This window comes from Streptomyces sp. PU-14G, assembly GCF_041028275.1.
Lineage (GTDB): Bacteria > Actinomycetota > Actinomycetes > Streptomycetales > Streptomycetaceae > Streptomyces.
Genome location: NZ_JASKYT010000013.1, coordinates 1 through 40,419 on the forward strand (window position 1 = coordinate 1; position 40,419 = coordinate 40,419).

Consider the following 40,419-nt stretch of genomic DNA (forward strand, 5'->3'; position numbering starts at 1 on the left):
GGCGAGGACGAAGGGGGTGGGGGAGTGCATGTCGGTCGTCACAGGTTGGTCCCGTCCGTGCGGGCGCTGGGGGCGCGAGGGGTGACGGACGCGTCGAACCGGGCCGGCGCGGGGCGCTCGTGCCCTGCCATCAGGAGCAGCAGTGGCCAGGTGCTGGTGCCCACGGCGGGTGTAAGCGCCGCGTGCACGGCCTCGTAGTCGAAACCGAGCGCGGCACCGCAGCCGGTGCCGAGAGCGGCGGCGGCGAGGTAGACCGTCTGCGCGACGGCGCCCGCCTCGGCGTTGAGCAGCCGGTAGCCGCGCGGCCCCGCGGTGGCGACGACAGCGTGCGGGCGGGCCAGGACGAACAGGGCGACGGCGGCCTGTTCGAGGTTGTAGTTGGTGAGGGTGTAGACCCGCTGCAGGAAGGGGTGCGGGGCCGGGCCGGGCAGCGGGACGAGGGCGTGGGCCCCGGCGTCGTACAGGTAGAGGCCGGCCGGTACGTCCGCCACGTGCTGCACGAAGACCGCCAGCCGGGTCAGCGGAACCTGGCCGGTCCCCAGTTGTCGTCCGGCCGCTGCCGCGCTCAGCAGCGCCGACAGATCCTCGGCGGCGAGCGGACGGTGCGCGCAGAACCGGCCGAAGCTGCTGCGCCGGTCGGCGAGCGCCGCCGCGACACCGCTGGCGAGCGGGGTGGGCGCGGGCAACGGAACGGTGGCGGCCACGAGCCCGGACGGACCGGGCGCGGCCACAGCCTCCTCGGCGGGCGTCCGCGCGGTCTCGGCTTCCTCGGCGGGCGTCCGCGCGGCCTCGGCCAGTGCCTCGGGGGAGGGGACAGGACGCGGGTCGTACACCGCCGCGAGATGGGCCGACTCGGCCGCGGGGAACCGCCGGACGGCACGGGAGCGTTCGGCCGCCGTTGCCGTGACCGGCGAAGGGCCTGGGGTCGCCGGGCGGAGGCCCTGGCCCCCGGCGGCGGCCCCCTCCGGCACATCGCCGCAAGGGCGCCGCCAGGGCAGCGGCACCACGGCGAGGACGCTTTCGGTGGCCGGGTCCAGACCCAACAGCCGGTCCAGCTCCGGTTCGTCGAACCACAGGCGCGGGCGCAGCCCGATGCCGTAGGCGGCTGCCCAGGTCTGCCACGTCCCCAGCAGGCAGCCGAGGTCCATGGTGACGCAGTGGTAGCCGAACTCCCCGTACTTGAAGGCGTTCTGCCACAGCCGGGTGGTGACCAGGAGGAACTGCGCTTCCGTGCCCGCGCCGGTGCCCAAAGCGGCGCGTACCCGGGACGAGACGTCGGCGGTGGCGACGCGGCGGAGGGAGTGCCTGGGCTGTTCGTAGTGGTACACGCCCGGCAGTGGGCCGCCGCCCCGGCCGCACACCCAGTACAGCTCGCACGGGTACAGACCGCCGCCGGCCGCGCTGCCACGCGCCCACTCGGCGTGTGTGGCGGCAGCCTGGCCGCGTCTGCCGGGGTTCGGATCGACCTGGAGACGACGGGAGAGCCAGCCGTAGGAGTAGCGGAGCATGTCCGCGAGGAGTGGCACGGTGAAGACCGCCTCCCGGTCCTGACGGCAGCCAGGGCGCCGGGCCGCGAGGACCTCTCCCAGCGTCAGCGGGGGCTGCGGCGCCTGGTCGGGCAGCGGGAAACCTGGTGCCCCGCGGTAGACCTTGTGGCTGCGCGGCCTGTCCTGCCAGTCCGGCTCGAAGGGCTCGGCCTCCATCGGGACCGAGGCCCGCCGCAGCACCGCGTCCAGATAGCGGGTGACGGTCCCGGCGCGGTCCTTACCCGCGCCGGGCTCTGAGCTGTCGGGCACCTTCCCCCTCATCCCCTCACATGAACGGGTGCGGAGCAGGGTTGAGCTCCGCCGCGGTCAGGTCGTGGTCGCGCAGCCCGGCGCTGCGCAGCGCGGTGCGGGCTCGCGCCATGCCGGGCGCGCGGTGCCGCCGTGCGCCGAAGTCGATCGGCAGCAGTCCGGGCACCAGCACCCGCACCACGTGCGTGCCGGTCGCCCGCTGTTCGGGGCCTGTCTGGTCGACGACTATCGTGTCGAAGCCCCGGGCGGCGAGCAGGTCCCGGCAGTGGCGCACAGCCGCGGACAGGTCCCTGGCGGGCAGCGCACCGCCGCAGCGCACGGCGCCGCTCTCCGCGCCACTTCCCGCGCCGCTCTCCGCGCCACTTCCCGTACCGCTCTCCGTGCCACTTCCCGTGCCGCTTCCCGCGCGGCCCGCAGCGCGCCCGTCGTCGCGGAAGACCTCGGTCCAGGGCTGTGGCCGGTCGCCGGAGTCGAGGAGGAACGCGGCGTGCCGCGTCATCTCGGGGAGGCCGTAGAGTGCGGCATGGTCGGTGAGTTCGCGCACCAGGCCGAAGTCCCGGGCCATGGCGCGCAGCCGCTCCTGGTCGCGGACGGTGCGGTCCGCGAAGCCGGAGAGGTGGCTGGCGACCTCGCGTGCCGCCGACTCGGCTGCGTGCTCCGGTTCGAGAGCGGCGGCGCTGGACAGGCACAGCGCTCCCGGCCCGCCGTTCTCGCGGATCGCGACCGCGGTCACGACGGGCACGGGCAGGTCGATCCGGTTGTCGAGGAGCCGGAGCCGGTAGCCGCCGCGCCGCATCCGCTCGGCGAGCGAGCGGAGCGGGCGGGAGCGGCAGCTGTCCACCGCGATCGCGGGCAACCGGGCACGTCCCAGCCAGGCGGCCAGGAAGGCGTCCCGCTCCACCACCTCCAGCAGCCCGTGCAGTACCGCCTCTTCCAGGCAGGAGCCACCCGCACACCCGCTGGAGGTCTCGACCGCGAAGTACGGCCCCGGGCCGGCCAGCCGGTAGTGGACCATCTGCTCGGGCACCAGTACCGGCTGCTCGTCCCGCAGCGACCACCCCCACACCCACGGCAGGACGAGTTCTTCGTCGTACGGGACGAACGGGGAGGCCGCCCCCTCGAAGAAGGCCGCCGGGGGAAGGCCGCACGCACGCGGATCCACCGAAGGGTGCGTCAGCCGGGACCGGGCGGCGCGGATGGCTGCGCCGCCGCCCTCGCGCAGTCCCGCCAGCCGCTCCAGCCCCTCGCACAGGGCGAGAGCGGCGCTGTCCCGGTAGGTGTCGGCGTGCCCGCTCCAGTGCACGTCGAGGAGGCGGGCCCCGCCGCGTACCGCGAACCGGCCGCTCGCCGGGGCCGTGTTGGCGGCCTCACGGTCCGGTCGTACGCCGGTGCCCAGGGCACCGCACACGGGGTTGGCGAGCGCGTCGGCGGCCCACTCGGGCACCGCCTGCGCGGGGGTGAGCAACCGGGAGGAGCCGGGCGGTGGGAGGAGGCCGGGCCGCAGGGGCACGGCGGCGTCCTCGGCGGAAGCCGGGTCAGCGGCCTCGTGCCCCCCACGCCAGGGGCAGGCGGGGTCGGCCAGCAGCCGTGCCCGTTCCACGCCCAGGGTGTCGAGGGCGAGCCGGTGCACGGTGCCGGTGCCGGTGCCGACGTCGGCACCGGCGCCGGGCGGCTTCTGGTGGATGGCGGTGAGCGCGGACGCCGCCAGATGGGCGAGCATGTCGAGGGCGAAGGGCGTCAGATACGGGTTCGGTCCGACCGCGTGCAGGGGAGCCCGGGGGCCGCGCTCGACGGCGTCGCGTTCCACGGCGGGACGCAGCGCCTGCCAGCGGGTGGCCACGCAGCGAAAGCAGGGACGTCCCTCAGCCGGCCGCACTGGTCCGAGGGGGCCGACAATCGCGTATCTGCCGTGCAGGTGCACCGGGACGAGGGTGGCCCCCGGGAGGGCGCCGGGGGGATCGTCGGGGGCGGCGAAGGCGTCGGCTGTGCCCAGCAGCCGAACGTGCACGGACCAGGCCCGGGCGCCGAGGCCCGCCCGGCGCAGCCGGAGCGTCAACTCCTCCTCGACGCGGAGCCGGTCGCACTCCGGTGGCGCCTTGGCCGAAGCCCTCACTCCGGTGCCTCCGCGGTTCCGCGCAGCAGCACCCGCACGGTCTCCACACCACCGGCGCGCAGGTCCGGCGGCGTCGTCACGGCGACGAGCACGTCCCGGCCCGGCACCGCCTGCGGCCACGCGGGCTCCCGCTGTGACGCCGGGGTCTTGCCGGCGCCCCACGGTGTCGCGGACGGTGGCGCTTCTACGGCCGCCGCCCGCAGGGCTTCCACGTCGAATCCGGGCACCAAGGGCTCGCCGAGGTCCGCCTTCCGTCCCTCGCGGGCCAGTTGCAGCGTACCGAGCAGGTCGCGCAGGGCGTGCACGGTCGCCTCGGCGCGGGTGGTGCCGTGACCGAGCGCCTGGGCGGTGTCTGGGCCGAGCGCCTGGACGGTGTCTGGGCCGAGCGCCTGGACGGTGTCTGGCCCGAGCGTCCGAGCGGACCCACGGCCCAGTGCCTGAGCGGTGCCGCCGGGGAGCGGGCCGGTTGTGGGGCTCCGACCGGTGGCGAGGGCGGCCACGGCGTGTGCGGGGGCCGCGCCGGGAAGTGCGAGAAGGGTGACCGACTGGTCGAGGTGCGCGAGCGAACGGAGCAGGAAGCCCACGTCGTCGTCTGCCGCCGTGTCCACCGGCAGGGGGTGCGCGGCGGCCGTTCCGCGCAGCGCCGCCACGACGCCCTCGTAGGCGAGGGCCGACAGCAGCCCGGCCCGCGTGGCGGCCTCGACGGTGGCGCCCGCTCCCGCGCCGGCGCCGCCCGGCTCGAAGCGGCGGTCGCGGTTGAGGACGCCACCGGGGTGCACCGCCGCGGCCGGGACGGCGACGGTCCGCTCGGATGCGGTCAGGGCCCGCTCGGCGGGATCCACTGTCCACGCACGCAGCCAGGGAGCCTGCCCGGGGCCGTCGTCCGGCCCGTCCGGCTCCGCCGTGCCGCTCCAGGTACTCAGTTCGTGGCCGGGTACGCGCACGCAGGACGGGTCCGCGAGGTACGGTGCGGCGCTTCGCGGCATGCCGTGCGCGTGCAACAGCACCTCGTACGCCAGCGCGGCCGAGGTACGGGCCGCCGCCCGCGCTGCTGCCTGGGTGCCGAGCGCGAAGGCGGTGACGGACCGCGCCGAGACCGCGGACGGGCCGGGTGCGGCCACCTCCACGGCGGCGGCGCGCAGCGGGGACTGCGGAAGGGCGTCGTCGGCGTAGCGCCGGAAGACCCCGGCGTACGTACCGAACAGCACCCTCTCCTCCACCGGACCGGACCTGTCCGGTGGGCAAGGACCCGGGAACCCGCTGCTGCCTTGCCTGGGGGCGCGCGGCTCACCGCACGCCTCGCAGTCGGGGTGGGCGAGCAGGATCTGCCGGGAAGTCTCCAAGGTCGCGCAGTCCTGGAGGAGGAGAGTGCCCGCGCTCTCCGCGGGCAGGGCACCTGTGCGGTATCGGAAGACGTCGAACGCGAGCGTCGTACCGAGCATGCGTCCGAGCTGTGCGTCGGGCCCGCCCGCGGACCGGCCCGTGTAGGCGGCCCGCAGGAACGCCGCGGCGGCTGCCGGTTCCAGTCCGGCGGCGAGCCGCAGTACGGCGCACTGCCAGCAGCCCGCGGCCGGCCGCCGTGCGGCTGCCGCCTCGCCGTGACCGTCGCCGCGGCTGTCGCCGGACACCAGCGGTCCGATCACCGCCATGCCGTCCAGTACGGTCAGCGGTAGCAGCGCGGGGCCGCCGCCGAGCGCCGCGCGGTTGCGGTCGAGCAACGCGCCGTGTCCCGTACCGCACGCCACGACCACGTCCGCATCCCGGTCGGTGCCGTCCGGCCCGCCGCCGCCCGCCTCGGCCGGGCACAGCACCACCTGGGCGTCGCAGCCGACCGCGTGCAGCTCCTCCAGTTCCGGCTGGAGCCGTGCCGGCAGCTCGGGATCTCCGGCGAGGGAGACCGCGCGCAGTCCGTTGCGCAGCAGGGTCGCGGCGCAGCTCTCGGCGGCCTCGCCGTGGCCCGCGATCAACACCCGGGTGTCGCGGAACCGGGCGAAGGCGGCGGCTGCCGAGCCGCCGAGCTGGTGGTCGAGGTAGGCGAGCTGGTCGCCGAAGCGGGCCGCGACCGCCTCGGGCAGCGACGCGCTCCCGCCCCCTGCTGCCGGCTCCTCGGGGCGCATATCGCGCACGACACCGCGTTCCAGGAGTGCCCGCACGATTGCGATGACGGCTTCCACGCGTTCCGCGGGCAGTCCTTCGCACAGTTCGGCGACCGTGTTCGCCCCGGTCAGATGCGGCGCCAGACGGCACGTCCACGTGTAGGCCGTGCGCCCCTTGAGTACGAACTGGCCCTCGGGGTACTGGAGGAGCACTCCATGGTCGGTCGCCGTGAACAGCGCGTCCGCCCGCAGCCTGGGGCGTATGTCGTGGAGGGCGTCCACCTGGCGGCTCCGGTGTCCTGGTGCGCGCACCCGCCCCCTTCTCGCGGGCCGGTGCGTGCGTGGTCGAACGGAAGAGTGATCAGGGACGGTACCCGGTCGTCCGGCGAGTGTCAGCGGAGATCGAAAAACGCACCCGAGGACCGCTGATCCCGAGGACCGCTACCCCCGAGGACCGCTGACCCCGAGGACCGGCGACCCCGTGGTTCGCCGCCCCGTGGCCGACGGCCGAACGCGATGCGGGCGTGGGCGGTGGAAGGGCACCGCGGCGCAACACCCTGGAGCAGGAGTGGGCGCGCGCTTCTACCAGGCCAGGTGCCGCGGCGCGACTGTTCCAGGCTGGTGAACCCGGAGACGTAGGAGACGTACAGGGCGTCGCCACGGCGGTCGCGAGGGACAGGAGGCGCACACACAGCGCCGCCCACCCGCGAGGGCGCGTTCAGCCCACCATCAGTGCGGACGCGCGTGGGGCGAGGAAGTGGTCCACCACCAGTTCGGCTGCGCCCTGTGCGGCTACTCGGTCACCGACGGCGGATCCCCGCACCTGGATGTTCTCCCGGGCCACCACGAGTTCGCGCTCGACGATGCCGGGGATGACGGGGAGGAACGCCGGGGCGAGCCGGTTCCACAGCGGCCCGCCGATCACGACCTGCGGTACGTCCAGGAGGTTCACCAGCACGCCGAGGCCGACGGCCGCACGGCGTGCCGCGTGGTCGAGGATGCGGGCGGCGCCGCCGTCTCCCGCGGCGGCGAGGGCGCACAGTGAGGAGCAGGCGTCGTCGATGGCGACGTAGTCGCTGAGGTTGGGAAGCGGCAGGAGGCCCACGCGGGCGGCCTGGAGAACGAGTGCCTCGGGAACGCAGGCGGCGGCCAGACCGCCGCGTCGGCCGCTCCACTCCAGACGTTCGGCGTCGGGGTCGACGATCAGGTCGCCGATCTCGCCGATGTTGTTGGTGGTGCCACGCAGGACCTGGTTGTCGAGCACGACCGAGGCGCCGACACCGGAACCCAGGTAGAGGAAGAGGAAGGTGTTCGACGCCTGCGGGGAGGAGCGGAGTTCCGCTGTGGCGGCGGCCGTGACGTCTTTGTCGAGGAGGACGGGCAGCCCGGTCGCTTCGTGGAGGTCGGCGCGCAGCCGGACGTTGCGCCAGTTGGGCAGCTGGGGCGGATCGAGCAGCAGCCCGGCGTCGATGTCGAGCGGGCCCGGAGCCGCGATGCCAAGCCCGAGTACGCGGGCCCGGGCGACGCCGGCCTGGGTGATGAGACCGTCGACGGCGTCGGCGATGAAGGCCGTCACCTCGGACGGGTTCGTGGCCTGCGGCGTACGTTCCTGGCGTGCCAGCCGGACCTCGCCGTCGAGAGCGAGGAGGACGATCGTCAGCCGGGCCGGGTCGATGTGCACACCGACGGAGTAGGCTCCGTCCGGATCGGTGACCAGCGGAATGCTCGGCCGGCCGCGCGCGTTGCCGCCCGGCGCGCTTTCGCGGACCAGGTGGTCGTCGATCAGCCGACGCGTGATGTTGGTGATGGTCTGGGAGCTCAGACCGGTCTCGCGCTGCAGGTCGGCTCGGCTCACCCCCTGCGACCTGCGGACCGCCTCCAGCACCACCGCCTGGTTGTAGTCCGCCAGCCGGAGCTGGTTGCTGCCTCGCCGCATGCGTACCTCCTCGTCCTTCCTCGAAGTCCTCGCTCGCCTTCCTCGAAGACCCTCGCCTCGCCCTGCTCGAAGCCCCTCGGGCCGGCGATCCCCCCGTTGGTCTCCTGAAGCGGTTTTCTCAGGCGGATCGGGGAACCGTGGCGGCAGCCGGGCTGCCCCAGCCGAGTGCTGCATACGCTACGGGATTTGGCGTGATCCCTTGACGGGGCCTGAGCCCGCTCCATAGCATCACCGAACTTTATCCAATCCGTTTGATAAAAGCGCGGTGCGGATCCACGGCCAGGAGAGGTGACCGATGCGGCGCAACCATGTCCTCGCCGCCGTCGCGGCCGGAACGCTGCTAGCAGGGGCGCTCACGGCCTGTTCGGACTCCGGTGAGGGCGGCCAGGTGACCGTCAAGCTGCTGCAGTACCAGGAGGCCCGCGCGGATGTCGTCAAGGACCTCATACCGGAGTTCGAGAGGGCGATGGCTGAAAAGGGGCAAGACGTCAAGGTGGAGCTGGTCACCGACATCCTCACCGACGACCAGTTCCGGACCAAGATCACGCAACAGTTCTACTCCGGCACGGCGCCGGACGTCGTGGACATGGGCGGCAGCAACGTGACCGGTATGGCCGGCGCCGGCTACCTGCTGAACCTCGACAAGTACCTGAAGACGTGGGACGGCTGGGACGAGTACTACCCGTCGGTTAAGGACGGCGCACGGCAGCGCGACGGCAGTTACTACTCCATCCCGCACGAAGCGAGTGTGCAGAGCCTCTTCTACCGCAAGGACGTGCTGAAGCGGCTGGGCGTCGACACCTCGCAGCCGCGCACCTGGGACGAGCTGACGGCCAGACTGAAGCAGATCCGCGCCAAGACCGGTGAGGCTCCGATCGTCCTTCCCGCCGGCACCGCCTGGGGCGGCGGATCGTGGACGGAGGGCCTGCTGCCCATCGTGGCCGGCACCGGCAGCACCCTGTACGACGACGAGTCCGGGAAGTGGAAACTCCGAAGCAGGGGCCTGTCGGCCGCCTTCGACCTGTACGCGGACCTCGTCGAGGCCGAGCTGCTCCCGGTACGCGACCTGCAGAACCCGAACCCGTGGGAGCCGACGAAGTACGAGAAGTTCCCCCAGGGCACGCTTCCGGTGGCGGCCCAGGGCAGTTGGGGGTGGAAGTACGACTGGGGCCCCGAAGGGGCGGCACCGATCAAGAACTCCCGCCAGAAGATCGGCACATGGGACTACCCGGCACTGGTGCCGGGCACCGAACCCGCCCCGATCAGCGGTGGCGGTTTCGGCTACAGCGTCAACGCCGACGCCGCGCACCCCGACGCCGCTGTCGAACTTGCGCAGTGGCTGAGCTCCGGCAAGGCGCTGGCCAGGCAGCTGGCCGCCGTGGGCGCCGTCTCACCGCGCAAAGGCCTCTCCGGCACCGCCCCCTACAGCAACGAGCCGTCGCTGCTTCAGGCAGAGGGCAAGCTGACGTCCAGCATCCAGCCACCGCTGGGTGACGGAGAGGACCGGGTCTCCCAGGCGGTCCAGAGCGCGACGGCGAAGATCCTGTCCGGCGAGGCGGACGGCAGCCAGGCCGCCGACGCCTTCGCCGAAGAGGCCGAGGAACTGCTCGGCAGCACACGGGTGGCCGAATGACCACGGCCAAGACCCTGACCGCCCGGCCGAAACGCCGCCGGCCGGAGCGTGCCGCACTGCCCCTGCTGCTGGGCCCCTCGGTCCTCCTGATCGCGGCCTTCGTGATCGCCCCAGCCGCTTACGGTGTCTATCTCGGCCTCACCAACACACAGCTGACCGGGTTCGCGGCACGCGACCCGCAGTTCGTCGGGCTGGAGAACTTCCGAAACCTGCTCGGATCGCAGGACTTCCTCGCCTCGCTGGGCCGCACCGGAGAGTTCGTGTTCTGGTCGGCGATCGTCGGGCAGACGGTGCTCGGCATGCTCGCCGCACTGCTGCTGCGTCAGAAGTGGCTGCGCGGCAAGGGCCTGTTCGGTGCGCTGATGCTCCTGCCGATGGTGGTGCCCGAGGTCGTCGCGTCCTTGACCTGGGCGAGTGTGCTCTCCTCCGAGAGCGACAGCACGTTCAACCGGCTGCTCGGAGTGTTCGGCTCGGGCGCCGCGGCGCCGTTGCAGGAGTACCCGATGGCTTCGGTGATCCTCATCAACGTCTGGCGCGGCATCGCGTTCGCCATGATCATGTTCCAGGCCGCGCTGGAGGACGTGCCCGACGAGCTGATCGAGGCCTCGCGGATGGACGGTGCGAGCGCGCTCCAGGTCTTCCGGCACATCACCCTGCCGCTGATCCGCGGTCCGGTCTTCCTCTACCTGCTGCTCACCACGATCACCACGGTCGGCGTCTTCGGCCTGGTCTACTTCCTGACGCAGGGCGGCCCGGGCCAGGACACGGAGATCACCGCCATCTACATCTTCCAGAGCGCCTTCAAGTACTCCCAGATCGGCCTGGGCAGCGCCGCCTCCGTGATCCTGCTCATCCTGCTGACGATCCTGGGCATGACCTACGCCCGGCTGGCCAAGGTGGAGGTCTGATGGCGGCCACGACAACCATCGAGCCGAGGGCGGTCACCGCGCCCGTCGGTCCGCGTCGCCGCAAGCCGAGGTGGGCGGTCGTGCAACGAGGGCTGCAGTACGCACTGATGGTGCTGCTGGCGCTGTTCTGCGTCGTACCGTTCGCATGGGTCGCGCTCACGGCTGTGGACGCCGACGGGGGACCCACGGTCGGCCTTCCTGCGTTCACGCTGGACAACTTCGTGCGGTTCTTCACCGACGGCGCCACCCCGCGGCTGTTCCTCAACAGCGTCATCGTCTCGTTCGCCGCGACCGCGCTGAACCTGGCCTGCGGAGTCCTCGGGGCCTATGCGCTCTCCCGCTACCGGTTCCGCGGGCGCAGGACCTTCATGTTCGCGATCCTGCTGATCCGCGTGATCCCGCCGCCTGCGACGATCGTCGCCCTGTACCTGCTGATGGTCGAGATCGGACTGGATGACAGCTACCTCGGCCTGATCCTGGTCGAGGCCTCGGCGGCGCTGCCGATCACCTTGTGGCTGTTGAAGGGCACCATCGACGCCATTCCGTTCGAGCTGGAGGAGGCGGCGTGGCTCGACGGCAGCAGCCGGTTCGGCGCGATCCGCCGCATCATCCTGCCGCTCGTCGGCCCGGGGCTCGGCGCCGCCGCGATGCTGACGTTCATGGCCGTGTGGGGTGACTTCCTCACCCCGCTGGTGCTGTTGCAGTCACCCGACCTCTATCCGCTCTCGATCGGCCTGTTCCGCTCGTTCACCGCTTTCAACCAGGTCGACTGGGGCGTACTGGCGGCCAGCGCCGTGGTCTACATGGCACCGCCCGCCGTGCTGTACCTCTTCCTGCGACGGCACCTGATGCGCTCCAGCCTCGGCGGTGCCGTCAAGGCCTGACCCCTCGCGTCCACTCGTCACCCCACGGCGACGGACCGCTCCACCCTGCCCCCGCCCGAAGCGACCGGCAGCGCACACGACCAGAACCACCAGCAGTACGTAAGAGGAGACGCTCTCTTGGCTGACGACAATCCGCATGGCCGGGTGCAACTCGACGCCACCGCCCTGGCGATGCAGCGGGTCCGACGGTTCACCACCTTCCGGATCCGGCCCGCCGTCTACCACGACACCCGCCCGGTCAGGATCGCCGCCTGGACGGTCGGGGGCGAGCCCGTGCCGTTCGCCGAGGCGGTGCAGGAGCGGTTCGAGCCGTTCACGCTCGGCCAGCCGTGGGGCAGGCCCTGGGATACGACCTGGTTCGACGTCCGCGGCGAGGTGCCGGCGGAGTGGGCCGGCGGGCAGGCCGAGCTCGTGGTCGATCTGGGGTTCACCGGAGACCAGCCGGGCTTCCAGGCCGAGGGGATGGTGTACCGCCCGGACGGAGAGATCGTCAAAGCGATCGAGCCCTACAACTCCTGGGTCCCCCTCCCGGAGCCCGGCCCCTTCCGGCTGCTGATCGAGGCGGCTGCGAACCCGATCGTCCAGGTGCCCTACGAGTACGAACCCACGGCGATGGGCGACAAGGCGACCGCGGGCGAAGAGCCGCTGTACCGCCTCAAGCAGCTGTCGGTCGCCTCACGCGACAGGCGGGTGTGGGACCTCCTGCAGGACGTGGCTGCCCTCGACGGGCTGGTCGACGTCCTTCCCCACCAGGGCTCGCGCCGCGCCGAGATCGTGTACGCGCTGGAGCGGATGGTCGACGTCATGGACCCCGAAGACGTGGCAGGCACGGCGGCGCGCGGCCGGGAGGTCCTCGCGCCCGTACTGGCCGGCCGCGCGGCCGACAGCTCGCTGATCGTCTCCGCTGTCGGCCATGCCCACATCGACTGCGCCTGGCTGTGGCCGGTACGCGAGACCGTCCGGAAGGTGGCGCGGACGTTCGCCAACGTTTTGGACCTGAGCGAACGCCACCCGGAGTTCGTGTTCGCCGCCTCCTCGGCGCAGCAGTACGCCTGGCTCAAGGAACACCAGCCGCGCCTGTTCGAACGAGTCAGGGCAGCGGTGGCCGCGGGCGTCATCCGCCCGGTCGGCGGCATGTGGGTCGAGTCCGACACCAACATGCCGGGCGGTGAGGCGCTGGCCCGTCAGTTCGTGCTCGGCAAACGCTTCTTCGCCGAGGAGTTCGGGGTGGACAGCGAGGAGGTGTGGCTGCCCGACTCCTTCGGGTACACGGCCGCGCTGCCGCAGATCGCCAGGGCGGCGGGCGCCCGCTACTTCCTCACCCAGAAACCGTCCTGGAACGAGACCAACGCGATGCCCCATTCCAGCTTCCACTGGGAAGGCATCGACGGCTCACGGCTGTTCACCCACTTCCCACCCGCGGAGACCTACAACTCCGACCTCGGCGCCGCCGACCTCGCGCGTACCGAGCGCACGTTCCGCCAGAAGGGCGCGGCACGGCACGTACTCGGGCTGTACGGATGGGGCGACGGCGGCGGCGGCCCGACCCGGGAGATGCTGGCAGCGGCCCAGCGCAAGCACGATCTGGACGGATCGCCGCGGGTGCGGATGGACGATCCTGACAGCTTCTTCCGCGCCGCCGAGGCCGAACTGCCCACGCCGCCCGTGTGGGTCGGCGAGATGTACCTCGAACTGCACCGCGGCACGCTGATCTCGCAGGCGCGGAGCAAGCGGGGCAACCGGCACAGTGAGGCCCTGCTCCGGGAGGCCGAGTTGTGGGCGGCGACCGCCGCCCTCCGGGGCAGAGCCCCCTACCCGTACGACGAGCTGCGACGGCTCTGGGAGACGGTGCTGCTGCTCCAGTTCCACGACATCCTGCCGGGCACGTCGATCGCCTGGGTCCACCAGGACGCCGAGCGGGATTACGAGCGTGTGACGGGCGAGCTGCACTCCCTTGTCACCACCGCACTCGACGCGCTCGGCGGCGAGGACGACGGGGTCGAGGGGAACGGCGATGACGGCCGCGCACAGGTCGCGGCCAACGCGGGCCCCTACCCGCTGCACGGCGTGCCGGCGGCGGGCATCGGCCCCGCCTCGCCGCCCCCGGCGGCCGTCCCGCGTCAGGCGAACGGCCGGTTCGTGCTCGACGACGGGGCGATGCACGTCGAGATCGACGAGCGCGGCACACTCGTCTCGGTCCTCGACCCCGCCACTGACCGGGAACTGCTGCCGCAGGGCCTGGCGGGCGGAGTCCTTCAGCTCTTCCGCGACACTCCGCGGGAGTGGGACGCGTGGGACATCAACGACGAGGACAAGCGCAGCGGCCTGGACCTCGTGGAACCGGTGTCGATCGGCATCGCCGGCGACGCGGTGGTGGTGCGGCACGAGCGCGGCGACACGGTGATCACCATGTCCGTGCGGCTGTCCGAAGGCAAGCTCACCTACGCCTTCGACATCGACTGGCACGAGTCGCAGAAGCTGCTCAAGCTCGCCTTTCCACTGGACGTCAGGACGGACCGGTCCACCTCGGAGATCCAGTTCGGTCACCTGCACCGGCCGATCCACCAGAACACCTCCTGGGACGCCGCCCGGTTCGAGACCGTCGCGCACCGGTGGGTCCACGTGGGCGAGCCCGGCTTCGGCGTCGCCCTCGCCAACGACGTGGTCTACGGACACGACATCCGCAACGCGCAGGGGCCCGCGGGCCGTCCGATGACGACCGTGCGGCTGTCGCTGCTGCGTGCGCCGCGCTATCCGGACCCGTCAGCGGATCAGGGGCGGCACACCTTCTCCGTCAGCCTGCGGACCGGAGGGGTCCCCGAAGCCATCGCGGACGGATACGCGCTGCAGCTTCCCCTGCGCACGGTGCATGGTGGCGCGGCTGAGCCGTTGCTGGAGGTCTCAGAGCCCGCTGTCGTGGTGGAGAGTGTCAAACTCGCCGAGGACCGCTCAGGCGATCTCGTCGTGCGCCTGTACGAGGCACACGGCAACCGCTCCCGCGCGACCGTGCGTACCCGGTTCTCCTGGCGCGAGGCCCTCGCCACCGACCTCCTGGAGCGTGCCGTGGACGGTGAGGCGCTCCGCGAGGCAACCCCCGGGGGCGCGGTCGAGCTCGAGCTGCGCCCGTTCGAACTGCTCACCCTCCGATTCCGCGACCCGGCGGCCTGAGAGCCGGCGGGCCGCGTCACCCATCGAGAGACTGAACGGAAAGGTGATCCCATGTCGGCTGACCGGTCCGATCCGCCCCGGCCGGAGTACCCGCGGCCACAGTTCCAGCGCGACCGCTGGCTGAACCTCAACGGCAGGTGGGAGTTCGAGACCGACCGGTCCGACACCGGCCGGGAGCGCGGGCTTATCGGGCGAGAGCTGTCCGGCGAGATCGTGGTGCCGTTCGCGCCCGAGGCCCGTCTCTCGGGAGTGGGGGAGCAGGACTTCCTGCGGGCTGTCTGGTACCGCCGCGTGATCACCGTCCCACCGCAGTGGGCGGGCGATCGGGTGCTGCTGCACTTCGGCGCGGTCGACCACGACGCGACGGTGTGGGTGAACGGGATCGAGGTCGGCCGGCACCGGGGCGGCTTCTCCGGCTTCAGTCTCGACATCACCGATGCCGCCCCGGCAGGGGTGCCCGTCCCGTGCGTGGTCCGGGCCCGCGACGACCCCCAGGCACCGCAGGCCAGAGGAAAGCAGTCGGTGTCCTACACCCCGCGCGCGGCCACGTACAGGCGCACCACCGGTATCTGGCAGACGGTCTGGATGGAACCGGTGCCGCAGATCGCCATCCGCCGCCCCCGCATCACACCGAACGTCGCGGCAGGAGCGTTCGACGTGCAGGTGCCGCTCTCGGCGAACCTGTCCGGCGGTGTGGTGCACATCCGCGTCAGCGACGGTGCGGGCGGCGTGGTCAGCGGCACTGTACGCGCCGACCTCGACCTCGCACCCCGGATGAGCCTGGTGCTGCCACCGGAGCGGATCCGGCTGTGGTCGCCGGCCGACCCGCATCTGTACGGGCTCTGTGTCGAGCTGCGGGATCGACACGGACGTGTAGTCGACAAGGTGGAGTCGTACGCGGGTCTGCGCAGCGTCGCGATCACCGGCAAGCAGATCCGGATCAACGGCGACGTCGTCTTCCAGCGGCTGGTGCTGGACCAGGGCTACTACCCGGACGGGCTGATGACCGCGCCCACCGACGCCGCCCTCGTGCGTGACATCCAGCTCGGCCAGGCGGCCGGTTTCAACGGTGCACGACTGCACCAGAAGGTCTTCGAGGAGCGCTACCTCTACCACGCCGACCGGCTGGGCTACCTGGTGTGGGGCGAGTTCGGCGACTGGGGCTGCAACAGCGGAGAGGGCCAGTCCACCAACCAGCAGCCGGACGCGTCGTACGTCCAGGAGTGGCTGGAGGTGCTCGAGAGGGACTACTCGCACCCGGCGATCATCGGCTGGTGTCCCATGAACGAGACCTGGCAGGACTACGGCGACGCGATCACTGCGCTGGACGACGTGATGCGCGGCATGTTCCTGGCCACCAAGGCCCACGACACCTCCCGGCCCGTGCTCGACACCTCCGGTTACGCACACCGGATCGCCGAGTCCGACGTGTTCGACAGCCACGACTACGAACAGGACCCGGAAGCCTTCGCCGCCGCCCACAGGGCGCTGTCGGCCGGCGAGCCCTACGTGAACAGGTCCGACACCACCGGTGAGTCCTGGTCCATCGCCTATCGCGGGCAGCCCTTCTTCGTCAGCGAGTTCGGTGGCATCTGGTGGAATCCCGCCGAGGCCGGCCGGCCGCAGACGGCCACCGGGTCCTGGGGATACGGCGACCGGGTACGCAGCGTCGAGGAGTTCCACACCCGGTTCGAGGGGCTCGTCGGTGCGTTGCTCGCCCACCCTGACATGTTCGGCTACTGCTACACGCAGCTGACCGACGTCTTCCAGGAGCAGAACGGGATCTTCGGATTCGACCGGTCGGAAAAGTTCGATCTCGCGCGCATCCGCTCGGCTCAGCTCCGGCCCGCGGCCATCGAAGCCGACGCCGGAGCGCAGGGCGCCATGAACGACGCCACGCACGGAACCGAGGGACCGCGCTCGCCGGAGGGACCACGCACATGAAAGCCATCATGGTCATGTTCGACAGCCTGAACCGGCGCATGCTGCCTCCTTACGGCGCTGACTGGGTCCACGCCCCGAACTTCGCGCGCCTCGCTGCCGTCTCCACCACGTACGACAAGTGCTACGTGGGGTCGATGCCCTGCATGCCGGCGCGTCGCGAACTGCACACGGGCAGGCACAACTTCCTGCACCGGAGCTGGGGGCCGCTGGAGCCGTTCGACGACTCCATGCCCGAACTTCTCAAGCAGCACGGTGTGTACACCCACCTGGTCAGTGACCACCAGCACTACTGGGAGGACGGCGGCGCCACCTACCACGGCCGCTACAACACCTGGGAATTCTTCCGGGGCCAGGAGGGCGACGCCTGGAAAGGACAGGTGGCCGATCCGGCACCGCCCAACGACCTGCGCAGCAACCGCAACGACCTCTGGCGCCAGGACTGGGTGAACCGTGCGCATATGGACACCGAGGAGAAACACCCGCAGACGCTCACGTTCGACGCGGGTCTGGAATTCCTGCGCGTCAACCGGGCCCAGGACAGGTGGTTCGTGCAGATCGAGACCTTCGACCCGCACGAGCCCTTCTTCACGCACAAGGGCTACAAAGACCTCTATCCGCACGACTACGGGGGACCGCACTTCGACTGGCCGGACTACACCAAGGTCACCGAGACCGAGGAACAGGTCACCCATGCGCGCTACGAGTACGCGGCGCTGCTGTCCATGTGCGACCACTCGCTGGGCCGAGTGCTGGACGCGATGGACGAGTACGGTCTGTGGGACGACACCCTGCTGATCGTGTGCACCGACCACGGCCTCCTGCTGGGAGAGAAAGGCTGGTGGGGCAAGCTCGTCCAGCCCTGGTACAACGAGCTGGCGCACATCCCCCTGTTCGTGTGGGATCCCCGTCGCCCCACGCACGCGGGCAGCCGCCATTCCGGCCTTGTCCAGACGATCGACATCGCCCCCACGCTCCTGGAGTTCTTCGGCGTCGACCGCACCCCCGACATGCAGGGCCGTCCGCTCGCCGCAGCGACCGACGGCTTCCCGGACGAGGTAGCGCCGCGTGAATCCGCGGTCTTCGGCATGTTCGGCGGCCACGTCAACATCACCGACGGCCGCTGGGTCTACATGCGTTCCTGCCAGGACGCAACGAACCAGCCCCTCTACGAACACACACTGATGCCCACACATGGGCGTGGGCGCTTCGCTCCCGCCGAGCTGGCCGACGCCGAACTCGCCGAGCCCTTCGACTTCACCAAGGGCGTGAGAACGCTGCGGGTCCCCGCCAGGACGGCACCCGGCTTCGATCCCTCACGGTTCGGAGCGCTGCTGTACGACCTGGCCGACGACCCCCGGCAGGAGCGGCCGGTCGTGGACGACGACGTGGAGCTTCGCATGATCCGGTTGCTGGTGGAGCAGCTCCGGAAGGGGGATGCCCCACCGGACCAGTACGAGCGCCTCGGCCTGCCCCGGAAGCCGGAAGCGGTGACCGAGGCGCACCTCCAGGTCGCCGCGCACCGTGGGCAGCCGCGGCAGACGGCGGCGCTGGGTCACGCGCCGCGGGCGGACGAGTTCCCCGAGGGCAGGATGGGCCTGCGTACACCGCTGGCCGTGCTGCTGTCCGATCCGGTGGCCGTCGAGGCGGTGCGCCGTTTCGTGCCCGGAATCACCGATTCGGAACTGCTGACGATGCGGGGCGCCGTGTCCCTGCTCCAACTGGCCGCCGCCACCGGACAACCCGACCGCACGCAGCTGACCGGGCTGGCGCACGAGCTCGCGCGCCTCTTTCCGCGAAGCTGAACAGGAATCTCCGCCGTCACTCGCGGACGACGGCGCCGCAGCCCACCTGCGCCCTGCGTACGTACGTGGCACGGGGCGTGTACCGAACGGGACGGCCACCCGGGTGGCAGGACCCATGTGCCCCATGTGGCGGGAGGCTTCAGGGCGTTTCCGGGAAGTCCCACACCCGTCGCAGTGCGCTCTCGGTCAGCACCTCGCCAGGTGTCCCCTCTGCTTCGAGCCGCCCGTCCTGAAGCAGCAAGCAGTGCTGGGACTGCCGGGCAGCGGTCAGGTCGTGTGTGGCCTGGACCACGGTGGTCCCTTCGGCCGCGGAGGCACTGAGGACGGCGGAGATCGTCTCCCTCGCTGCCAGGTCCAGGCCCGTCGTCGGCTCGTCCAGGAGAAAGAGGTCAGCTTCCTGGGCGATCCCCTGGGCGACGAGGGCTCGCTGGCGTTGGCCTCCTGACAGCTCACCGAGCTGACGTGCGGCGAGATCGAGGATGCCGAGCCGGTCCATGCTGTCGGTGACGACCAGGCGGTCACGTGCGGTGAGCCGTCGCCAGGAGCCGCGATGGGCCCATCGCCCCATGGTCACCACCTCCCGCACGGTCAGGGGAAGGGTGTCGGAGACCGTGCTTCGCTGCACGACGAAGCAGGGGCGAAACGTGTGGTGCCTTGCCATGGTGCCGGACGTGAGGGAGTGGACGCCGGCGAGCACGCTCAGCAGGGTCGACTTCCCCGACCCGTTCGGACCGACGACGGCGGTCGTCGCGGACTGCGGTACGGAGGCGGTGAGTTGGCGCAGCACCGGGCGTCGGGGATAGCCGGCGGCGACGTTGCTCAGTGAGATTCCGGGCGGTCCGGGGGGCGGCATACTCGTCTCCCTGTTGTTGTTATGACAATCATTTTCATTGTAGGGTCCCGGTCATGGAGTGGTTGACCGGGCCGTTCGAAGCGGCCTTCGTGCAGCGGGCGCTGTGGAGCGGGATCCTGGTGTCGCTGATCTGTGCCACCACCGGCACCTGGGTTGTGCTGCGGGGCATGACCTTCCTCGGCGATGCCATGTCGCACGGCATGCTGCCCGGGGTCGCCGTCGCCTCGCTCTACGGCGGCAACCTGCTGATCGGTGCCGCGGTGAGCGCCGGTGTGATGGCCTGCGGCGTGACGCTGCTCGGACGGTCGCCGCGACTCGGCCAGGACACCGGCATCGGTCTGCTTTTCGTGGGCATGCTGTCGCTCGGTGTCATCATCGTCTCGCGGTCGCAGTCCTTCGCGGTGGATCTCACGGGTTTCCTGTTCGGAGACGTGCTCGCGGTGCGGGAAGAAGACCTGGTCGGCCTCGCCGTCGCACTGTGCGTAACGGTGGTCGCCACCGTGCTCGGATACCGCGCGTTCCTGGCCCTCGTCTTCGACGAACGCAAGGCGCACACCCTTGGCCTGCGCCCCCGCCTCGCGCACGCGGTGCTGCTGGGCCTCGTCACGCTCGCCATGGTCACGTCGTTCCATGTGGTCGGCACCCTGCTGGTCTTCGGCCTGCTGATCGCCCCGCCGGCGGCGGCACTGCCGTGGTCCCGCCGTATTCCGACGGTGATGTGCGGTGCCGCGCTGTTCGGAATCGGCGCGACCTTCCTCGGCCTTCTCCTCTCCTGGCACCTCGGCACCGCGGCCGGGGCGACGATCGCGGCTTGCGCCGTCCTGCTGTTCTTCCTCTCCGTACTTGCCTCCCGGATCAGGAACCGCCCGGTGAAGGGTGCGCAGGCCTCTACCGCAGCCGAAACACGAAGGGAATACGAGCACTCACCATGAACCGGATACGAAACAAGGGCGTGCCTGCCGCGGCTGCGGCCCTGTCCCTGGGGCTGCTGCTCACGGGCTGCGCCGACGGCGGGAAGGGGGCGGGCAAGGGAGAAAACGACAAGAAGCCCACGTCGGCCTCGAAACCCCACGGGTACGTAGCGGGGGCCGAAGAGGCGGCGGAGCAGCAGTCCCGGCTCGTGCTCGGAGACGCCGGCAGCGGCGCCGTCACGGTGCTGGACCTCATCGACGAGGAGACCACGTCGCTGGGCCGTATGGACAAGCGAGCGGAGCTGGTCACCGACGGCCGCTTCGCGTATGCCAATTCCGGAAGCGGTTCGCGGGTTTTCGACAGCGGCGCGTGGATGGTCGACCACGGAGACCACGTGCACTATTACCTGGCCAAGACGCGACGTGTCGGCGCTGTCGACGGAGCAGCCGTCGCACATGTCTACAGCAGTCCGTCCCTGACAGCCTTCACTTTCAGCGGAGGGACGGCACGGTTGGTGGATCACGCGCAGATGGAGAAAGGGCGTCTCAAGCCGGTCGCAACCCTCGAGGACGCGCAGCGAGGGCCTGTCGTTCCCTTGGAAGGGGACGTACTCGTTCCGGTCGCCGGCCCCAGCGGGGACACCGTGGTGGAGGTGCGAGACCGCAAGGGGGTGAAGAGGACCGTCCTCGATGAGAAGTGCCCCGAACTCGGTCCCGCCGCGGTCACGCGAAGCGGAGTCGTCTTCGGCTGTGCCGACGGAGCGCTGTTCGTGACGGAAAGGAAGGGAAAACCTCGCGCGGAGAAGATCCCCTTCGACCAGAAGGTAGCGGAAAACGAACGCCCGGAAGCCTTTCACCATCGGTCGCTCGGTTCCACTCTGACGGCCAAGGCGGGAGAGAAGGGGGTGTGGGTCCTGAACGTCGCCAAGCGGGACTGGAAACTGATCGAGACGGGGCCGGTGGTGGCCGTGAACAGCGCCGGGGAAGGAACACCTCTCCTGACGCTGGACGCATCCGGCACGCTGACAGCGTATGAGACAGCCGACGGCGAGAAGATCGCCAGCAAGGACATCCTGTCCGGGGCGCCGCGTGCGAAGGACGCCAACCGGTCCGTGATCGAAGTGGACGCCAGCAGGGCGTACGTCAACGATGTGGCGGCCAAGAAGGTCTACGAGATCGACTACAACGACGGCCTCCGCAAGGCCCGTTCCTTCTCCGTGGACATCTCGCCCTCCAGCATGGTGGAGACGGGACGGTGACTGCCGCCACGAGAGCCGGACGGTCGCACGGGGTGGCCGCGGCGGCGGGCCTCATCCTGTGCGTCTGCGCCGTGCTCGCCGGCGTGACGGCATGCTCCGGAGCGGGAGGCGGGCGCCCCACCGTGGTGGTCACCACGAACATCCTGGGCGACATCACGCGCCAGATCGTCGGCCACGAGGCGGACGTGAAGGTGCTCATGAAACCGAACGCGGATCCGCACTCCTTCGGTGTCTCGGCTCCTGAGGCCGCACAGATCGAGAGTGCCGACCTGGTCGTCTACAACGGCCTGGGCCTGGAGGAGAATGTTCTGCGCCACGTCGAGGCCGCCAAGGCGGCGAATGTGCCAACACTCGGCGTCGGCGAGGCGGTCGACCCCCTCACCTACAAGAAGGACGAGACCGCGGGGAAACCCGATCCGCACTTTTGGACAGATCCCGAACGTGTACGAAAAGCGGTACGCGTCATCGGGGACGAGGTCGCGGAAAAGGTCGACGGAGTCGACGAAGAAGCCGTCAGGGCGCACGCTGCCGCGTACGGAAAGAAGGTCGGGCGACTCAGTGCCGAAATGAAGCAGCGATTCGGCGCTGTCCCTCGGGAGAAGCGCAAGCTGGTGACCAACCACCATGTTTTCGGATACCTGGCCCAGCGCTTCGACTTCCAGATCGTCGGCGCGGTGATCCCGAGCGGCACCACGCTTGCCTCTCCCAGCGCCGCCGATATGAAGGCACTTGCCACGACCATCGAGAAGGAAGGCGTCAAAGCCATCTTCGTCGACTCCTCTCAGCCGGACCGCTTGGCACGGGCCCTCAAACGCGAGAGCGATGTCGACGTCGCCGTGATCCCCCTGTTCTCCGAGTCACTTACGGAGAGGGGAGGGGGCGCCGCCACCTATCTGCAGATGATGCGCTCCAACATGAAGGCGTTGGAGCGCGGACTCACAAACTCCTGACGGCCACGAGCAGTCAACGCCGGAGTGCGCCGGGCCACCATGCCCGGCTGACGCGGACGCGTCGTCACGCCCGGCTGACGAGAAAGAAAGAGGAAGAACCTCATGAGCAGCAGTTCGCGCAGCAGGAGAGGGGCGGCGGTGTCCGTGCTCCTCTTCACGTCGGTCCTGGTATCGGCCTGCGGAGCCGATGAGGCGGATCAGACATCCGCGAAGGGAACAGAAGAACAGTCCGGCGCCGGGGTGCGGAAGCCCGTCGTCGCCACCTACGACGGCGGAATCTACGTTCTCGACGGTGAAACCCTCAAGGTGGCGAAGGACGTTCCGCTCAAGGGCTACAACCGGGTGAACCCCGCGGGCGACGACCGGCACATCATGGTGTCCACCTCGCAGGGGTTCCGCGTTCTCGACGCGGTGCGGCAGAAGATGACCGACATCGCGTTCAAGGGCGCCGAGCCCGGACACGTGGTGCTGCACGCCGGCAAGACCGTGCTGTTCACCGACGGTACGGGCGAAGCCACCATCTTCGACCCGGCCGACCTCGGGAAGGGCAAGCCGAAGACCGAGACCTACGCCTCGCCGTCCCCGCACCACGGAGTGGCGGTCGAGTTGGAGAACGGCGAGCTCGTCACAACGCTCGGTACCGCCAACGAGCGCAAGGGCATCGTCGTTCTCGACGAGAAGCGCAAGGAGATCGCGCGGAACGAGAAGTGCCCGGAGGTGCACGGGGAGGCGACCGCGAAAGACGAGGCCGTGGTCATCGGCTGCGAGGACGGAGTGCTGATCTACAAGGATCAGAAGATCACCAAGGTGGACAGCCCCACCGAGTACGGGAGGATCGGCAACCAGAGGGGCTCGGAGAAGTCCCCCGTCGTGCTGGGCGACTACAAGCAGGACCCGGAGGCCGAGCTCGAACGCCCCGAGAAGGTGTCCCTGATCAACACCGAGACGGGCAAGATGCAACTCGTCGACCTGGGTACCAGCTACAGCTTCAAGTCACTGGCCGGCGGCCCGGGGGGCGAGGCCCTGGTGCTGGGGACGGACGGGAGCATCCACGTCATCGACCCCGAGTCGGGCAAGCTGACCAGGACACTGCCCGTCATCGACACGTGGCGCGAGCCGTTGGACTGGCAGCAGTCCCGCCCGGAGCTCTTCGTCCGCGGCGGTACGGCTTTCGTCACCGACCCTGAGCAGAAGAAGATCCACGCGGTGGACCTGGAATCCGGTAAGAAGAAGGCGACGGGGACCTTCGAGAAGAAGCCGAACGAGATCTCCGGGGTCGTGACGAGTTAAGCGTACGCTTCGCGGGCTTCGTCACCGTATCGATGGCTGCTGCCACCAGCAATGTCGGCGCCCCCGACCTGTTCCCCGCGCCCTCTGCGGCCAGGACGAGGCGGGCAAGTGACCGTCCGCACCGATGTCCTGGTACGGCCGCTCGGCGGTCACTTCGAGTCCTGGTCGACGAGGGCGTACAGCAGGTCGTACGCGCTCTGCACCAGACCGCAGCGCTGGGATCTGCGGGTGGCCACGGCGGCGAGTCCGGTGCCGGTCGCCGGGTGGTAGCCGAGGAAAGCCTGCTGGCCGAGGGTGGCCCCGGCGTGGAAGAGCAGGGGGCCGCCGGGCGCCGGATGCTGGAACCAGGTCAGGGTGTGCGTCTCGCCCTGCCGGCCGCCCCGGTGGAGTTGCGGTACCTGTACGGCGCGCAGCGGCCCCGCGAGCGGGCTGTCCGCGGGGTGCAGGTGGGCCTCCAGGTAGCCGAGCATGTCATCCGGTGTGGCGCGCACCGATCCCGCGGCGTGAAAGGCCCCCATGTCCATGGGCGGCACCGGACTGCGGCCGTCGGCGCGGTGCCCGACCGCGTCGGCGCCCTCGGGGCCGGGCTCCAGCGTGGTGCTCTCGAGCCGCAGTGGGCGCAGCACACGGGCGTGCAGCATCGCCGGGTAGCTGCTGTGGGCCGCACGGGCCAGCGCAGGACCCAGCAGCGCGACGCCGAAGTTGGAGTAGGTCCAGTGGCGCCCGGCAGGGTGCCGGGGTCTGGTGGCGGCGAAGGCGCGCAGCAGGCGGCCGGTGTCGTACCGGGCGTAGCCGCTCGTGGAGGGGCGCAGCACGGCGCCGGGGACCAGCCGGTGCGGAATGCGGGGGAGCCCCGCGGTGTGGGTCGCCAGATGCCGCAGGGTGATGGCGCCGGAGGCAGGGTGCGGCAGGTCCAGCGCGGGCGGCAGGTGGGCGGCCAGCGGATCGTCCTCGTCCAGCACCCCCTCGGCCGCCAGGGCGGCCAGCAGCAGCACCGTGTAGGTCTTGGAGACCGAGCCCAGCTCGTAGCGCAACCCCTCTCGGGGCGCGGCCGGTTCGGGGCGCCGGCCACCGGTCACCACCGTCCGGGTGCCGCGACGGGTGACGGCGAGGACGACGTCCGGCGCGGCGATGCGGGCCGTCTCCCGCGCCAGCCAGTCCCGTAGCGCGCCCCGGAAGCCGCTCCGGCGCGTGTCCGTGAGCGCGGGCGCGGTCACGCGCCCGCTGCCGACAGCGACCGGGAGGTGGCCATCGCCGATGCGAACGCGGCGACCAGCGTCGGGTGGTGCACCGTGTCGAAGACCTCGGCGGGGTCTCCCTCGGGCATCCGGCCGACCAGCGGCATCGCGCCCGTCTCGGACTGTGCCGCCGCGTAGCGCTGCCACAGTTCCGCGTCCAGCGCCGGGCGCGGCAGGCAGGCGTCCACGACCAGCAGCTCGCCCAGTAGGTCCCAGTGTTCGAGCTCCGCCCAGTCCGCCGACCAGGCGGGCAGGTACAACGTGAGGTATTCCGCGAGAGGTTCGGGCAGGCGTTCGGGCGCTTCCCCCCAGTTGGTGAGGTGGAAGACCGTGTGGGTGATGTCGTAGGCGATGTGCATCTGCACCGCCCACGGCTCCGGGTGCCGGCCCAGCCAGGTGGCGGCCGTCGCCTCGGCGATGTCGCCCCTGGGCGCAAGACCCATTCTGCGCTCGGCGTTGAGCAGCCCGAGCCGCCTGTTGGGCAGCAGCTCCAATGCCTGCCAGGTGGCCGTGCGCCGGGTGGTCTCCAGCGCGCGCTCCAGTCCCGGATGGCGATGGCCCAGCTCGTGGAAGATCGCGTAGATCTCCAGCGGGACGGGTGAGAACGGCTCGTCGTGCTGGAGAGAGGCGAGCACGTTGCCGCCGTCCAGCAGCTCCCGCCAGGCGAAGTCCAGCAGCGAGCCGGCCCGCTCGTGCTGGCGGCTGCCCGCCACACCTTCGCGAAAGAGCATCCGCATGTTGAGCGCCAGTTCACCGACCGGCTTGAGGCGCTCAATCAGCGCGGATCCGCGCTCCCGGTCCGTCTCGGTCAGCCGGAAGTGGTCGCGGTGAGCGTCCAGCCAGATCAGCGCGCGGTCGCCGACGCTGTGCAGGAGCGCGCAAGGGGCGGGGGGAGCAGTCACCGTCATGCGATCACCTCGCTGTCCTGAGCTGCCGCCCGGCCACCGCGGGCCGCGGTCCGGGCCAGGGTGCCGGCGAACGCCAGTACCAGGGTGGAGTGGTAGCAGTGCAGGAAGACCTCGCCGGCGCCGGCGCCGGCGGGGAGCGGCTCGCCGCGTTCAGGGAGGGCACCGTCGGGTGTCCTGGCGGCGGCCAGCCGTCGCCAGGCGGCCGGGTGGCCGGATGCTTTCGGCAGACAGGCCGTCACGGCCAGCAGTTCACCCGCCAGGTCCCACACCTCCTCCTCCAGCCAGCTCTCCAGCCAAGCGGGCAGCCAGGTGCGCAAGTATGCGGCGGACGCGGCGGGCAGGCGGCCCGGACAGCGTCCCCAGTCGGTGAGGTGGAACACGTCGTGGGTGAGGCCGTACGCGGACGCGCACTCCAGCGTCCACGGCTCCGGGAGCACGCCCAGACGGGTGTGCGCCAGGACCGTGTCGAACGCGGCATGGCGCCGTAGTCCGATGCGGGCCTCGGCGTTGAGCACGGCGAGCGTCCGCGTGTGGTCGTCGCGCGCGACCCGCCAGCCCCGCAGCGCGGTCGTGGTGCGCATCAGCTCCTCGGCGGCGGCGTTGCGCAGCCCGGCGCGCGCGAAGCTGCCGTACAGCTCCACGGGGTAGGTCGCCTGCGGTTCGGCGCGGACCAGTTCGGCGAAGACCGCGCCCTCGCGGGTTTCCCGCCAGGCGTGGTCCAGCAGGCGCCTGGCTCGTGCCCGCAGCGCGGGCAGCGGGTGCCGGGCGGCGATCAGGGCGCTCAGCTCGGCCAGTTCACCCAGCGGTTTGAGGGTCAGATCCGGATCGGCGGTGGTGGTGGTGTGCTGCGGGAGGTGGAAGAAGCCGGCATGCCGCTCCAGCCACTCCAGGCTTTCGCCCGTCAACGTGTCCAGCAGCGCGGTGCCGCACTCCGCCGCGTCCTGGCGGGGCGGAGTATCGGCGCGGACGGCGGTCACCCGCCCTGTCCGAAGAAACGTCGGGCGGCGGCCACGTGGACGGCCACCCGTGGGTCGCCGCTCATCTGCTCCACGAACCGCAGACCACTGTCCAGACCGAGGGTCGGTGGAGGGTGCGGCAGCCCGGCCAGCCATCGGCCCAGCCCGGCCGACTGCAGCCAGTCACGGCGGCGGACCGCGCGGACGAAGCCGCGGGCAAGATCGTCGGTGCGCTCGGCCAGCCGCGCCGTGAGGGTGGGGGCGAGGCCGGGCAGTGCCATGGACGCGAGCTGGGAGACCCGGTGCGAGAGCCGGGGCCAGGGGTCGGTCTCCAACCAGTCGCCGGCCGGCTCCGGTGGCGGCGACCAGTGCGCCGCGTGGCCGGGCAGCAGCGTGCGGCCGGCTTCCAGCAGCCCGCGGTAACTCCACCCGGAGACCGCCGAGGCGCCGTCGGGCGGAAAGGCGGCGAGCGTCTCCTGCACCATCGCCGCGTCCGCCGCGCCCGCACCGTCCGGGCCCGGGTGGCTGGGTACGGCGTACGGGGCCAGCGCGTCGGCCCCCAGCACCCGCACCGCCGCCGGTGCGAGCGCGTCGTCCTGCCGCAGCGTCCTGGTCAACGCGTACGGGTCGCCCTCGCCACGGAGGGCGAGGGCGATCTCGCAAGCGGCATCAGCGATGACAGCGCTCAGTGCGGCTGCTGCCGGTGCCTGTTCGCTCAAGACGCCCCCTACCGGGTGTCCGTCTTGGGGCGAGGGGTCGGAGGCGATGCGACCAGGAGGCCCAACAGCACCAGTCCGGCGCCGCACTCGCGGGTGTCGCGGAAGACACCGTCGGGTTCGGGGCTGTTCACCAGTTGCTCGACCTCTGCGGCCAGCGCCGCCGTCTCGGGCGGGGCGGTGCGGTCCGTAGTCATACGCTCATCTCCTTTTCCGCTCGGGGTCTCGTCCAGCTTGACCCTTAGGGCAAAGGTTCGCAATTCAGGCAATAAGGGCAGCTCATCGGGGTGGTCGCCACCCTCCCGGACGCCCCTGGCCGACCGGGCGGCGCCCCGTCGCGCGGCGCACCGGCCCGTCCCGTGCAGCTCGCCCGTCCCGGACGGAGGCGGCGGACAGGCCGCAACCACCCGCCACGGGAACTGCCGCATGCCTGGCGCCAGGACGAGGCCCGTCCGCCTGGACGAGCTCGAAGGTCAGGCATGCCACGCCGTGTCGAGCGGCCCGGCGCAGTCGCGCGCCCGGGCGGCGGGGGAGTGGCGGCCAGGCGGGAGGAGCGCTTCGGCGTTGGTGCGGTCGACGGCTGTGAGCGTGACCGGATTGACGTCGCTGTGCAGGCCGCCCGCGAAGTACCGGCCGGCGGACCGCGACCGCTCGGGCCGCGACCGCTCGGACCGCGACCGATCAGGCCGCAACTGCTCAGGCCGCAGCTGCGACGCACCCGTAGCAGTGGCCCCCCCGGGAGGAGGCGGCCCGCGGCCGTGCCGATGTTGGCTCCCGCGATACCCCCCGCGATGACCCGAGGGGTGCTCGGCGGTCCCGGCTGCCCCATGCCCGCCCCCGGCGGGTGAAGTGGAGCTGGCGCTGGGCGAGGGCGTGTGACATGCCGCTTTCGGTGCGGAGCAACACAGCTCCTCTCGCGGGCTTCAGCTCGTCGGGTCGGAAGGGGCACTCGCCTGCCGCGAGCGGGCCAGGGCCAGCCCCTCCAGTCGTTCGATGCTCTGGTTGAGTTGACTCAGCAGGGTCAGGAAGTGCTCGGTCGTCTTGCCCGTCCACTCGGTCGCCTCGATGAGGCGCGCCGCGCCTTCGAGGCTGATCTCCCGGTCGGCTCGGAGCCGTTCCAGGCCCAGGGCAGTGGGCCGGTACTTGCGTGCCATGCCGCCGTCGGGGTCGGGAATGCGCTCCACCAGGTTCTTCCGGAGCATGGCGCTGACCTGGCGGTTGATGGTGGAGACGTCGACCTGGAAGGTGTGGGCCAGCTCTTTGAGAGTGAGGGGCTCGCCGGCTTCCAGGCGAGTGAGCAGAACGTAGGCCGAGCGTTCCAGGGCCTGGCCCGCACGGGGCCCGCGTGAGGCGACGAAGTGGCGGGACAGGAGGGTCAGCTCCCGTTCGAGCTCGATGAGCCGGCGCTCTTCTTCGTCCATGACTCTGCCCTTCCTGTGCCGACGCGTCGCCCCATCATCGCGCACGCCCACTGCCGCCTGGCCCCGCACCCCAACGGTTTGTGCATAGCGCACTGCATGTGTACTGTGAACAACGGATGCATGATGAACATCGAGTCGTGCACTGTTCTGCTTCCCCCTCCCACGAGCAATGGAGTAACGCGTGAGCGCAGATCCGTCCGAGGGACAACCGGCTATCGTCTATCCGACGGCGCGTGCCTGCCCGTTCAGCCCGCCCGCCGAGTTCGGCCGGCTCCGCGCCGTTCCGGGGCTGCCGCGGGTTCAGGCGCTGGAGGGCGCCCAGCCGCGGTTGATCACTCGCTACGAGGACGCCAAGGCCGTCCTGTCGAGCCCGGGCCTCTCCGCCCGGCTGGACAGCCCCGGCTTCCCCCTGTTCAGTCCCAGCGACGTTCAGCAGCGGGACGACAAGAACGAGAGCCTGATCCGCACCGATGACCCCGACCACCTGACGCAGCGCCGTCGCCTGGCCCGGCATTTCACGGTCAAGCGTGTGCATGCCCTGCGCGAGGACATTCAGCGGACGGTCGACGAGGCCGTAGACGAGCTGCTGGAGGCAGGCTCGCCCGCCGATCTGGTCACGCTGGTGGCTCGGCCCATCCCGGCCCGGGTCATCTGCCTGATGCTGGGCGTGCCCTATGCCGACCACGCCTTCTTCCAGGACGCCGCCGCCCGTGCGCTGGCCGGTGATGCGGAGCCGGACGAGGTGCGAGTCGCTCTGGGCGAGCTTGCCGAGTATCTGGACGCGCTGGTGGGGGAGAGGATACGCGCCGCCGACGGCGATGACGTGCTCTCGCAGCTGACCCGCGACCTGGTGCTGCCCGGCACGATCGACCGGCGGGAACTGGTCACCATCGCCATGACCCTGCTCGTCGCCGGCTTCGAGACCACGGGCAACATGATCGGGCTGGGCACCGCGCTGTTCCTGCGCCACCCCGAGCAGCGGGACCTGTTCCTCGCAGGCGACGAGGCGGCGCAGACCGAGGCGATCGAGGAAGTGCTGCGCTACCTGTCCGTGGCCCAGCACCCGCGGCAGTTCGCCGTGCGGGAGGAGATGACCGTCGGCGGCTGCCCCCTCCGCGCCGGAGAAGGTGTGCTGATCTCCCTGCCCTCGGCCAACCGCGACGCCGCGGCCTTCGAGGACCCGGATGTCTTCGACGTACGGCGTCCGGCTCGCGGGCACCTCGCGTTCAGCCACGGCACGCATCAGTGTCTAGGCCAGGCGCTGGCCCGCCTGGAGCTGCTGCTGACCTTCCGCACCCTGTTCACGCGGGTGCCCACACTGCGCGAGGCCGAAGATTCCGGCCCGTACGACGTCAAGCAGCACAGCCGTGTCCACGGACTCAACTCGTTCACCGTCGCCTGGTAGGAGGCCCACACATGAAGATCACCATTGACGAAGGCAAGTGCGTCGGCGCCGGCCAGTGCGTCCTGATCGCCCCGGACGTGTTCGACCAGCGTGACGAGGACGGTGTCGCCGTGCTCTTCTCCGAGGAGACGCCGGAGCACGAGCGCCCCCGTGTGCGGGAGGCCGCCCGGGTGTGCCCCGCCGCGGCGATCGCGATGGACGGCCGATGAGCCGGCACATCGTCGTCGTCGGGACGGGCGCCGCCGGCCTGGCCGTGGCGCAGGAGCTGCGGCACCTGGGTTACGACGACGCTCTCACCCTCGTCGGGGCGGAGGACCATCCGCCTTACGACCGGCCGCCGCTGTCCAAGCGTTTCCTCAAGGGCGCGTCGGGGTCCGAACAGTTGCGGCTGGCCGACCCCGACGCCCTGAAGCGGCTCGGCGCCTCCGTGTACCGGGGGCGCCGGGCCACCGGGGCGGACCTCACCGCACGCACGGTCTCCCTGGACGACGGAACGGTCCTGTCGTACACCGACCTGGTCGCCGCGACCGGCGTCATTCCCCGCACACTGCCCGGTACGGCGGAACTTGCCGGCGCCGTGACGCTGAAGACTCTCGATGACGCGCAGGCCCTGGCCGGGCGGTTGCGTCCGGGGCATCGGCTGGTCGTGGTGGGCGGCGGGTTCCTGGGCACCGAGACGGCGTGGACGGCGCTGTCCCTGGGGTGCGAGGTCACCCTGGTGACCCCGACGCCCACCGTGCTGTCAGGGCTGGGCGGCCAGGTCGGTGCCGTCGCCGGGGAACGGCTCGCCGCAGCCGGTGCCACGCTACTCACCCGGACCGCCGTCGAGGCGGTGCGCCAGGGCGACGGACTGCCCGCGGACGGGGCCCTCGAGGTGCTGCTGGACGACGGCACACGGCTGCCCGCCGAGACCGTGCTCACCGCGATGGGTTCGCTGCCGGACGTCGCCTGGTGCGCCACGACGGGGCTCGACCTGTCCGACGGTATCCGCTGTGACGCCGTCGGCCGCGCCGCACCGGGCGTCCACGCCTGCGGCGACGTGGCGGCCTGGTACTGCCCCTCGCGCGGTGCGCACCTGCGTCTGGAACACCGGATGCACGCGAGCGACCAGGCCCGCGTGGTCGCTGCGGATCTGCTGGGTGAGCACCGGGAGCTGGATCGGGTGCCGTTCTTCTGGACGGACCAGGGACCGCACAAGATCGTCGTACACGGGCACATCATGCCCGACGCGCAGTTCGAGGTACGTGAGGCCGATACGGAACACGAGCGCTTCACCGGGGTCTACCGGACGGACGGGCGGGTGTGCGCCGTCCTCGGCTGGAACGCCCCGAAACAGGTCCTGCGCCTGCGCCGCGAGCTGCTCACCGGCCCTGAGCCGGCCGCCGTCGCCCCCTCACTCGCAGGCGCGCCGAAGTCCGGATAAACCGGCCGTCCGTTCCACGTCCGCGCTCGTGCCCGCGGACCGCAGACACTCTCAAGGAGCTCTCTCTTGTCGACCGGTTCCCCTCGCACGCGAGGGCCGGGCGCGATCACCGCCGTGATCGCCCTCAGCGGCATCGTCGTGTCGCTCATGCAGACACTCGTCGTGCCGATCATCCCGCAGCTGCCGCAACTACTCGACGCCTCGGCTTCCAACGCGTCGTGGGTGATCACCGCCACGCTCCTGGCGGCGGCCGTGGTCACCCCCATCTCGGGCCGACTCGGTGACATGTACGGCAAACGGCGGGTCCTCATCGCCAGCCTGCTCGTGCTCGTCGTGGGCTCCCTCGTCTGCGCCGTCTCCGACAGCCTGGTCCCGGTGATCGTGGGACGTGCGTTGCAGGGCCTGGCCACCGGTGTCATACCGGTTGGTATCAGCGTCCTGCGCGACGAGCTCCCGGCCGCCCGCGTCGGCGGCGCCGTCTCCCTGGTCAGTGCCACGCTCGGCGTGGGTGGCGCGATCGGCCTGCCGGTGTCGGCCGCCCTCGTCCAAAGCGCGGACTGGCACGTCCTGTTCTGGCTCGCCGCCGGCCTCGGCGCCGTCTGCCTGCTGCTGGTGACGCTGCTGCTGTCCGAGTCCCCGCACCTGTCACCCGGGCGGTTCGACGCGCCGGGCGCGGCCGGTCTGGCAGGCGGCCTGGTACTCCTGCTGCTCCCGGTCACCAAGGGCGGCGACTGGGGCTGGACCAGCGGTACGACACTGGGCCTGTTCGCGGCGGGCGCCGTGGTCCTGGCCCTGTGGGGCTGGTACGAGACGCGTGCGTCCCAGCCGCTGGTGGACCTCAGAGTCACCGTGCGCCGTCCCGTGCTGTTCACCAACCTGGCGTCCATCCTGGTCGGTTTCGCCATGTACGCCATGTCGCTGACCCTGCCCCAGCTGCTGCAGTCGCCCGAGGCCACCGGCTACGGGCTGGGCCAGTCCATCCTGGCCGCGGGCCTCGCTCTGGCACCGGGCGGCCTGGTCATGATGGCTCTCTCGCCCGTCTCCGCCCGGCTCACCGCCCGGTACGGCGCCCGCACCTCCCTGCTCACGGGAATCGCCGTCATCGGCGCGGGATACGGCGCGGGTCTGCTGCTGATGTCGCAGGTGTGGCAGATCGTCGTCACCTCGATGATCATCAGCGCCGGCGTCGGCATCGCCTACGCCGCCATGCCCGCCCTCATCATGGCCGCCGTCCCCGTGACCGAGACGGCGTCCGCCAACGGGATCAACGCGCTCATGCGCTCCATCGGCACCTCAACCGCCAGCGCGGTCATGGCAGCCATCCTGGCGAACATGACCATGCGGCTCGGCCCCACGCAGCTACCGACTCAGGCCGGTTTCCGCATGACCTACGTGGTCGCGGTGCTCGCCTCGGTCGTCGGCCTGCTGCTCACCCTCGCGATCCCACGCACCCGTGCTGCGTCCCCCGAGCGCAGCGCTCGCGCCGCCCGGCACGCAGTGCCCGCGTCGGCCAAGGCGTCGGCCACCACCAGCGAGCAGTGAACCCACGGGCGCACCCGGTACGTACCACAAGGAACACGGACACACCCGGGCGGCTCGCACCGCTCCGCCTGGCCCGACGCCTCGTCGAGGAGTCGGTCACCCTCTCCTGCGGCGCGCGCATCCACGGCAAGACGGGCGGCACCAACAGTGCCCTGTCCGCGATGGCCGCCACCAGGAACGGCACCCCGTAGATGACCTTCGACATCCGACATCAATGGCGACTGGCCCAAGGACGCCTCCTCCTACGCCGGTGTCGTCGACACCGCGTTCTCCGGCGAATCCCAACCCTGACACCGCCACCTTCTTCGTTCTGGTTGCCAGCCGGGGGCGCACGGGACGGCGCTGCCTGACCGCTCCGGGGATCAGGCGTCCGGGCAGGGCCTTCCGTGAGCCGGTGCCCGCTCCGCGGCCGGTGCCCGCTCCGCGGCCGGTGCCCGCTCCGCGGGCGGTGACCCCGGACGGGCAAATGCGTCGACAGGTCGCTCGGCGCCCGGCAAGATGACCGCCCGTGACGAGTAGTGAGCTGTGGACACGTGCGACCGCCGACCGCTACGACGCCGAGGAGAGCGAGATGTCCTCGGCCGCCGTTCTCGAACCGACGCTCGCCTTCCTTGCTGAGCTCGCCGGAGACGGCCGCGCACTGGAGTTCGCCATCGGAACCGGACGCGTGGGCGTCCCCCTCCAACAGCGCGGCGTGCCGGTAGCCGGCATCGAACTGTCCGAACACATGGCAGCGGTCCTGCGGCGGAAGGTCGAGGGAGACACGCTTCCCGTGGCCATCGGGGACATGGCCACCACCACCGTCCCCGGCGACTTCACCCTCGTCTATCTCGTCTACAACACCATCACCAACCTGCTCACCCAGCACGAGCAGGTCGAGTGTTTCCGCAACGCCGCACGTCATCTGAGGCCCGGCGGCCGATTCGTCATCGAGCTGGGTGTGCCGCCACTGCGGCTTCTGCCACCCGGCCAGGTCGCGGTGCCGTTCGACGTCTCCGAGCAGCATCTCGGCTTCGACACCTTGGACCCGGGCGAGCAGATCCTCGTCTCGCACCACTTCACCCGCGACGGCGAAGACGGCCGCTACCGTCGCGACACCTCACAGCACCGGTACGCCTGGCCGGCAGAGCTCGACTTGATGGCACGGATCGCCGGGCTCGAGCTCGAACGCCGCGTCGCGGACTGGAACGGCGCTCCGTTCACCCAGGAGTCAGCTCGGCACATCTCCGTGTGGCGCAAGCCGACTGGAGGCCGGCCCTCCGGGCCGCCAACGGCGTAGCGTCTCCGCCTTCGTTGCTTCTTCGGTCGGGGCGGGGAACGTGCGTCACGCCCTCGCGCCGGCAGCGAGCGAGGACATCGTGCAGGTCCGGGGGCCCGCTCGGCGAGGATGTCGATGCCCTCGTGCAGGTAAGCGGTAGCCGGTGGCCCGGGAGACGCCGGCGTCACGGGCTATACAGTGCACGCAGCCCCGCTCGCGGAACCAGCGCAGCACCAGCACCGCCTGGCGGAACGGCCCGAGCGCGCGGGACCTCCTCGGGATGCCGGTCCGCCGCCGGTGAGCGGCCAGCAGCCGGGCGAGGCACCCCGCCACGTGGCGCGGGACATCGAGCGTGGCACTGTAGGCGACCCACGTGAAGCCTCTGGTTCAGCGGACAATCTTGTGAGAGAGACCTGTCCTACCAAGGTCTTCACGTCTGCCCGCAACCGGGGCTCGGTCGAACCCCGCCACCTGCCTCGACACGGCGTAGATCATGTCGTGAAGATCATTTCGTTGGAGCAAAAACCCACTCGAGCCAGGATGATCAAGAGGTCTCAGAGTAGCTCGCTTTCGATCCGCCGTCCGTGGTCCTCGATTCACTCGTTGCCGCGGCTTTCCCCGTTGCCCCTCGCCTAAAGAAAGTTCCAGTGCACCCAGCCGGAGCCCGCGCGGGCGGCGGTCACGGGATACGGCTGCTGATGCGGCGGGTTCCCCACCACATCTTCGAGGTAGTAGTAGTCGGACGGGTCCAGCCCGGAGATCGACGAGACCCGCCGCACGTAGGGGCGCCCCAGCAGGTAGCTGTCACGTGGCGTCCCGCCGCCCATCGTGTCGAACAGCGCGTGGTCGAGGTTGCTCTCCTGCCGCAGCGGCAGCGCGGCGGAGTCGGCCTCCGACCCCACCAGGAACTCCGTCCCCCAAGCGGTGAGATGGGCCCGGGCCAGCCCGTAGACAAGCTCCGGCACCCGCGCGGCGCTCTCGCTGACGTTGATCGGGTCGTACTTGCCGTCGCTGGTCATGTTACCGGCGACCGTCCCGTGCCTCCCTCGGGATGCGAACAGCCGGTAGCCGGTGGGCTGCGCCGGGCTCGGCTCGATCGCCTCCAGCGGGTCCGCGAGTTGGCAGTCGTCCGCCAGTGTGCTCCAGGTCTTCCCCAGGTTCGTGGTCGCGAAGCTGCCGGCCATCTTGGCGGTGGGCCGCGGCACCAGCCCGTTGAAGCCGCTGTCGAGGTGGTCCCAGGCCGTGATGCCGACATACTCGGCGACGTTCGGCGGCAGCTGGGTGATGATCCCGTACCAGTCCCCGGGGCCGGGAACAGGGTCGATCGCGAAAATGCGCACTGGCACGTCCTTGCGGCCGTACGCGTAGAGGAACCAAGCAGCCATGATGCATTCCATGGCGCCCCTGCTGTGCCCGATGAAGTTGTACGCCTCCGCGTCGCTGCGCGCCGAGAGGTTCGCGCCGTGCAGGGCGAGAGCGGCGGCCTCCTGGCCCGCCGCCTGCGACAGCGTCGACCACCGATCGCCGCCGGAGTACACCTGAGTGCTGGCCAGCAGGTCCCGGGGAACGGTCAGCGGGCCGGTCAGAACCAGCGGCTCGCTGGCGTTCCGAGGCACCGCCCAGTCGTTCTCGCCCACGCCGCGCACCGTCACGCTGGGACTGGTGGCGGCCAGATCGCCGGTGATCTCCTTGTGGATACGGACCGGGATATAGCCCGTCCCGGGACTGTAGGTCCTCTTGTCGCTGCCCTCACGCGACACCTCGCCTTCGTCTCGCGTGCAAGCCGTCCCGCTGAAGCACACGTGAGCACATTGCTCATGAATGACCCTCCCCTTCTCCCGGCAGGCGGTCGCCCACCCCGAACGGGACTACCCGACATCATGTGCCGTATTGGACATCCAGTCATAGATCACTCGGGTGGGTGATGAAGGGCCCCCGACGTGCACGATGTCCTCGCTCGCTGCCGGCGCGAGGGCGTGACGCACCTGGTCTTCGACGGCACGTTGATCGAGTCGGACCGCCTCGTCGGTGTCCGCGAGAACGGCAACGACTTGTGGTTCAGCCCAGAAGCACAAGGCATCCGGCGGCAACATCCAGTTCCTCGCCGAGCCGGACGGCACCCCGCTGTGGGTCTCCGAGGTCGAGTCCGGCAGCATCCCCGGCCTCACCGCGCCCCGGATGCACGCCCTTCCCGCACTGTGCGAAGCGGGCGGCCGACGGCTTGCTCAGCGGCGCGTGCTGTTCGGTCCGTTCACCGGAGGCATTTCACTGTCCTTCTCATCTCCCAGCCGTCCTCGTCCAGGACGACCAGCATCAGCCGAGCGAGCTCGCTCAACTGCGCCGGTTTCTGGAGATCGCAGCCAAGGCTTCCTGGACGGTGACGAACTCCTCGGTGCCCACCTGCGTCAAGTCGACCAGAGTTTCCGAGCCGCCGGATACCTTCACGAACACCACACCGTGAGTGGGGTGATATACCCCAGCCCTGTAGTTGCCGGGGTAAACGTCGCTGGGAATGACCTCACCCACCGACTGGCGGGTCGTGGCGTCGACGGCGTAGTAGCAGCCCGTACCGTCACCGCGGTCCACCGCGATCAGCTTTCCCATTGCGGCCACCCTCCCCAAGTCGTGGCTCTGCGGTCAGAGTACGCATACCGACCGGTGCGGCCAAGAGAAAACTGCGTACAACGTGCCGCCCCGACAGCAGCCACACCCTGGAAAGGCGTTCGATCTGCCATGCCCTTGAGCGTGGTTGATGACAGAGTCCTGAGAAGAACCGCTGGTGCGAAGTGGTAGCCGCGGTGGACGCGGTGCTGCCGCTTCTCAGTACGGAAAGCCGCCGCACAGTGACTGCCTTGCGCCACGCCCGTGTTTCACCTGTCGCTGACCTGCCGTGGCTCTGGGGCTGAGCGGCTCCGATGGCGTCGCCGTCGGATGTGTATGGCGCCGACGAGCGCGGTGGTTGCGGCCCCCCAGGCCAGGAGCTGCCCGGTCGAGCTCCACCGGGCCTTCCTGGCGTACTCGCACACGGGTGTGATGGAGGGGCGCCCAGCCGCGTGATCGACCGTGCGGGGGGAGAGGAGGGACCCACACTTCTCCCGCACCGACGCGGTCGGGTCGGTGGGATCCTCGTTGGCCTCGACCGGCAGCAGCACCAGGGCAATCGAAGCGAGAAGCAGCAGAGCCGGAATGGAGAAAAGCACGGAATGCACCGGCAGCCCCTTCCACCGCTGCGATATCGGCCTTGCTCCGGCCTTCAGCATCGCCTCTGTCCCTCCCCGCCGGGCGCACGACAGCTCCGGCCGCGGCTCGATTCACGCACGGTCGCTCGGCACTATGGCACGCCTTGACCATGACAGGCCTCCGCTTCCGCGCACGGCCGTCTGCCGCTGCTCTCGTCCTGTCCGGTTCAGGAGGCGCATGATGCGACCTTGCCAGCGGGCTCACGCCCCCGCTGCGCTCGGCGCCACCCTCCTGGGTTCGCCAAGAACAGCGCGGAGCACGTGCGTCCAGTGTTCCGGGTTCCAGCAGGAGCGGAAGTACTCCAGCCGTGCCGGGAGGCACGTGGGGTGATGTCGTAGGTTGGACTCGACCGGTCGTGTGGGGAGAGGCGAGTTGTGACGTCGTCATTGTTCGAGGCACTGGGCGAAGAGCAGTTCTGCGTGACGGCGGTGCGGGGGCTGGATGAAGCCGACGTACTGGAACGGCTCGGTCACAGCGGGAAGGAGCCTTTGCCGCGATACGGGGCCAAGGACGGGGTCGAGCATCTGGGCCTGGACAGCGGGGCCGTGCGGATCTATTGCCCGGAGGGAGCAGAATGGGCATACGTGTTCGACGTGAACGGGCACTCTGGCTTTGGTCATCGCACACCGGTGCTGGAACGTCTGTCGGCAGGTACGGAAGCGGTCTCTGTTTGGTCCCTGATCGCTTCGACCACACACGTCGCACACATACAGGACGGGCAGGTACTCGCCCGATTCAACGCGTGGACCTTCGAGCCGGCTTCCGGTCCCGGAGCCGACCGGCTCAACCGCGCTCTGGAGAGGATGGGCTTCTTCCTTCCCGATGACGAGGTCGATGATGAACTCTCCGACCCGGCTGCCGCACTCGAAGCGGTGGAGGATGAATTCGGGCTGCTGGTGGACCCGGAGGCTGTGGCAGGGCCGCTGCCGACGGTCGTCATCGCGGAGCCGTTGACCTGAACCGTCGGCAGCGTCCGCTTGCTGGGCGTGCCCTGCCGGGGGGCCGCTGCGGGCACCTTCAGGCGTTTGGCAGCCTGGCCTGCGCCGTACCCGGTTCGTTGCACGAGAGCACCTCTCGCTCGTTCGTCGAAAGCCGGTCACGTGGCTGAGGACCTGATCGGCCGGGCATACCCAGGGGTGGGTGCGCTCCGTGATCCTCAGGGGTTTCAATCGGCGGATGAGTGATACGCATGGAATGCTGGCCGGTAAGACCGTCATGATCACGGGCGCGTCGAGCGGTATCGGAGAGGCAGCAGCTCGTCTGTTCGCCGCTGAGGGGGCTGCGGTTCTCCTGATGGCCCGCCGCCAGGACGTACTGAAGCGACTGGCCCAGGAGATAAACGACTCGGGCGGCCGGGCAGCGATCAGCACGGGCGATGTCGCGGTCCCCGAGGACGTACAGCGCGCCGTGGACGCGGCTCGCGAGCACTTCGGCGCCCTGGACGCGGCATTCAACAACGCGGGTTTCGCCGGTGAAGACCTGTCCCCGATGCACGAGCTGGACCAGGCCGTCTTCGACCGCACGATGGCCGTCAACGTCAGCGGCACCTGGAACTGTCTGCGCTCCCAGATCCCGGTGATGCTCGAAGCGGGCAAGGGCGCGATCGTCAACACGTCCAGCACCGCGGCCATGGGGGCCACTGGAGCGCCCGTGCCCTACGCCGCAGCGAAGCACGCGGTGCTCGGTATGACCAGGGCTGCAGCGGCCGAGTACGCGGCACACGATATTCGCATCAACACGCTCGTTGTCGGCACCACCCGCACGGAGATGATCGACCAAGCGGTGGATGCCTACCCGGAGTTGGGGAAGGCGTTCGTCGCCCGTCAGATGCAGAAGCGCATGGCAGATCCCGTCGAGATCGCCCAGGCGGCCCTGTGGCTGTGCAGCGACCGCGCTTCCTTCGCCACGGGTTCGGCGCTGGCCGTGGACGGCGGTTGGACGGCCAACTGACGGTTGCCGCAGCTGACGGACGAGGGAAGGCGGCAGGTGGGTCGGGCCTGGCCGTGGAATGTGTGTCGATGATGTCCGGGACCGCGCCGGCGTGTGCTGTGCCTGTTGCCCAAGCAGCCGTAGGTCCATGTCTTCTCCCGTCTGGTGGCCGGCCGCCGTCGGCCCGGCCGCCACCGCATGGAGACTCCCGGGACCAGCGCCACGGTGGGCAACGCGTGACGCGCAGTCGTCCTCCTGCACAGCGTGGTCCGGCTGCGTCCCTGGTGTCGGCTGCCGGCCCGCAATGCCCTGTTTGCCGCGGGCATGGCGATGGCTTCCATACGTGCCGACGGTGAAGGGTTCATGTCGACAATCGGCTGGTTCGGGCTCTGGCCGTCGGGATGGTGTTCGGCGCCGGCCCGGGCTCACAGCAGCCAGTCCTGCCAGACGTCGGCACGAGCGTGGAGAGCAGCCCGGTCGTAGGGGAGCGTTGGGGGCAGTCACGAGCACGCGCCCAAGCTGACCGTATGTCCGGTCGCAGCCCGTTGTGGCCCTGCTGCGTCGGCTCTTGGCCCGCTTGGGAGGGTGCGGGCGGCCGTCGGTTATGCCTCCGGGCACGAGCGGAGCCCGATCAGGAGTGCCGCGGCGGTGACGGTGCGGCGAAGCCGTCCGAGACGGGCTCGCACGGCCGGCCGGCGGGTGCGTGCCATGAGCATGCCGTGGCATCACAGCATGCGCGAGCGGAGACCCCGCGCCGTGGTGCCCCTGCGGTCATCGCGCCTTGGACTGGAGGGGGCCCGGCCCCGGCTCCTTGGCGGGGGGCCGGGSCCCCTCCAGTCC

Annotated in this window: 31 protein-coding genes and 2 pseudogenes; 19 read left to right on the top strand and 14 right to left on the bottom strand. The window is 70.6% G+C overall.

Going from position 1 to position 40,419, the window contains the following annotated elements; genetic code table 11:
- Positions 1–38: 38 nt before the first annotated feature.
- The 4 genes from AB8Z75_RS03090 to AB8Z75_RS03105 form a co-directional block, all read right to left on the bottom strand.
- Positions 39–1,796 carry a SagB family peptide dehydrogenase gene (locus AB8Z75_RS03090; RefSeq protein WP_369199784.1) on the bottom strand — a complete coding sequence of 586 codons (1,758 nt, stop codon included), beginning with the start codon at positions 1,794–1,796 and terminating at the stop codon, positions 39–41.
- A 16-nt stretch (positions 1,797–1,812) separates the two neighbouring features.
- Complete coding sequence (locus AB8Z75_RS03095) at positions 1,813–3,909, bottom strand: TOMM precursor leader peptide-binding protein (protein WP_369199785.1); 2,097 nt, start codon at positions 3,907–3,909, stop codon at positions 1,813–1,815.
- On the bottom strand, positions 3,906–6,317 hold the full coding sequence (locus tag AB8Z75_RS03100; RefSeq protein ID WP_369199786.1) for a hypothetical protein: 2,412 nt from the start codon (positions 6,315–6,317) through the stop codon (positions 3,906–3,908). The genes AB8Z75_RS03095 and AB8Z75_RS03100 overlap by 4 nt, the downstream gene beginning before the upstream one ends.
- 406 nt (positions 6,318–6,723) lie before the next feature.
- Positions 6,724–7,941, bottom strand: coding sequence for an ROK family transcriptional regulator (locus tag AB8Z75_RS03105; RefSeq protein ID WP_369199787.1), 1,218 nt, complete (start codon positions 7,939–7,941; stop codon positions 6,724–6,726).
- Between the two features lie 295 nt (positions 7,942–8,236).
- Between AB8Z75_RS03105 and AB8Z75_RS03110 the strand changes: the two genes are divergently transcribed.
- The 6 genes from AB8Z75_RS03110 to AB8Z75_RS03135 all read left to right on the top strand — a co-directional run bounded on the left by AB8Z75_RS03110 (position 8,237) and on the right by AB8Z75_RS03135 (position 18,280).
- Complete coding sequence (locus tag AB8Z75_RS03110) at positions 8,237–9,574, top strand: ABC transporter substrate-binding protein (RefSeq protein ID WP_369199788.1); 1,338 nt, start codon at positions 8,237–8,239, stop codon at positions 9,572–9,574.
- Positions 9,571–10,482 carry a carbohydrate ABC transporter permease gene (locus AB8Z75_RS03115; RefSeq protein ID WP_369199789.1) on the top strand — a complete coding sequence of 304 codons (912 nt, stop codon included), beginning with the start codon at positions 9,571–9,573 and terminating at the stop codon, positions 10,480–10,482. Before AB8Z75_RS03110 ends, AB8Z75_RS03115 begins: the two co-directional genes overlap by 4 nt.
- On the top strand, positions 10,482–11,366 hold the full coding sequence (locus AB8Z75_RS03120; protein ID WP_369199790.1) for a carbohydrate ABC transporter permease: 885 nt from the start codon (positions 10,482–10,484) through the stop codon (positions 11,364–11,366). The genes AB8Z75_RS03115 and AB8Z75_RS03120 overlap by 1 nt, the downstream gene beginning before the upstream one ends.
- A 171-nt stretch (positions 11,367–11,537) precedes the next feature.
- The gene (locus tag AB8Z75_RS03125; protein ID WP_369199813.1) at positions 11,538–14,534 is read left to right on the top strand and encodes an alpha-mannosidase; all 2,997 of its coding nucleotides are present in this window, start codon (positions 11,538–11,540) and stop codon (positions 14,532–14,534) included.
- A 51-nt stretch (positions 14,535–14,585) separates the two neighbouring features.
- The gene (locus AB8Z75_RS03130) at positions 14,586–16,478 is read left to right on the top strand and encodes a glycoside hydrolase family 2 protein (protein WP_369199791.1); all 1,893 of its coding nucleotides are present in this window, start codon (positions 14,586–14,588) and stop codon (positions 16,476–16,478) included.
- Positions 16,475–18,280 (top strand): sulfatase, encoded by a 1,806-nt coding sequence (locus AB8Z75_RS03135; protein ID WP_369199792.1) that lies wholly within the window; start codon positions 16,475–16,477, stop codon positions 18,278–18,280. The genes AB8Z75_RS03130 and AB8Z75_RS03135 overlap by 4 nt, the downstream gene beginning before the upstream one ends.
- A gap of 139 nt (positions 18,281–18,419) precedes the next feature.
- On the opposite strand, the gene aztA is transcribed toward AB8Z75_RS03135, so the two are convergent.
- The gene (gene aztA / locus AB8Z75_RS03140; protein WP_369199793.1) at positions 18,420–19,133 is read right to left on the bottom strand and encodes a zinc ABC transporter ATP-binding protein AztA; all 714 of its coding nucleotides are present in this window, start codon (positions 19,131–19,133) and stop codon (positions 18,420–18,422) included.
- A gap of 53 nt (positions 19,134–19,186) precedes the next feature.
- Here aztA and aztB point away from each other — a divergent pair, with 53 nt between their 5' ends.
- The 4 genes from aztB to aztD all read left to right on the top strand — a co-directional run bounded on the left by aztB (position 19,187) and on the right by aztD (position 23,543).
- On the top strand, positions 19,187–20,065 hold the full coding sequence (gene aztB / locus AB8Z75_RS03145) for a zinc ABC transporter permease AztB (RefSeq protein WP_369199794.1): 879 nt from the start codon (positions 19,187–19,189) through the stop codon (positions 20,063–20,065).
- Positions 20,062–21,303, top strand: a complete 1,242-nt coding sequence (locus tag AB8Z75_RS03150; protein ID WP_369199795.1) for a hypothetical protein — start codon at positions 20,062–20,064, stop codon at positions 21,301–21,303. Before aztB ends, AB8Z75_RS03150 begins: the two co-directional genes overlap by 4 nt.
- A 32-nt stretch (positions 21,304–21,335) precedes the next feature.
- A complete protein-coding gene (aztC, locus tag AB8Z75_RS03155) occupies positions 21,336–22,253 on the top strand; it encodes a zinc ABC transporter substrate-binding protein AztC (RefSeq protein WP_369199796.1) in 918 nt (305 codons plus the stop codon).
- 102 nt (positions 22,254–22,355) lie between these two features.
- A complete protein-coding gene (aztD, locus tag AB8Z75_RS03160) occupies positions 22,356–23,543 on the top strand; it encodes a zinc metallochaperone AztD (protein WP_369199797.1) in 1,188 nt (395 codons plus the stop codon).
- A gap of 149 nt (positions 23,544–23,692) precedes the next feature.
- Here aztD and AB8Z75_RS03165 read toward each other — a convergent pair whose 3' ends face one another.
- From AB8Z75_RS03165 to AB8Z75_RS03190, 6 genes are all read right to left on the bottom strand, one after another.
- Positions 23,693–24,760 carry a serine hydrolase domain-containing protein gene (locus tag AB8Z75_RS03165; RefSeq protein WP_369199798.1) on the bottom strand — a complete coding sequence of 356 codons (1,068 nt, stop codon included), beginning with the start codon at positions 24,758–24,760 and terminating at the stop codon, positions 23,693–23,695.
- Positions 24,757–25,689: a hypothetical protein gene (locus tag AB8Z75_RS03170; protein ID WP_369199799.1), complete on the bottom strand. Its 933-nt coding sequence runs from the start codon at positions 25,687–25,689 to the stop codon at positions 24,757–24,759. Before AB8Z75_RS03170 ends, AB8Z75_RS03165 begins: the two co-directional genes overlap by 4 nt.
- Positions 25,686–26,666: a hypothetical protein gene (locus tag AB8Z75_RS03175; RefSeq protein ID WP_369199800.1), complete on the bottom strand. Its 981-nt coding sequence runs from the start codon at positions 26,664–26,666 to the stop codon at positions 25,686–25,688. The genes AB8Z75_RS03170 and AB8Z75_RS03175 overlap by 4 nt, the downstream gene beginning before the upstream one ends.
- Positions 26,663–27,364, bottom strand: a complete 702-nt coding sequence (locus AB8Z75_RS03180) for a hypothetical protein (RefSeq protein ID WP_369199801.1) — start codon at positions 27,362–27,364, stop codon at positions 26,663–26,665. The genes AB8Z75_RS03175 and AB8Z75_RS03180 overlap by 4 nt, the downstream gene beginning before the upstream one ends.
- 8 nt (positions 27,365–27,372) lie before the next feature.
- Positions 27,373–27,558: a hypothetical protein gene (locus tag AB8Z75_RS03185; RefSeq protein ID WP_369199802.1), complete on the bottom strand. Its 186-nt coding sequence runs from the start codon at positions 27,556–27,558 to the stop codon at positions 27,373–27,375.
- Between the two features lie 726 nt (positions 27,559–28,284).
- A complete protein-coding gene (locus AB8Z75_RS03190; RefSeq protein WP_369199803.1) occupies positions 28,285–28,782 on the bottom strand; it encodes a MarR family winged helix-turn-helix transcriptional regulator in 498 nt (165 codons plus the stop codon).
- A gap of 181 nt (positions 28,783–28,963) precedes the next feature.
- On the opposite strand from AB8Z75_RS03190, the gene AB8Z75_RS03195 reads away from it, so the two are divergent.
- The 6 genes from AB8Z75_RS03195 to AB8Z75_RS03220 all read left to right on the top strand — a co-directional run bounded on the left by AB8Z75_RS03195 (position 28,964) and on the right by AB8Z75_RS03220 (position 34,431).
- Positions 28,964–30,187, top strand: a complete 1,224-nt coding sequence (locus tag AB8Z75_RS03195) for a cytochrome P450 (RefSeq protein ID WP_369199804.1) — start codon at positions 28,964–28,966, stop codon at positions 30,185–30,187.
- 11 nt (positions 30,188–30,198) lie between these two features.
- Positions 30,199–30,396: a ferredoxin gene (locus tag AB8Z75_RS03200; RefSeq protein ID WP_369199805.1), complete on the top strand. Its 198-nt coding sequence runs from the start codon at positions 30,199–30,201 to the stop codon at positions 30,394–30,396.
- Positions 30,393–31,610 carry an NAD(P)/FAD-dependent oxidoreductase gene (locus tag AB8Z75_RS03205; protein ID WP_369199806.1) on the top strand — a complete coding sequence of 406 codons (1,218 nt, stop codon included), beginning with the start codon at positions 30,393–30,395 and terminating at the stop codon, positions 31,608–31,610. Before AB8Z75_RS03200 ends, AB8Z75_RS03205 begins: the two co-directional genes overlap by 4 nt.
- A gap of 66 nt (positions 31,611–31,676) precedes the next feature.
- Positions 31,677–33,152, top strand: a complete 1,476-nt coding sequence (locus AB8Z75_RS03210) for an MFS transporter (protein ID WP_369199807.1) — start codon at positions 31,677–31,679, stop codon at positions 33,150–33,152.
- Positions 33,149–33,343: a hypothetical protein gene (locus tag AB8Z75_RS03215; protein ID WP_369199808.1), complete on the top strand. Its 195-nt coding sequence runs from the start codon at positions 33,149–33,151 to the stop codon at positions 33,341–33,343. Before AB8Z75_RS03210 ends, AB8Z75_RS03215 begins: the two co-directional genes overlap by 4 nt.
- 317 nt (positions 33,344–33,660) lie before the next feature.
- Positions 33,661–34,431, top strand: coding sequence for a class I SAM-dependent methyltransferase (locus AB8Z75_RS03220; protein WP_369199809.1), 771 nt, complete (start codon positions 33,661–33,663; stop codon positions 34,429–34,431).
- Positions 34,432–34,501: 70 nt separating this feature from the next.
- Here AB8Z75_RS03220 and AB8Z75_RS03225 read toward each other — a convergent pair.
- Positions 34,502–34,743, bottom strand: a pseudogene (locus AB8Z75_RS03225) (IS5/IS1182 family transposase); the annotation flags it as partial.
- 299 nt (positions 34,744–35,042) lie between these two features.
- Positions 35,043–36,170 (bottom strand): hypothetical protein, encoded by a 1,128-nt coding sequence (locus AB8Z75_RS03230; RefSeq protein ID WP_369199810.1) that lies wholly within the window; start codon positions 36,168–36,170, stop codon positions 35,043–35,045.
- A 222-nt stretch (positions 36,171–36,392) separates the two neighbouring features.
- On the opposite strand from AB8Z75_RS03230, the pseudogene AB8Z75_RS03235 reads away from it, so the two are divergent.
- Positions 36,393–36,567 (top strand): annotated as a pseudogene (locus tag AB8Z75_RS03235) (IS5/IS1182 family transposase); the annotation flags it as partial.
- A 174-nt stretch (positions 36,568–36,741) separates the two neighbouring features.
- Here the strand turns inward: AB8Z75_RS03235 and AB8Z75_RS03240 are convergent.
- Entirely contained in the window at positions 36,742–37,014 is a 273-nt protein-coding gene (locus AB8Z75_RS03240) for a hypothetical protein (protein ID WP_369199814.1), read from the bottom strand.
- Between the two features lie 1,010 nt (positions 37,015–38,024).
- Here AB8Z75_RS03240 and AB8Z75_RS03245 point away from each other — a divergent pair.
- Positions 38,025–38,609, top strand: a complete 585-nt coding sequence (locus tag AB8Z75_RS03245; protein WP_369199811.1) for a DUF6461 domain-containing protein — start codon at positions 38,025–38,027, stop codon at positions 38,607–38,609.
- A 217-nt stretch (positions 38,610–38,826) separates the two neighbouring features.
- Positions 38,827–39,600 (top strand): SDR family NAD(P)-dependent oxidoreductase, encoded by a 774-nt coding sequence (locus AB8Z75_RS03250; RefSeq protein ID WP_369199812.1) that lies wholly within the window; start codon positions 38,827–38,829, stop codon positions 39,598–39,600.
- Positions 39,601–40,419: the final 819 nt, after the last annotated feature.

Coding starts and splice junctions, on each gene's coding strand:
- aztA (WP_369199793.1), bottom strand. CDS start 19,133: ATGCCGCCCCCCGGACCGCCCGGAATCTCACTGAGCAACGTCGCCGCC.
- aztB (WP_369199794.1), top strand. CDS start 19,187: ATGGAGTGGTTGACCGGGCCGTTCGAAGCGGCCTTCGTGCAGCGGGCG.
- AB8Z75_RS03190 (WP_369199803.1), bottom strand. CDS start 28,782: ATGGACGAAGAAGAGCGCCGGCTCATCGAGCTCGAACGGGAGCTGACC.
- AB8Z75_RS03240 (WP_369199814.1), bottom strand. CDS start 37,014: ATGGGAAAGCTGATCGCGGTGGACCGCGGTGACGGTACGGGCTGCTAC.
- AB8Z75_RS03105 (WP_369199787.1), bottom strand. CDS start 7,941: ATGCGGCGAGGCAGCAACCAGCTCCGGCTGGCGGACTACAACCAGGCG.
- AB8Z75_RS03120 (WP_369199790.1), top strand. CDS start 10,482: ATGGCGGCCACGACAACCATCGAGCCGAGGGCGGTCACCGCGCCCGTC.
- AB8Z75_RS03125 (WP_369199813.1), top strand. CDS start 11,538: ATGCAGCGGGTCCGACGGTTCACCACCTTCCGGATCCGGCCCGCCGTC.
- AB8Z75_RS03135 (WP_369199792.1), top strand. CDS start 16,475: ATGAAAGCCATCATGGTCATGTTCGACAGCCTGAACCGGCGCATGCTG.
- AB8Z75_RS03250 (WP_369199812.1), top strand. CDS start 38,827: ATGAGTGATACGCATGGAATGCTGGCCGGTAAGACCGTCATGATCACG.
- AB8Z75_RS03150 (WP_369199795.1), top strand. CDS start 20,062: ATGAACCGGATACGAAACAAGGGCGTGCCTGCCGCGGCTGCGGCCCTG.
- AB8Z75_RS03130 (WP_369199791.1), top strand. CDS start 14,586: ATGTCGGCTGACCGGTCCGATCCGCCCCGGCCGGAGTACCCGCGGCCA.
- AB8Z75_RS03185 (WP_369199802.1), bottom strand. CDS start 27,558: ATGACTACGGACCGCACCGCCCCGCCCGAGACGGCGGCGCTGGCCGCA.
- AB8Z75_RS03115 (WP_369199789.1), top strand. CDS start 9,571: ATGACCACGGCCAAGACCCTGACCGCCCGGCCGAAACGCCGCCGGCCG.
- AB8Z75_RS03205 (WP_369199806.1), top strand. CDS start 30,393: ATGAGCCGGCACATCGTCGTCGTCGGGACGGGCGCCGCCGGCCTGGCC.
- aztD (WP_369199797.1), top strand. CDS start 22,356: ATGAGCAGCAGTTCGCGCAGCAGGAGAGGGGCGGCGGTGTCCGTGCTC.
- AB8Z75_RS03110 (WP_369199788.1), top strand. CDS start 8,237: ATGCGGCGCAACCATGTCCTCGCCGCCGTCGCGGCCGGAACGCTGCTA.
- AB8Z75_RS03200 (WP_369199805.1), top strand. CDS start 30,199: ATGAAGATCACCATTGACGAAGGCAAGTGCGTCGGCGCCGGCCAGTGC.
- AB8Z75_RS03170 (WP_369199799.1), bottom strand. CDS start 25,689: ATGACGGTGACTGCTCCCCCCGCCCCTTGCGCGCTCCTGCACAGCGTC.